Source organism: Pseudomonas cremoris (assembly GCF_014230465.1).
Genome location: NZ_JAAXCY010000005.1, coordinates 511155 through 568825, shown reverse-complemented (window position 1 = coordinate 568825; position 57671 = coordinate 511155). Strand labels below are relative to the sequence as shown.

Here is a 57671-nt window from a genome sequence, read left to right as displayed (position 1 = left end):
TATGTGGTCTACGACTTGGAACCGTTGGTGCAAGCCGCACTGGCGGCCAAAGCCGACGGTGGCGACTGGTTGCACGCCACTGTCAATGACACCTCGCTCAGCGCTGCACTGGATTGGCTGGTGCCGTATGCCAATGGCGAGCGCAGCCACGAGGAATTCGTGCACACTCGCGTGCAATTCGACAAAGACCGCGCCCGCGTGGGCGAAGCGGGTTACAGCGGCACCTGGCAACCTAAGAGCAGCGCGACACTGTTTTGGCTGGCGGCGCAGTTGGACAGGCGTTACTTACCCGTGGCCAGGCAGTTGGCGGAGCATCCGGCGGATTGGATCAACGTGTGCTACGTGAAATAGGCAAGGTCACTGGCCCGAACGGTCATCAAGCTCCTGTAGTGAGCGGGCTTGTCGAATCGTCGCACCGCCCGCGCTGGGGGGCGAAGCCGCCCTAATCGAGTCGCCATAGTTTTCACTTAAGACCGAGGTGTCTGGATTTGGGGCGGCTTCGCCACCCAGCGCGGGGCAAGCCCGCTCACTACAAGGCCTGTGTGCCCATGGCTTTCATTAGCGCCAGGTCGCGTCCGTAGATATCCGGCGAATACACCAAACCGCCCTGTCGGTCGACCTCCACCGTCCAGTAGCTCAACAATACCGGAACCGGCGTGGCCAGCCTGAATTCATGGGTCACGCCGGTAGCCAGCAGCTCATCGGTGCGCGCACGTTCGGCCGGGGTCACCAGCAGGTCGCGCAGCATCATGGGCTGTTCAACCCTCACACACCCCGAGCTGAACGCACGCGGGCCTTTGGTAAATAGCGGCTGGCTCGGGGTGTCATGCAGGTACACCGAGTACGGGTTGGGAAAGCGCATCACGATCTTGCCCAGCGGGTTGCGCGGGCCCGCTTCCTGGCGCAGCAGGATATTGCCAGGGCGCGCCCAGTCGATGTTTTCGGGGGCCAGCGGGCGACCTTCCGGGTCGAGCACTTGCAGGTTCTGCTGGCGCAGGTATTCAGGGTTTAAACGGATCGCCGGGAGTTTGTCCTCGCGCATGATGGTGGGCGGGATGGTCCACGTGGGGTTGAGGGTCAGCCGAGTGATGCGTGACTTGAGCAGCGGTGTCTGGCGCTCTGCGCGGCCAACCTGCAGGCGCGTCTGCCACACGGGAATGCCGCTCTGGTACACGCTCAATTGCGCAGCGGCCACGTTGACCAGTACGCCTTCCGGCTCGAGGTCCTGGCTGAGCCAGCGGAAACGTTCAAGGTTGATGCGCAGTTGCTCGCGGCGGATCGCCGGGCTGATGTTCAGTTCGGCCACGGTACCGGCGCCGATCACGCCGTCGGCTTGCAGCGAGTGGCTGAGTTGGAAGGCCTTGACCGCCTTGACCAGCTCATCGCGGTATTGCTTGCCACTCGGCGCCTTGGCCAGGTAGCCGCCACTGACCAGGCGCCGTGCCAGTTCCGGCACGCGGGGGTCTTCCATGCCAGGGCGCAGCAAGGGTCCACTGGTGACAGGGTCCCAATGCGGCAACGGTTGCTGACGCAGCGTGGAATAGGCATTGCGCAGGCTGCGGTAGAGATCGGCACTGGGGCGTGCCTGGTCGAAGGCCTGGGCCATGTCTTGCAGGCCGATGGCCGCGAACGCCAGCACCTCGGTGTTGGGGTCGCGGGTCGGCGGCTGGGAATGCCACAGCGGCTCGAAGCGCGACTGCTGCAGGCGCCCGTAGTGCAAATCCTGCAGGGCTTGCAGGTACTGGCGGCTGACGTCGATATCGCTGCACAGCACGTTGGCCGTGGCGTCTGCCGTGGGCAGGCTATAGTGGGTGGGGTCCAGGCCGTCGTCGGCGAGCATCTGCAATTGGGTTTGCAAGGCGTGGCGGCGCTCGTCGGCGGACCACAACGGCACATCGCCCTGCTGCTGATAGAACGCTTGCAGGCGCAGTTGGGCACCCGGGTCGATGTGCGGAGCCAGCCCAGGGCAAACACTGGACAGTTGCGCCAGGGCGAGTTGCACAGGGCTAGGCGATGCGACGGCCACCGGTACCTCATCAGCTGTCGCGACCAGTGGTGCAACGAGCAGGCAAATGCTCAAGTAACATGCGTGTTTTTTGAACACTTGGCTTAACTCCAATCCGCAGCGGGGGGATGTACTGCAGATGCTGACTTTTTTGTGCCGGCTCAACATGATCACGTTGGGTTTAATCACCGTGAGCCTGACCGCGTTGAGCAATTTTGCGCTCGCCGCCAATGGCACCCCTCCTACCTTGTATAGCAGCCTCGCGCGCTCGGCTCCAGAACTCAATCCCACTGTACTCAAAAGCGCCTTGAGCGCGGTGCAGTGTGCGGTCAATAACGGCGAGGAACGCTCAGAACGCCTAGCGGTTATTGACTACTCCCAGCCCTCGACCGCCCGTCGGCTGTGGATCTTCGATTTGCGCAAGAAAACCCTGGTACTGCGCGACCTGGTGGCCCATGGCGCCAAGTCCGGGGAAAACTTCGCCACTCAATTCTCCAATCGCGAAGGCAGCCACCAGTCCAGCCTGGGTTTGTTCCGCACCCAGGAAAGCTACCTGGGCACCCACGGCTACTCGCTGCGCATGGACGGCCTGGAGCCTGGCTTCAATGACCAGGCACGCGACCGTGCGCTGGTGATCCACGCCGCCGACTATGTAAGCCCGCTGTGGAGCAAGCGCGAAGGCCGCATCGGCCGCAGCCAGGGTTGCCCGGCCGTACGCCCGCAGGTGGCGCGCCAGGTGGTGGATAAGCTCAAGGATGGGCAGTTCATGTTTTCGTGGTACCCCGACCAGCACTGGTTGAAGTCCTCGACGTACCTCAATTGCAAACCCCAACAGGTGGCGAGTAGTCGTACAATCCGTGGCGGATAGCCTGTCTCCCTATACAAAAGACAGATAAAAAGAGAACGTCGCATGCTTCTACACAAGTCCACCTGGATCGAGATCGGACAGTTCCTGGAACGTAGCCGCACGGTGGTGATCCCCATCGGTTCCAATGAACAGCACGGTCCCACCGGCCTGTTGGGTACCGACTGGATGTGCCCGGAAATCATCGCCCATGAGGCGCAGGCCAACGCCGACATCCTGATCGGCCCCACCTTCAACATCGGCATGGCCCAGCATCACCTGGGTTTCCCCGGCACCATCTCCCTGCGCCCTTCCACCTTTATCGCCGCGATTGGCGACTGGGTGCGCTCGCTGGCCGGGCATGGTTTTGACAAGATCCTGTTCCTCAACGGCCATGGCGGCAATATCGCCACCATTGAAGCGGCGTTTTCCGAGCTGTACGCCGAAGCAAGCTTTGCCCGTCGCCCGGCCGGGTTTGCCTTGAAACTGGTGAACTGGTGGGATTTGGAAGGCGTCAACGAACTGGCTCACCAGCAATTCCCGGTCGGCCACGGCAGCCATGCCACACCGTCGGAGATTGCGGTGACGCAGTGGGCGTACCCGGAATCGATCAAGACCGCCGAGTATTCGCCGCAGATCGCCAATACCGGGCCGATCCGTGAAGCGCTGGACTTCCGCGCGCGCTTCCCTGACGGGCGCATGGGCTCGGACCCGGCGCTGGCGACAGTGGAGAAAGGTGGGGAGTTGGTGAGATTGGCTGCCAAAGGGCTGGTCAAAGTCGTCGATAGTTTCAGCAACGAAGCCAAGCCCTAGCCCTGCACTTATCCAAATGTGGGAGCGGGCTTGCTCGCGAAAACGGTGTGTCAGTCAAAGACCTTCTAACTGAACCATCGCTTTCGCGAGCAAGCCCGCTCCCACACAAGCCCACTCCCATAGGGTATTGGGATATTACTTACAGTCTTGCGCAGCCAACTCCAGCCGCGACGGCGTGAGCGCCGACGCCAGCGGCTTACGCTCATACAGGAACACCTTGCCGCCATCCTGGGCCTTGTAGGCTTCCAGTACGTCATCGGCCGCTATCTTGCTGGTCAACACCACTTTGGCGTGGCGCGAGTTCTGCGTCACGGTCGAGGTGATCCCGTGCTTCTCAAGCTTGGTCACCACGCACTGCGCATAGGCCTCAGGGCCTTTATCGGTTTGCAGGGTCAGGGTCGGGGCATTGGGTGCGGACACACAACCGGCCAGCACCAGGGAAGCGAAGGCCAGGGCTGGTACAAAAAAAGAACGCATGAAAAAAATCCTGAAATTAAAGATAAAAGTTCACATCAACCCGCTTGCACCAACGCCTTGAGGGACACGTCAAACTGCTTCAAGGCGTCCAGTTGTACATCCCGTTGCTGCTCGATCTGCGCGGCAATCTCCGGTGCGGCCTTGTCATGCACCCACACTGACGGCACCTGTTTGTGCACCGAGCCTTCGGCCTTGGCGATGTATTGCAGGTTCGCGTCATAGAACCGTGCAATAAACCGAGCCTCGACCACATCATTACGCTGGGTCAGCAGTTGGTTATGGGTATCGAGCATCACCACCACGTCGGGGTGAGCCTGCACCAGGGCATCCAGGTTGTCGTAGACCGTAACCGACAAAAAGGTTCCCTGCAGCGAGCTCATCAACCAATCAATGGCCAGTTCCGGGTCGGAGCTGTTGACGAACGCCTCGCGGATGCGACCGTCGAGGGCATCCTTGGCGCCGTTCAAGGCCATGTCGTGGTAGCGTTCAAGGTAGCTGAGGTTGTCGCGGGTGTTATCACTCAGTAACACACCCACCGACTGCGCATGTTGCAGGGAGTCTACGCTACCGTCGATAGGTAGCAAATGGCTATCACGCAGATCATCGGCGAATGCCGCATTATTCATGATGACCGTGCCAAGCATCAGCACCATTAAACCCAGCTGGATAAACGTCCTCATCGCGCATTTCCTTGAACAGCGTTTCGATGAGGTGATTTTCCGCTTTTCCTGAAAAAACAGAACTTGCGATCCGTGATGGTGACTATTATCTGAACCGATAGTGCACCCATAAAATCTATAAGGACTCCGCTATGAAGCCCCACCAGAAAACCTTCGATCGCATCCGCGAAGCTGTCTTGCCGGAGTTTCGCGAGCGGGTCGCCGATTACCTGGTCGACTATGAAACCGTGCTGCAGGACGACACCGCAGATTCAGACCAGGTGATTGCCAGCGCCCAGCAACTGCGCGGTTACCTGCGTGGCTTGAACACCACGCGAGTGCTGGGCATGGCCGACTGGGAGGACCTGGACCGTCGGGTAAAAGAGGATTGGCTAAGGGTGCTGGAAGCCGAATAACTGGCGGGGTGTGTCGATCAGCAACGCTTGCTCGACCTGCGCCGAGCAACCCAGGGCCTGGCGCTGCTCGATCACACTGGCGTAACCGATAGACGATTCATGTTGGGTATGCGGCCAGTCGCTGCCCCACACCAAGCGGCTCAGGCCAAAACTCTGTTGCAGCAAAGGCATGGCCTGGCGGGCAAACTCCAGGTTCTGCGAGGGCGTGCCGGCCAAGCGGTAGATGCCCGAGACTTTCAGCCACAGGTGTCCACTGCGGCCCAGTTCCAGCAGCTGCGCAAAACCGTGTTGCTCGACACCCAATCGCGCCTCCGGGCGCCCAAAGTGATCGATCACCAGCTTGACCCCAAACGGCAGCAATTGACGCACCAGGTGCGGCAGGTCGTCCACGTCTCGATGCAACTCCACGTGCCAGCCCAGCTCGGCGATGTGTTCAAAGAATGCCTTCCAGCCGTGCTCGGCAAAATCCGGCAGCGCCCTGCCCACCAGGTTCAACCGCACGCCCACCACACCGACACGGGCCATGGCCTGCAACGCGTCGCGGGGAATATCGCGTTCCACAACCACCACGCCGCGCAACCGCTCTGGTGCCTGCTGCAAGGCGTCCAACAGGTAGCGGTTGTCGGTGCCCAAGAAGCTGGGCTGCACCAGCACGCCGTGGCTCAGGCCATTGGCATGCAAGTGGCCGAGGTAGTCCGCCAGCCTGGCGTCGTAGCCGGGTGTGTAGCGACGTTCACCGGCCAGGGCCAGCGCCCGGCTGAACACATGGGCGTGGGCGTCGATACCCGTGATGGAGCAGTTATCAAGCATGGGGTTCATCTTTCAAAAGTTAAAAGGGTTCACGCCTCGGCGCGCTGGCCGACGGGTGTCGCTTCCAATACCCGGCCTCGGGTTTCGGGCAGGCACAGTGCAGCAATCACGGCGACGCCGTAGGCTATCCCGGCATCGATACCGATGGCCGAGCCCAGGGACATCGAATCACTCATATGCCCCACCAGGAAGGGGAACACCGCCGACAGCACTCGCCCGAAGTTGTAGCAAAACCCCACGCCAGCGCCGCGCACATCTGCCGGGTACAACTCGTTGAACAGCGCCCCCAGGCTGGCCGGAATCCCCGCCGCGAAGAAGCCCAGCGGGAAGCCGAGGAACAGCATCTGCGTATTGGTCAGCGGCAGGAACACATAGGCCTGTACGGTGACCACGCAGCACAAGGCAAACAACACGATATTCTTGCGCCGCCCAATACGGTCGATCAGCAAGCCGCTGGCGATGCAGCCACACCAGAAGGCAAAGATGATCACGGCCAGGTAACCACCGGAGTTGAGCACCGACAGGTTACGCTCGGTCTTTAAAAAGGTCGGCAACCAGGTCATCACCGCGTGGTAACCGCCGTGGGCACCCAGGCCCAGCAACCCGCCGAACAACGTGACGCGAATCAACTCAGGGCGAAAAATGCCCGCCAGCGATTTGAAAAAACTCTGTGGAATCGCTTGTTCCTTTTGCAGGCGCTGGAAGCTGTCGGGCTCTTCGACATTGCGGCGTACCCAGATGATCAGGAACGACGGCAGCAAACCCACCACAAACATCACGCGCCACGCCATGTCCTGCGGCACGAACGAATAGATCAGCGCAAATACCCCGACCGCCACACCCCAGCCCACGGCCCAGGCGCTTTGCACGGTACCCATCACCTTGCCGCGATATTTCGGGTTGATGGTCTCGGCCATCAACACCGCGCCCGCCGCCCACTCACCGCCAATACCGAAGCCCTGCAGCGCCTTGACGATCAACAACTGGTGGAAGCCGGTGACGAACGCCGACAAAAAGGTGAAGAACGAAAACCACAGGATCATCCACTGCAGGGTGCGCACGCGGCCGTAACGGTCGGACAAGGTGCCGCCGACCCAACCACCGATGGCCGAGGTGACCAGCGTGACACCGCTGATCAGCCCCGCATCGCCCTTGCTCAAGGCGAAGGCGGCAATCAGTGCCGGGATCGCCAGACCGAACATCTGTACTTCCAATGCGTCGAGGGACCATCCGCCGAAGCAGGCCCAGAACGTTTTGCGCTCCCGAGGAGTGACTTGGCGATACCAACTGAACATGATTTTTATCCTTATAGGTCAAACGCGAGGCAGCCGGGCGCGAACCGCGCCAGAACAGGGCCAGTGTTGGGCAAACAGTTAACGGTGCGGGTATGGGGTCAGCGAATATCCACGCGGTAGCGGAAGTGCTCGGCATGCCCTCGGGAGCGTCGCCACTCCAGCGGTTGGCCGGCGTAATCGCGGGCCAGGCGTTCGATCACCACCACCGGGCTGTGGACCGGCACCTGCAGCAAGCGCGCGTACACCTCGTTCACCGATTCGGCGGTGAGGGTTTCCTCGGCGGAGGCCACCACCTGCCCGCAAACGCTTTCATACACCGGGTAGAGCAACGGGCCTTGCGCGGACAGGTCGATGTCCAGCAACGCCTGGAAGCGCGCGCGCGGTAGCCAGATTTCTTCGGCCAACAACGGTTGCACGTCAAACAAACGAGTACGCACGATGCGAATCACTTGCGCCTCAGACGCCAGGCCCAATGCCTCGCTGACTGCTGACGGCGCGGCCACCGACTCAACCGTCAGGATGCGGCTCTCGGGCACCTGGCGCTCGCCCGATGGGCCTTGAAAACGGAAAAACCGGAACAGGGAGGACTGGAACTGCGGACGGCGCACGAAGGTGCCACGCCCTTGCTGGCGCTCGAGAATGCCCTCGCTCACCAGTGCATCCACCGCCTTGCGCACAGTGCCGGTGGACAGCTCGTACTCGGCGGACAGCACCGCTTCAGTGGGAATGGCTTCGCCGGGACGCCAGCGGTTATTGGCGATCTGCTCAACCAAGTGGTCACGCAGGCGTTGATAAAGCGGCAGACGGGCATCACTGGACAAGGTATTCATGGGGCCACATTCACTTTGTTATTTAGTCATATATATGAATATGGCGAGAGTATTCGTCCGCCGGGTGACACCTGTCAAGGGCGCCACCACACGCGGAGGATGAATGGTTGTTTATAGCGCCGGGCGTTGCTGCTGAACCCACGCTTGCACGGACGGCCGCTGCCATTGGCGTTGCGCGTATTCCACCAACTCGGCGGGCACACTGTCGCCATTCAGGATCAGCCGATTGAGCATCACGGCCAGGTCCACATCGGCAATTGACCATTCACCGAACAGGTTCGCCGGGTTACCCACCAACAGCGCCTGTGCCGCATTGATCAACTTGCGCGCCGCCGCCTCGGCAGTCGGCGACAGCGGCGGCATCTTCTGCCCGTAGAACACCACCAGCGTCGAACGCTCCTGGCGAATCGGCAGCAAGTCGCTGCGCAACCAGGCCTGTACCTGCCGCGCCCTCGCCCGCTGCTTTGGATCGACCGGATAGATCGGCGTTTCGGGGTAAACCTCTTGCAGATATTCAGTGATCGCCGACGACTCGGACACTGCAAAGTCGCCGTCCACCAGCGTCGGCACGCGTTGGGTGAGGGACAGCTTGGCAAAGTCGGCTGTGCGGTTCTGCGCGGTGTCCAGGTCCAGGGTCAGGGTATCGAAGGCCAGGCCTTTTTCTCGCAGGGCTACAAACACCGACATCGCGTAGGGGCTGGTGAACTGGGCATCGACGTACAGGCGCAACAACGGTGGGTTCATGGCGGGTCTCCTCTGATGAAACTCCACGCTACGAGATCACAGAAGAGAAAGACAATGGCCGGTTTTTATAGGGGCATTCCAACGGGGAATAGCGACCTCGCTGGCATAGGTCATCGTGGCGCTCAGACCTTTGTGGGGTGGTGAGCGGGTTTGTCCCGCCCCCCCCCATCACCGGTTAGAAATCTACCGTGGCCGAGACTTTCACGGTGCGTGGCTCGCCTTGGGTCAGGTAGTTGTTGGCCGTAGAAGCCGACGCCCAATACGCCTTGTTCGCCACGTTCTCGACGTTGGCGCGCAGGGTGATGTACTTGTCGTCGGCCTTGAAACCATAACGGGCGCCGAGGTCGACGCGGGTCCAGGCCGGGATGTTCAGCGTGTTCGTGGCGTTGACATATTCGCCACCTGTGCGCAGCACCCTTGCATTGACGGCGGCACCCTGAATGCCCGGAATGTCCCAATCCGCCCCCACGTTGTATTGGAAACGCGGCACGCCGGCGGCGCGATTGCCATCGGTAAGGCCGTTGGACGTGTTCTGCAGCTCGGTGTTCATCCAGGTCGCACCGGCCAGCAAGCGCAAGCCATCGACCGGTTCACCGAAGACATTCAGCTCCACACCTTTGTTGATTTGCTTGCCATCGACGCTGAACGTGTTGGTGCCATTGGCGTTGGTGTTGGTGGCGCTGTTCGGCTGCTCGATGCGGTACACCCCCAGCGTCGCGCCGTAAGTATCCCAATCCAGCTTCACGCCTGCCTCCGTCTGTTTGCTGCGGTTAGGCGCAAACACTTCACCCGGGTTGGTGACGTTGGTCAGCGGCGCGGTAGGCCCCTGGGCCAGGCCCTCGATGCGGTTAGCGTAGAACGACACGTGTTCCCACGGTTTGATCACCACGCCATACACCGGCGTCGTAATCGACTCCGCGTAGTTGGCATTGCGCACACCTGTTGTGGTGTTCCACGCATCCACTTCGATCGTTTGTCGGCGCACGCCGAGGGTCAACAGTACCCGATCATCGATAAAGCCCAGGGTGTCGGACACCGCCGCGCTCTTGATGCGGTTCTTGCCAACCACCCGCGGGTCATGAATGTCACTGCCGAAATACGTCACGGTCGGTCGCGGGATCTGCGTCGGGTTGTACAGGTTGCCCGGCTTGCGATTGGCTTGCAGGATCGCTTCAAACGCCGAGCGCTGCTCGCCCCAGATACCCGATAAACCGACGTTCATCTGATGGGTCACAGGCCCCGTATTGAAGTGCCCGTTAAGGCCAGCCATGGCGCTCTTGTTGTCTTCGTCGTGGGGCGAGTACAAAAAGCCCACGCGCCCGCTGCCGTCGTTGCCCACATACAGCGATGAATACTGACCGTTTTCCCGCGTGTGCTTGGCCCCGCCGCCCACGTAGGCGGTCCAGCTTTCATTGAGGTCGTATTCGGCATTGAACATGCCGTAGGTGTCTTCCAGCTCCGACCAGCTCCAGTCCTGGGCATAATTGTGCTTGGCCGACGGGGCCTTGGGCACTTGGGTGCCGTTGGGGTAGACCACCGAGCGACCGTTGTTGATGCGCTCTTTCTGGTAGCCAAAATCGGTGGAGACGCGCAGGCGCTCGCCACGGTAATCCAGGGCCACGGCGACCAACTGCGAGCTTTTGAATTCATCATCGATGGCTGTGTCGCCACCATGTTTGGCCAGGTTGACCCGTGCGCCAAAGCGATTGTCTTCGCCAAAGCGCTGGCCCAGGTCCAGGTGACCACCGGTTTGCCCACCGCTGGCAGCGTCGAGGGTGACGCTGCGGGTGGGGGTGTCTTCAGCGCGCTTGGGTACCAGGTTGACGCTGCCGCCAATCCCCGAACCTGCTGGGGAAACGCCATTGACGAAGGCATTGGGGCCTTTGAACAACTCCACACGCTCAAGGGCTTCGGTGGTGATGATCTGCCGAGGTAATACGCCGTACAGGCCGTTGAACGCAATGTCATCGGTGTTCAGCGGCAGGCCGCGAATAGTGAACACCTGGGAAAAGTTGCCAAAGCCCGACGACTGGCGCACCGACGCATCGTTGAGCAGCACATCACCGACAGTACGTGCCTGCTGGTCGGCAATGGTCTTGGCGGTATAGCTGACCACGCTGAACGGCACGTCATTGATCGAGCGATTGCCCAACACCCCGAGCCTCGCCGAACGCGCCACCTGGCCACCGCCATAGGTATCTGCCTGCGCCCCGCTCTCGCCGCTGATGGTGGTCGCCCCCAGTTGCACCGCATCGCCCGTGGCCTCGGGCACCACGGTATAGCCGTTGGCGCCCGTGCTTTGCAGGGTATAACCGCTGCCTTGCAGCAACTTCATGAAACCCGACTGCGCGGTGTAGCTGCCTTGCAAACCAGGGCTCTGTTGGTTGTTGAGCAGCGTGGAATCAAATGACAACGGCACCCCCGACAACGCCGCGAACTGCGCCAACACATTGCCCAACAGCCCCGGCGCGAGGGTGTAGCTGCGCGCCGCGCTGGTAGGCGCCACGTCTGCTGCCACCGCGCTGTGCAGCGGCGCGATGGCGGCCAGGGCAACGGCCAGGCTCAGGGCCTTGAAGGGGCGGATGGGGTGCGTGGTGGAGGTCATGGGGCATTCCTGTCGGCGCGGTGCAACGTTGAGGGTTCTTCCCTACACCGCACGACAACAAAAAAGGTATCAGCGAAAGCCGCAAATAAATTCAGCGCGGCTCAATGGTCACCCAATAGCCGGTCAGGCTGCTGATCTTGACCGGCAAGGTTTCCTGCAACAGGCGCAGGCTGGCGTCGGTGTCGCGCAGCGGGAACGCCCCGGACACCGTCAGCCCGGCCACACTGTCGTGACAACGCAACACACCGTGACGGTAGCGGCCCAACTCGTCGAGCAAGTCGGCCAGGCGCATCTGCTGGGCCAGCAACATGCCGTTCTCCCAAGTCATGGCGCTGATATCCAGGGCCTGCACCGCCGCCACGCGGTCGCTGTCGAATGCACTTTGTTCGCCAGCCTTGAGAATCACGCCATGGCTGGCATGCTGTGGCAGCATTTCCACCGCACCTTCGATGACCGCCACACGGCTGACCTGCTCCCCTACCCGCACGCTGAAATGCGTTCCCAAGGCTCGCGCAGTGCCATGGCGGGTCTGCACGATAAACGGGCGATGGGTCGGTGCGGGGTCCTTGGCGGTGGTGATCATCACCTCGCCTTGCAGCAACTCGATGCGCCGCACGTGCTCACTGAAAGCGATGTTCAGCGAGCTGCCGGTATTGATCAGCAGGCGCGTGCCATCGGGCAAGGTGAGGTGGCGTTGCTCGCCGATGGCGGTGTGCTGGTCGGCAGTCCATGGCTGCCAGGGTTTGTGCCGGTAGGCCAGCCAGGTCGCTGGCCCTGCCAGCAGCAACAGCCCCAACGCCTGGCGGCGGCCCAGGGCTTTCTTGCGGCCGATGCGCTTGAGGGTGTCGCCGGCAATCGCGCCCGGCACGCTGTTGAAGTCTCCCAAGATCGCCTCCGCCCGCTGCCAGGCCTGGGCATGCTGGGCGCTGCGGCCCTGCCACTGGGCGATGGCGCGACGGTCTTCATCGGTGGCGCTGCCAGATTGCAACTGCACCATCCAGTCGGCGGCCTCACCGAGAATCAGCGGATCAATGGAGGGGTTCATGCCACGCTCAGGCACGCAAGGAACGCGTCGCGCATATAGCGTTTGACCGAGACCAGCGACACCTTCAACTCATCGGCGATCTGCGGGTAGGTCAGCCCGTCAATCTGCGACATCAGGAATGCCTGCCGGGTTTTCTCCGGCAAATCCCGCAGCATGGCTTCGATGCGGTACAGCGCTTCAAGGATCAACCAGCGGGTTTCCGGCGACGGCACCTCCTGCTCCGGCAGGTGGGCGATGGTTTCCAGGTAGGCGCGCTCGACTTCCTGGCGGCGCCAGCTGTCGATCATCAAGCCCTTGGCGATGTGCGTGAGTAACGCACGCGGCTCGCTGCCGAACCCCGCATTGTTTTGGCGGGAGAGCAGGCGCACGAAGGTGTCATGGGCCAGGTCCGCCGCATCACTGGCATTGCCCAGCTTGCGATCGAGCCAGCGGTACAACCATCCGTGGTGTTCGCAGTACAACGCCTGGACAGGCAGATTGAGCGAAGTCGACATGCAGATCACCCGGAGCCCGGAAGTAATTAAGAATTGATCGCATTCTAATCTGTCGGGGTGAAACGCGGCAACGCACAAATTAATGTTATAGGATAACGCCAATTTTCCACTCAGCCCTGCGATCTCCCCTATGACCGACGCTGTTCCCCTGCGCCAACGCCTGCTTTCCATCGACGCCCTGCGCGGCCTGGTGATCCTGTTCATGTTGCTGGACCACGTGCGCGAAACCTTCCTGCTGCACCGCCAGGTCAGCGACCCGATGAACATCGACAGCACCGAGCCCGCGCTGTTTATCAGCCGTACCCTCGCCCACCTGTGTGCGCCGGTATTTGTGTTGCTCACGGGGTTGTCGGCGTGGCTGTACGGCCAGAAATACCAGGGGCGCCGCGACGTGTCGGCGTTCCTGTTCAAGCGCGGGTTGTTCCTGGTGGTGCTGGAATTCACCTTGGTCAACTTCGCCTGGACCTTCCAGTTGCCGCCCAGCGTGATCTATATGCAAGTGATCTGGGCCATCGGCGTGAGCATGCTCGCCCTTGCAGCGCTGGTGTGGTTGCCGCGCGCATTTCTGGTGGGCGTGGCGCTGGTGATCATCGGCGGGCACAACCTGCTGGATGGTTTGCACTTCGCGCCGGGGTCGGCGTTGCAAAACCTGTGGGCGATCCTGCATGAACGCGGCTGGATCGATGTGAGTGACACTCTGCGCCTGCGCACCACCTATCCGGTGCTGCCGTGGATCGGCGTGATCGCCCTGGGCTACGGGCTGGGTCCATGGTTTGCCAATGGCATGCCGCCGGCGGTGCGTCAGCGCTATCTGTGGCTGTCGGGCGCTGGTGCTCTAATTGGGTTTTGGGTGCTGCGGGCTTTCAACGGCTACGGCGAAAAACCCTGGCAGGCCTATGACAATGGCGTGCAGACCTTGATGAGTTTTTTCAACGTGACCAAGTACCCGCCGTCACTGTTGTTTTTGGCGCTGACGCTGGGGGTTGGTTTGCTGCTGTTGCTGGCGTTCGAACGCGCGGGGCACAAACGTTGGATTGGCGTGCTGGCCACCTTTGGGGCAGCGCCGATGTTCTTTTATTTGCTGCACCTGTATGTATTGAAAATTCTTTATGTAGTGTGTGTAGCGCTGTTTGGGCTTAACCAGGGCAAGTATTTTGGCTTCGAAGGTATTGGGGCGATTTGGCTGGTGGCGCTGGTATTGCCGATTGCATTGTATTGGCCAGTGCAATGGTTTGCCGAACTGAAAGCAAGGCGTCGGGACATTGCCTGGCTCAAATACCTCTGACCCCACACAATCCAAATGTGGGAGCGGGCTTGCTCGCGAAAGCGGAGTATCAGGCAATAAATCTTTGACTGAACCACCGCTTTCGCGAGCAAGCCCGCTCCCACAGGTTGACGGTGCTAAACGCTGGGTATCAGGTGCACATAAAACGCGTGAAACATGAAATACGCACACACCGCCAACGCAATCCCCATGCAGCGATTAAACACGGTAAACGCCGACGTGCCGTTGATACGCCGCCCCAGTAGTGCACCCAGCAGCGAGTAAATCCACGGCGCGCCGAACGCGCCAAACGCCAGCAGTGCCGACACCACCGCGATGGACACACCGGTGATATGCGCCGCCGGCAACATCACGCTGGTGATCGGCAGCACCGCCATGATGCCCTTGGGGTTGAGCAACTGAATCACCAAGCCATTCCAGAACGTGAGGGTCTTGGCCGGCGCCGTTGAGGACGCCTCATCCACCACCGTGCGCGCGGTGAATACCTGATAGGCCAGGTACAGCGTGTACACACCGCCGATCAACGAGATGTACGGCAACGCCGCCTGGGAAATGATCGCCTCGCCGGTGTAGCCGAACAACACGAACAGCAGCAACATCGCACAGCCAACGCCGATGAAGAACCCGGTGGAGCGGCGAAACTGGCCGGTAAGCCCGGCATTGAGGCCCATGAAGTTCACCGGGCCCGGGCTGTACATGACGCTGAATGCGTAGAGGAAAATGTCCATGAAAAACCTGCAGTAGAGGAAGTGATTCGAGTCTACTGAGGCGGGCTGGGCGAATTCTTGTACGTTTGTAGTTCAGCGCTGCGCCTGACGGGTAAACCACTCCCTCAGCACCTTGCACCCCGGGTGAGACGCCGCCATCGGTTGCAGGCACAGCGCGTACACACCGCCCGTTTCCAGTGGTTCACCGAAAGGCACTACCAGCACACCGCGTTCGATGGACTCGGCGGCCAGCGTCTGGTCGGTCATCGCCACGCCCAACCCTCGCGCAGCGGCATCCAGCGCCAGCTCATCAAGGTTGAACGGAATGTGCCGGTAATCTTCCAACGCCTCGGCGCCGTGAGCCGCCAGCCATACGCGCCAGTCTTGCTTGTCGACCGAACGGTGCAGCAGCGCCACGCGCTGCAGGTCTTGCAGCGTTGCCAGCGGCCCAAGGTGGGGCGCGCATACCGGCACCAGCTTTTCCTGGAACAGCGTCAGGCAGGCCTGATCGTTCGGCACCTTGGGCAGGTATTGGATGTAGGCATCACTGTCGCCGGCGGGCTCGACCACCTCGGTGGCGACTGTCTCAATCGCGAGGGAAATGTCCGGGTGCTGCCGATAGAAGTCACTCAACTTGGGCAGCAACCAGCGCACCGCCAGCGACACATGCAGGCGAATGCGGAACGGACGTTTGTGCGGTGAAATACGGTCCTCCAGCCCCTTGAGTTGCGCCAGGATACTGCGCGCACTGGCCAACACCTGCTCGCCCTCAGCCGTCAATTGCAGGCGACGGCTGGTGCGGGTGATCAGCGCCACACCGAAGTGGCTTTCCAATTGCTGGATCTGGCGGCTGACTGCGCTCTGGGTCAGGCACAGCGTTTGCGCCGCCAGGGTGAAGCTTTCGCTGTCGCTGACTTCCACCAACGCTTGCAGGCCCTGCAACGACGGCACGTGACGAATCTTATCCATGCGCTTTCCGAATAGCTGGATGATTTTATAACGTTGGTTGTATCACCCAAGCCCCTATAAATTCCAGCCATCGACTTAAACCATCCATGCGAACAGCGCATGCAGCCGAGGTTACCGTGGACAATATCTGTGGCTGGATAGCCCAAACCGAACCCCTGCCCGCCCGCGCCGCCGTGCAAGGCACGCTGCAGGCCGACTGGCTGGTGATCGGCGCCGGCATCACCGGGCTCAGCGCTGCCCACAGCCTGGCGGCGCTGCACCCCGAAGCGCACATCGTGATCATTGATCGGCAACATGCCGCACAAGGCGCCTCGGCCCGTAACTCGGGGTTTGTGGTGGCGCACGAGCACCCGGCGGAAAACGAACTGATGGGCAGCGCGGGATTCGCCGGCTTTGAAGTGGACACCGCCATTTCACGTGCTGCCAGCGATGAGGTGCGCCAACGCATCAGCAGACACGGCATCGACTGCGATTTTCGCGACAACGGCTATTTCTTCGCCGTGCACGACTCCGACAAACTCAGCCACGTCGAGGCCAAGCTCGCGACCTTGCGCGCCCTGGGTGCGTCCGCCGATTTCCTGCAAGGCGATGCACTGCGCCAAGCCCTCGGCACCGCGCATTACCAGGCCGGTATCTGGTGCGGCAGTGGCAACGCGTTGTTGCAGCCGGCCAAGTACGTAAGAGGCCTGCTGGAGGCGCTGCCGGCGAATGTCAGCCTGTTTGAACACACCGCCATCACCGGCCTGGAACGCATGGCCAACGGCGCCATCCGCGCACGCAGCGAGGCCGGGAGCGTCGAGGCGCGGCAAACGCTGGTGTGCCTGAATGCCTTTATCCCGCGTGTGGGCCTGGGCAACAGCGCCACCTTCCCCATGGAACTCAGCGCCAGCCTCACCCGCCCGCTCACCGCCAAGGAATGCGCCGCCGAGCCATGGGGCGTGCTCTCCACACGGCCATTGGGGGCCACCGTGCGCTTGACTCCGGACCGTCGCGTGATGATCCGCAACACCGCTGAATACCGCACGCGCGACGTGTCCAACGATGACTTGCAGCAGCGCCGCCAGCACCACATGCGCGGTTTGCAACGGCGTTTTCCGTGGCTCACCGAGCAGGACATCCACTACACCTGGACCGGCCACCTCAGCGCGTCGCGCTCCGGCCAGCCGTATTTCGCCAGGGTCGAAAACAACCTGTACGCCATCGCCGGTTGCAACGGTTCGGGAGTGGCGCGCGGCACCTTGTGGGGTCGGCTGATGGCCGAATGGGCCAGTGGTGAACACTCATCATTGCTGCAATCGGTGATCCAGCGCGCACAACCTGGCTGGCTGCCACCGCGCCCCTTGTTCGACCTCGGCGCCCTGCTGCGCATGCGCATCGAAGCGGTGCGCGCCCGTTCCGAAATCTAAAACAAAAAAGGTGAATGCAATGCACATCAACCGATTGTCCGTGGCGGTCATGCTCAGCGTGTTTTCGATGGCCAGTCAGGCCGCCGAAGAAGTGAACATCTCCAACTGGAACGGCTACATCGCCGACGACACCCTGACGCGCTTTACCCAGGCCACCGGGATCAAGGCCACCTACGACATTCATGACAGCAACGAAGTACTCGAATCCAAGCTGATGACCGGCAACACCGGCTACGACGTGGTCAGCCCTTCGAACCACTTCCTGTCACGGATGATCAAGGCCGGGGCTATCCAGAAACTCGACCGCAGCCAGTTGCCGAACTGGAAAAACCTCGATCCAGTGCTGATGCAAAAACTCGAGACCAACGACCCCGGCAACCGGTACGGCTTCCCGTATATGTGGGGCACGGCGGGCATTGGCTACAACGTCGAGAAGATCAAGGCGATCTTTGGCAACACCGACGTGACCCGCTCCTGGAAGATGTTTTTCGATGAAGACACGATTAAGAAACTCAGCACCTGCGGCGTGGCGATCATCGACAACCCCACGCAGATCCTGCCTATCACCCTCAACTACCTGGGCCTTCCCCACCACAGCCACGAGCCTGCCGACTACAAAAAGGCCGAGCAGGCGCTGTTGAAGATCCGACCGTACATTCAGTATTTCCATGCATCGAAGTACATCAGCGACCTGGCCAACGGCAATATCTGCGCGGTGATCGGCTTCAACGGCGACGTGGTGCAAGCGGCGGCCAGCGCGAAGGAAGCCAAGAACGGTATCGACATCGCCTACTCCATTCCCGAAGAAGGCTCCACGCTGTGGCTGGACATGGTCGTGATGCCCAAGGCCGCGCCTCATGAAAAGAACGCCTACGCCTACATGAACTACCTGCTCGACCCTAAGGTGATCGCCAACATCAGCAACAGCATCCACTACGCCAACCCCAACAGCGCTGCCGATGAGTTCCTCACCCCGGCGGTGAAACAGGACCTGGCGATCTACCCGCCGAAAAGCGTGATGGACAAGCTGTTCATCGTCGAAGACCTGCCACCCGCCATCGCGCGGTTGGCGACGCGGTTGTGGACCAAGCTCAAGACCAATACCTGATAGCGTTTGGTGGTGCCGGGGGGATGTGTAGCCGAACACTCCTTACCTGCCAACACATGGCTTCCTGTAGTGAGCGGGCTTGCCCCGCGCTGGGTGGCGAAGCCGCCCAAACCCAGGCACCTCGGTTTTTCTGAAACACCGCAGCTTCCTTATTGGGGCGGCTTCGCCACCCAGCGCGGGGCAAGCCCGCTCACTACAAAATTGTGTGAATACCTTTTGCTTATCACTGAAATATCCACCAGCGTCTGTATCCAAGCACCAACGTTTTTCATAATCGTGCCTCCCTCCTCACCCAGGAAGCACACCCATGCACCCGTTGACGGTACTGTTGGCGCACGCCCTTGCTCTTGCTTTCAGCCTGATCGGCATCGGCAGCCTCGCCTGGTTGTTGGCGAGTACGGGCCGCCTGGTGTTCTGAGCGAACCGCACTCTGAGGTGGCTTACATCAACGGAATCGAATAGTTCACAAACACCCGGTTCTGATCCTGGTCCCTGGCCACCTCACTGCGGGACACGCCGTTACGCCAGCCAAACCCGACGTTCTTGAACGTGCCGCTCTGCACCACATAGTCCAGGGAAATATCCCGCTCCCATTCGCTGGCATCGCTGCCGCTGGTGGTGAGGATATGGTCACCCTTCAAGTACATCATCGACGCCTTCAAACCCGGCACGCCCAGCGCGGCAAAGTCGTAGGCATATTGCGCAAACGCCGTGCGCTCGCCGGCCTGGATGAAGGTCTGCACGGTACGGTCGGTGTAGAGGTACAGGCTGGAGCCGCCCTCGCCTTTATTCACCAGGCCGCCCTGGTTGAGTTGGGCGAAGTTACTGTCGTCCGACACTTGCTGGTAGCCGGCAGTGATCGCGTGCGGGCCCAGGGAGTAGATGAACGCCGCACTCCAGGTGTTGTTGTCGATTTCACCGTTGCCGTTCTTGGTATAACCGCTGAACTTGTAGCCTTCGGCACGGCCAGCGGCGTTGCTGTTCTTGCCATCGGAAGTGGTCTTGAAGTAGCGCAGGTCGGTCTTCAATGAGCCGTAGTCGCCCAACGGTAATACATGGATCAAACCGGCAAAGTGCTGTTGGTAATAGTCTTCAAGGTTGGCGTAGTAGTACTGGACCAGCAGGTCCTTGTTCACTTGGTAATCGGCACCGGCATAGTTGAACTTATTACTTTCCTGGGTACCGCCCGCCGCTGCCAGGCCGCTGCGGTCGCTGGAGCCACGACCGGTGGTGTGCTGCAACTGGCCGCCGATCAGGGTCAGGTTGTCGATGTCCTTGCTGGTGATCTGGCCGCCCTCAAAAGACTGCGGCAACAGCCGGCCATCGTTGCTCACCAGGATCGGCAGGTTCGGGCGCAGGTAGCCGTAGCGCAGTTCGGTCTGGGCGAAGCGGGCCTTGGCCGTCGCGCCGCCACGGGCCCAGTTATCAGCGGCCTTGCCGTCGTCATTGGGGATCATCGAGCTGCCCACGTGACGGCCGGTGCCGCTGTCGAGGGTCACACCGAGCATGCCGATAGCGTCCAGGCCGAAACCGACAGTGCCGTCGGTAAACCCGGATTGGTAGTTGAGGATAAACGCCTGACCCCATTCCTCGGTCTTCGAGGGTGCGGCGATACCGTCACGGTTGTCGTTGTTGAAGTAGAAGTTGCGCATGCTCAAGTTGGCTTTGCTGTCGCTCAAAAAATCAGCCGAAGCCAAGGGGCTCAGGGCAATGCCCAGGCTGCCGGTCAATACGCTTAAAACATTCAAAGTGGCTTTCATCAGGACGAACTCCGGCGCGGAATCCAAGTTCCGGGCGCAAAAAATGGGCAGCAGGAAGCACACGGCCAAACTCGGGTTGGCCGGTGCGTTAACTCACGATCAGGGTGTTAGTTGAGCGAAAGAACCTCCGTACACCTTCAGTCAATCAATCCATGCGCGTCATAAAACGGATACGGGCCGGGGTAGTTCCCGAACACACCGTTGTGGCTGATCAAACCTTGCTGCGCGTCCCAGCGATGCAGCAAATAGCCCGCCGGCTCCAGGTTAAAATGCGCGGGCGCCGCTTCTTGCAAATCCAGCACGATCTGGTGGGAGGTGCCGGGGCAGACACAACTCAAGCTACCGCCAAAGCGGCGCTGCATCGGACGGTGCAAGTGCCCGCACAGCAGGCGCTCCACTTGCGGATGACGGGCGACTACACGCTCCAAACCTGCAGCGTTGATAAAGGGTTCGCGGTCCATATGGCCGATGCCACTGATGAACGGCGGGTGATGCAGGATCAGCAACGTGGGTACATCAGGGCGCAAGGCCAACTGCGCATCGAGCCACTGCAATTGGCTGTCGAGCAACTGGCCGCCGTGACCGCCGGGAATGGTGGAGTCGAGGCCGATCAGGCGCAGCGGATGTTCGTCCACCACCCAGTCCAAAGGCCCGTCTGCCGAGACCGGTAAGTAGCAGTGATCGCGGAACGCATCGAGCAACGGCTCGCGGCTGTCGTGGTTGCCGGGCACCAGGTAGCACGGCATGTGCAAGCGTGCGAGTTCGGGGTGCAGCACGGCGTATTCATCGGCACGGCCGAAGTCCACCAGATCACCGCTGATCACCACGATATCGGGCCGTGGGTGACTGGCGTTCAAATGGTCGACGGCACGGCGCAAGGCGCCCAGGGTATCGACCACGCCATAGGTCAGGCGCTGGCCGGCTTTAAGGTGCAGGTCGCTGATCTGCGCGACGAGGAACGGACGATTCAACATAGATTCTCAAGCATTCAGGGTGAACAACATGTGCGGCGCAATCGCCAGGGCAATCGGCGCGCCGACGGCGTAGAGCTGGTTGTCGCTGCTGTCTACCAGCAGCGGTTGTGGCCCACCCACATCCACCAGCAGGCGGCTTTGTGCGCCCTGGAAAAACTGCGCCAGAAGATGGCCGTGCAAGTGCCCTTCGCGCTCCATCACCCGCAGGTGTTCGGGGCGGCAATACACCGTGCTCGGCAGGTTGGCCCCGTGCCACGGCAACTCACCGCCGCAGACTTTCAAGCCATGGGACGATGCCTGGATGACCTCGAAGGCATTGAGGTTGCCGACGAAGCCTGCGACAAAGGCGTTGGCCGGTTTCTGGTAGATGTCTCGCGGGCTCGCCAACTGGGCAACCCGGCCTTTTTCCATCACCAGGATGCGGTCGCCGAGGGCCATGGCTTCGCCTTGGTCGTGGGTGACAAAAACCGAGGTGATGCCGAGGCCACGCAGCAGTTCATTCAGCTCACTGCGCAAGCGCTCACGCAGTTGTGCATCGAGGGCTGCCAACGGCTCATCCAGTAGCAGAACCTTGGGCCGTGGCGCCAAGGCCCGCGCCAGCGCCACACGCTGACGTTGGCCTCCGGATAACTCGTGAATGCTGCGCTTGCCGTGGTCCTGCAAGCCCACCAGTTCCAACAGCTCTTCACAGCGCTTGTTACGCTCCAGCGCCGACATGCCGCGAATCTTCAAGCCGTAGACGATATTCCCCGCCACATCCAGGTTGGGAAACAGCGCATAGTTCTGGAACACCATGCCCACATCACGCCGCTCGATGGGCAGGCGCGTCACGTCCTGATCGCCGAAAAACACCTGGCCCACATCCGGGCGTTCCAGGCCGGCAATCAAGCGCAAGGTGGTGGTTTTGCCACAGCCCGACGGGCCGAGAATCGCCAGGGTTTCACCGCCTTCAACCGTCAGGTTCAAGTCATGCACGGCCACGGTGCCGTCGGCGAATGCCTTGCGGCACCCTTGCAGGCGAATAGTGATAGCGGTCATCGACGCTCTCCACGAGACAAACGGGCACTGATGGCCTGCAGCGCAATCAGCAGGGGCACGATCATCAGCAAAAAGATAAGGGTGTAGGCGCTGGCGATTTCCAGGCGCGCCGAGGCGTAGCTGTCGGCCAGTCCAACGGGCAGTGTCTTGGTCATCGGCGTGTGGAGCATCCAAGTCAGGTTGAACTCACCCAGGGACAAGGTCACCACCATCAGCACACCGGCCAGGATGCCTGCGCGGCAGTTGGGCACCACCACACTGAAAAAGCGCTTGATCGGCCCTGCGCCCAAGCTGGCGGCGGCCTCTTCCAACACCGGCAGTTGCTGGCGTTGCATCACCGCCATCACCGGGCGTACCAGGAACGGCAAGGTGAACAACACGTGGCCGACCAGGATGAACAGCCAACTGCTGCGAAAGCTGCCGAACTGGCCGTAGGTCAGCAGCAAGGCCAACGCACTGGCCAAGCCGGGCATGGCCACCGGCAATACCATCAATTCTTCGAAGGCGCGACTGAAGCGATTGTTCATCCGCACCAGCGCGTAGGCAGCCGGTACGCCTATCACACAGACGCACACGGCGCAGGCGACCGCCAGTTGCAGGGACAACCACACGGTGGGCGAATAGGCTTGCCACACCTGGATCAGCCAGTCGAAGGTCAGGCCGCTGGACACGCCTACGAAGAAGTTACGGGTCAAACCGGCCAGCAGCGACATCAGCACCGGCACCAACATGAAGGCGCAGACCAGCAAGGTAAACAGCAGTTGAAGCACAAACAGCGATGAGCGTTTCACAAGACAGTCCCCGCGTTTTTCACCAGGCGCCGGGTGAGCAACAACACCGCCCAGGTCACGGCGCCGAGTACCACCGACAACGCTGCGGCGACGGCAAAGTTGGCGTAGTTGGTGAACACGTTGTAGATCGCCACCGGGGTGACATTCAGCCGTGTGCCCAAGGTAAAGGCCGTGCCGAAGGCGCCCATGGAGGTGGCAAAACAGATCGCCCCGCAAGACGCCAATGCCGGCGCCAAGCCCGGCACGATCACGTCGCACACCACGCGCCAAGGGCCGGCGCCGAGCGAGTGCGCGGCTTCTTCCAGGCTGCGGTCGAGGCTTTCACAGGCGGCCATCACCGTGAGGATCACCCGTGGGATCGAGAAGTACAGGTAGCCCAGGAACAGGCCCGCCAGCGAGTAAGCGAAGATCCAGCGTTCACCGGCCAGTTGCAGCCCCAACGCGGCGAACAGGCCTTGGCGGCCTGCCAGCAGGATCACCAGGAAACCCACCACCACGCCCGGAAACGCCAACGGAAATGTGAGCAACGCGACCAATGCAGAGCGCCCGAAGAACTGATGCCGCGCGAGGAACACACCGCTGATGCCCCCCACTACCAGCGCGGCGAACGTCACGACCACCGCCAATATCAAGGTTTGCCCGAGGCTGCCCAGGTACTGCGCACTGCTCAGCACCTGCCAGTAGCCACTGCCGTTGCTGTCACGACTCTCGGCGCCGAGCACCATCAAGTGCGCCAACGGCAGCAACCAGAACGCGAGCAGCACGGCGAACGCGGGGGCCAGCGCCCAGGCTGCGTGTTTTGCCGATGCAGCCACTTACTTGACCTCGTTCAGGTAACGGGCGGCGAAGGCTTCCTGCACAGCGGCCATTTTTTCGTAGTCCACCACGCCGGCGCGGGCGTAGTCGCTGTCCGGCAGGAACTGCGCGGCAACCTCCGCCGGCATCTGCATCGGGCGCACCGGCCGCAGGTAGGCCTTGGCCCAGAGTGCCTGGCCTTCATCCGACAGCACGAAGTCGAGGACTTTCTCGGCGTTGGCGCGGTGCGGTGCGTTGGCCACCAGGCTCATCACGTAGGGCACGCTGATGCTGCCTTCCTTGGGGATCACGAAGGCAACGTTGGCGTTGTCTTTGTAGCGCGCGCGGTAGGCGTTGAAATCGTAGTCCACCAGGATCGGCAACTCACCGGACAGCACCCGCGCATAGGCGGTTTGTTTGGGCACGATGGGCGCGTTTTTTGCCAGCTTCTGGAAGTAGTCGATGGCCGGCGCGAAGTTGTCCAGGTCGCCGCCCAGGGCACGGTTGATTGCCACCGCCGAGACGTACCCGACAAACGCGCTGGACGGGTCGAGGTAGCCGACCATGCCTTTGTACTCAGGCTTGAGCAGGTCGGCCCAGCTCTGCGGCACCGGCAGGCCACCGAGGGCATCGACGTTGACCATGATGCCCAAGGTGCCGGAGTGGATTGCGAACCAGTGGCCCGCCGGGTCTTTCAGACCTGCGGGAATCTGATCCCAGGCCTTGGGCTTGTAGGTACCGACCACCTCGGCCTTTTGCGCTTGCAGGCCGAACGTCACGCCGTAGTACACGACGTCGGCCACCGGTGCGGCTTTCTCGGCCACCAGTTGTGCCAGGGATTGGCCGGAGTTCTTGTTGTCCAGCGGCACCTGCACGCCCGTGCTGGCGGCGATGGCCTTGAGTTGGGTACCCCAGTCGGCCCAGTCCGGCGGGCAGTTGTAGCAAATAGCGGTCTCGGCGGCCTGGGCCAGGCTGGCCGCGCCGCACAACAGCACGGCGGCCAGGGTTTTACTGAATGCGCGCATCAAGGGTCTCCTCATGGGGTTGAGTACTTTCGCCCGGCCGGATGTGGCAAGGCAGGCAATGGGAAATCGGCTCGTTGCCGGCGATCTGCGCCAGCAGTTGGTCAATCACGGTACTGGCCAGCAGCGCGATGGGTTGCACCACGCTGCACAGCGTCGGGTGCATCTGGGTACCGAGGCTGATGCCGTCGAAGCCCATTACCGAGAGTTGTTCGGGGACGCTCCAGGCATTGCGGCGCAGTTCGGCGATCAGGCTGATGGCCAGGAAGTCGTTGGAACACACCAACCCGGTAGGGGCGTCGCCGCCCTGCAGAGACGGCGCGATAGCCGCAAATTCGGCCTGGGTGTGGGCCGGCATTTCGATCACTGGGCGAGGTTGCAGGCCGTACTCGTTCATCGCATCGCAATACCCGGCATAGCGCAGGCGAGCACGGTCCGATTGCAACGCGGGACCGGCGACCATGCTGATGCGCCGGTGCCCCGCGTCCAGCAGATAGCGCGTGGCCAGGGCCATGCCCGCACGGTTGTCCACCGACACGGCGCTGTAGTTGGGGTTGCTCGGTTGGTGATAGGCCAATACGAAAGGGGTTTGTTCAGTATTCAGGCTGCTGAGCACCGCGTTGCTTTCGGCATCGGTGACCGTCAGCACCAAGCCGTCGACGCGCTGGCGCAGCAGCTCTTCCACCACGATGCTCTCGCGTTCGCTGTTGTAGTCCGTGGTGGCCAGCACCAGGCTGTAGCCCCGAGAACGCGCGGCGCGCTCCATGGCCTGGAATTGCTCGGCGAACACCGGGTTGAGCAGGTTGGGCACCACCACCCCGATCAACTGAGTGGTCTGCAGGCGCAATTGGCGGCCCAGTAGATTGGGGCGAAAACCCAGCTCACGAGCGGCGGCGAACACCTGCTCACGGGTGGTCGGGCGCACTTGATCAGGAGATGCAAAGGCCCGGGCGGCGGTGGCGCGGGATACGCCGGCCAGTCGGGCAACGTCTTTCAGGTCAGTCATTGTCACTCGCTTGAGATCGATCTCATTGGCGAGGACAGTAACGGGGGAATGTGGCAGTTCGGCGGTGAGGAGATGACAGTTTGATGGCACCCAGTCCGATACACACATTGGCCAGGTGCATGTCCGTGGAGAGTTACTGGTCGTTGCCGAGCCTATCCGTCACCAAGCCATGCTCGGCTGCAACCGCCAAAATATCGCTGGCTGGAACGTTCGCCCAGGTATCGGCGTCCACCTCCCCAACCGAGTTCAACCAACACTCCACCATCTGATACCCCAGTGCATACCCGAGCCACCTGGGTTTATCACCCGTGCCAAAAAACCAGGCGCTGTGATCGTAGTACGTAGCCTCAAGCTCACTGAGATCAACCGGCGCAGCGCGCAACTCATCCAGACTCAGCGCCCGCTCCCACGGCTCCGGTTCGCTGCCCAGCACGTGCCGCACAAACTGCCCGGCCAGGCCTTCGCTGATCAGTGCTTCGCCCAGGCTCCAGCCATAACCAGGACCCGCCATGCGCAGGCAGTGATGCACCTCATGCACGATATGCCGATGCACCGCGCCGTCCTTGAGGCTGGCGGCAAAATTGGGGTTGCCAGGGTCCAGGGTCATGGAAAACATCGTGCTGCGATAAGCACGCCCCACCAACCCCAATTCCGCGATAGTTTCGCCGGGCAATCGCTGGACCAGCACATCCAGCAACGGCGCTGGCATCCAGCGGGAAATTGCCTTATGGGCTGTCTCAAACTCAGCAACCAACGCCTCGCGAAACTCAGCCAGCGAGCCCGAAGCCTCAAGCCAATGCAGTGTCCATGCGTCCATTGCCACCTCTCGTCGCCTCATCCAGGTTCCGTCATCAGAGCGGCCCATGATACTGACGGGCTGTCATGTTGGCAGGCCAAATTAATAGCGGGCAGCAAAATCCGCCCACGAACCTTTCGATTCGATCCAAGTGCGGGCACAATGCGTGTCCTTTTTTGGCAGGCACCGCCGCAGGCTCTCAAAAATGATCAAAACGCCGTACTACCTCATCGATAAACAGAAGCTTCTGGTCAACATGCAGAAGATTGCTTACGTGCGCGAGCAGTCCGGCGCCAAGGCCCTGCTGGCGCTCAAGTGCTTTGCCACCTGGTCGGTGTTCGACCTGATGCAGCAATACATGGACGGCACCACCTCGTCGTCGCTGTATGAATTGAAGCTGGGTCGCCAGAAGTTCGAAGGTGAAGCACACGCCTACAGCGTGGCCTGGGCCGACGATGAAATCGAAGAGATGCTGGATAACTGCGACAAGATCATCTTCAACTCCATCAGCCAGCTGCAGCGCTTTGCCGAGCGTTCCGAAGGCAAGACCCGTGGCCTGCGCGTGAACCCTCAGGTGAGCAGCTCCGACTACCTGCTGGCCGACCCGGCGCGTCCGTTCAGTCGCCTGGGCGAATGGGACCCGGTGAAGATCGAAGGCGTGATCGACCAGATCAGCGGTTTCATGTTCCACAACAACTGCGAGAACGGCGATTTCAGCCTGTTCGACAAGATGCTTGGCACCATCGAAGAACGCTTCGGTGCGCTGCTGCACAAGGTCGAGTGGGTCAGCCTCGGCGGCGGCATCCACTTCACCGGTGAAGACTATGCGGTGGACGCGTTCTGCGCCCGCTTGAAGGCGTTCTCCGAGACGTACGGCGTGCAGGTGTACCTGGAACCCGGCGAAGCGGCGATCACCAACAGCGCCTCCCTGGAAGTTACCGTGCTCGACACGCTCTACAACGGCAAGAACCTCGCCGTGGTAGATAGCTCCATCGAAGCCCACCTGCTGGACCTGCTGATCTATCGCCTCAACGCCAAGCTGGCGCCGAGCGATGGCGAACACACCGTCATGGTGTGCGGCAAATCCTGCCTGGCCGGGGACATCTTCGGCGAGTATCAATTTGATCGTCCGCTGGCCATCGGCGATCGGCTGTCGTTCATCGACACCGCGGGCTACACCATGGTCAAGAAAAACTGGTTCAACGGCCTGAAAATGCCGTCCATCGTAGTGAAACAACTCGACGGTACAGTCGAGGTGGTTCGGGAATTTGGTTACGACGACTACCTGTCCAGCCTTTCGTAAGCTGGCGGATAAAGGAGAGATAAAGCAATTGAAAAAGAACGTTCTTATCATTGGTGCAGGAGGTGTCGCCAAGGTGGTGGCCCACAAGTGCGCGCAGCACAACGACGAACTCGGTCGTATTGCTATCGCGTCGCGCAACATCTCCAAATGCCAGGCCATCATCGACAGCGTCAAGGCCAAGGGTAGCCTCAAGGTACCTGCGGACATCAAAGCCTTCGCGCTGAACGCCCTGGACGTGGAAGCGACCAAGGCCCTGATCCGCGAGACCGAATCGCAGATCGTCATCAACGTCGGTTCCTCGTTCCTCAACATGTCGGTCTTGCGTGCCTGCATCGACACGGGCGTGGCGTACCTCGACACCGCTATCCACGAAGAGCCGGGCAAGGTCTGCGAGACCCCGCCGTGGTACGGCAACTACGAGTGGAACCACCTGGAAGAGTGCAAACAGAAGAACATCACCGCCATTCTTGGCGTGGGCTTCGACCCGGGTGTCGTCAACGCGTATGCCGCGCTGGCGCAGCAACAGCATTTCGACCGCATTGATTCGATCGACATTCTCGACGTCAATGCCGGCTCCCACGGCAAATACTTCGCCACCAATTTCGACCCGGAAATCAACTTCCGCGAGTTCACCGGACAGGTGTGGAGCTGGCAGAACAGCCAGTGGACCAGCAACACCATGTTCGAAGTCAAACGCACCGACGACCTCCCGGTTGTCGGTTCGCAGAACCTGTACCTGACCGGCCACGATGAAGTGCACTCGCTGTCGAAAAACCTCGACGTGCCCAACGTGCGTTTCTGGATGAGCTTCGGCGAACACTACATCAACGTGTTCACCGTACTGAACAAACTCGGTTTGCTCTCCGAAAAGCCGGTCACCACCGCCGAAGGCCTGGAAGTGGTGCCATTGAAACTGGTCAAGGCCGTGCTGCCCGACCCGTCTTCGCTTGCCCCTGGCTACACCGGCAAAACCTGCATCGGCGACCTGGTCAAAGGCACCAAGGACGGCCAGCCGCGTGAGGTGTTCATCTACAACGTGGCTGATCACGAAGAAGCGTTCGCTGAAACCGACAGCCAGGGCATCTCCTACACCGCAGGTGTGCCACCCGTCGCCGCTGCGCTGCTGGTGGCCCGTGGCGAGTGGGACGTGCAACGCATGGCCAACGTCGAGGAACTGCCGGCTGAGCCGTTCCTGAAGGCACTGGACGTGATGGGTTTACCGACGCGTATCAAGGACGAGCACGGTGATCGTGCCTGGGATGCTATTGCCTGATAGGCGATAGCGGACCGAACAAAAAAATGCGCCCCAAGGGGCGCATTTTTTGTTTGGGAAAACACACATCTCAAACTCAATGAAATTCCAAATGTGGGAGCGGGCTTGCTCGCGAATGCGGTGTGTCAGTCAGCCTATTCTTTTCTGACCCACCGCTTTCGCGAGCAAGCCCGCTCCCACAGGGGTCATTGTCGTGCTCAGAGATTTCCCACAAGGCTTTCAGCTTGTCCCTGGGAACTTCGCTGGCTAACCTCTTCGCCGTCGCTACTCATTCAGCGACCGGATTTGACCGTCCGATTAATTGAAGTACTGTTGCGCCAAAACCTATTTCAGGCGTTTTTTTTATGCCTGAGGTATCGTGTTGCGGCGGCTGTACGCGGGATACCTTCGGGTATGCCGGATTTCCTTTGATTGCCGGTCGGTCAACCCGCGTACAGCTGCCACCCTCTTCGCTTGACCGCGAACGCTGGCAGCTCCACTAATCTTAGGAATGCCACCATGATCAAAGACAGTCCAAATCCCCCAACCACCCCCTTCACCCTCCACCCCAACCTGGACACCGAAGCTCTGCTGGCCAATGCCTCGCAAGACCTGGCCTGCCTCAACGACATCGCCGCCCATCTCGCCTTTGAAGTCGAGGGTGCTCAGCGCAATGTGGCGCTGGGTATCTGCCGCATGCTTGAAGGTGTGCAATTGTTGGTAGACAAAGCATTGGATCAGGCTCATCCGGTGGCCTGACCCAACAACACTCTCGAAACCAATGAAGTACAAAATGTGGGAGCGGGCTTGCTCGCGAAAGCGGTGGGTCAGTATTGAATAGGCTGGCTGACCCACCGCATTCGCGAGCAAGCTGCTCCCACAGGGGATCTCTAGTGAATTTGAAATATCGCGTTATTCCAAGTTCCGCGCCGAATTACTCAACGCCCTCGAACACTGCAACAACGCCGGCGCCAATTGCTTCTCGGCATCCGCCCTGCTCCACCGGCTGGTCGGCGCCACCACATGCACCGCCGCCACCGGCCGCCCGTTCGCACCCAACACCGGCGCGCCAATGGTCATATCACCCAGGAACAACTCCTGGCCATTCACCGCGTAGCCCTGTTCGCGCACCTGTTGCAGCGACTCCAGAATCTGCTCGACGTCCGTCAGCGTCTGGCTGGTGTGGGCTATGCGCTGGCTGTTCTCAATCAACACCAACGCCTCCTCCTGCGGCAACGCGCTCAAATACGCCCTGCCAGATGCGGTGCAATACATCGGCACCCGCGAGCCGATCGGCATATGCACCGGCACAAAACCTGCGCTGACGAACCGTGCGATATAGGTCATGTCGTAGCCCGCAGGCTCAGTGAGACACGACGTCTCCCCCGTCAACCGCGTCAACTCCGACAAAAACGGGTTGGCCACCTCGATCAACGAATGCGCATCCAGGTAACTGAAGCCCAACTCCAACACCCGGGGTGTGAGTTGGTAATGACGGGTGCGCGAGTGTTTCCGAAGGTAACCCAGGCTTTCGAGGGTAAATACCATGCGCTGGGCAGAGCTTTTGGTCATGCCGGCAGCCTCGGCCACCTCTGCAAGGCTCATGCTGCGGCGCTGTGCGCTAAATGCCTTGAGTACCGACAGGCCTTTTTCCAGGGATTGGTTGTGCAAACTGTTGCGTTCTTCGGACATGGCGAACTCGCGGGTTTGATCGTTCAGGCGTGGCGATATTTCTACCTCAAATCGCAAAAATAGACCACAAAATATCGCATATCGATACGAACACTTCATTTTATTGATTTTCTATAGCGATATACGATTTTGTTCAATCGAAATGGCACAGAGCTTGCGATTTCATCACCAGCCGCTTGCGGTACTGACGATCCGTTTTCATTCTGGAGTAACCCGATGAACAGTCTTTCGCCCTTGTTTCGCCGCCTCGCCTTTGCAGTTTGCGCCACGCTCTGCGCCAGCGCCGTGCACGCAGAAAGTGCGTCCTCGTACAAAGTCGGTGCAACGGCCAGTGGTTCGCCGTTTACCTTCCTCGACATCAAGAGCAACAGCATTCAAGGCGTGATGGTCGATGTGGCCGAGGCCGTGGGCAAGGCTGGCGGCTTCACCAGCCAGATCGAACAGACCAACTTCGCCGCACTGATCCCCTCCCTCACCTCCGGCAAGCTCGACTTCATTTCCGCTGGCATGCTCAAGACCGAGGAGCGCACCAAGGTCGTCGACTTTAGCGCCCCGGTGTACGCCTACGGTGAAGGCCTGATCGTCAATGCCGACGACAACGCGGCCTACCCGGACTTGACGCCGCTCAAGGATCAAATTGTCGGTGTGCAAGCCGGCACGGTGTTCTACGACCAACTGAACAAGCTCGGCATCTTCAAGGAGATCCGCACCTACGACTCCATCGGCGAGATGGTCCGCGACCTGTCCCTGGGCCGTATAAAGGCGGCCGTAGGTGACCAGCCAGTGGTCGCCTACCAGATCCGCCAGAAGCTGTTCAAAGGCGTGAAACTGGCCACCGACTACAAGCCCACCAATGTCGGCGAAGTGTGCCTGGTGGTGCGCAAGGGCGATGCGCAAACCCTGGAGCGCTTGAACGGCGCCATCGCCAGCATCAAGGCCGACGGCACGCTGGATACTATCCTCAAGAAGTGGGGACTTGATACCCAGGTGCGTCCATGAACCTGGCCGAATTCCTGCAAAACGCCCAGGATTTCTTGCCGATCCTGCTGCAAGGCGCGTGGGTGACGATCCAGATAACCGTGCTGTCGTTCCTGCTCAGCAGCGCCATCGGCCTGGTGCTGGCACTGCTTAAACTGTCGCCGATCCGTGCGCTGTCGTGGGCCGCCAGCACCATCATCAACGTGATCCGTGGCCTGCCGATCATCGTGCAGCTGTTCTACATCTACTTCGTGCTGCCGGACATGGGCGTGCACCTCACCGCGTTCTATGCCGGTGTGATCGGCATGGGCATCGCCTACTCGGCGTACCAGGCCGAGAACTTTCGCACTGGCATCATCGCCGTGGAACAGGGCCAGCGCGAAGCCGCCGAGGCGCTGGGCATGCGCTCAGTGCTGATGATGCGCCGGGTGATTCTGCCGCAAGCGTTTCGCATCGCCTTGCCGCCCTACGGCAACACGCTGGTGATGATGCTCAAGGACTCCTCCTTGGTGTCCACCATCACCGTGGCGGAGATGACCCGCCAGGGCCAGCTGATTGCCTCGTCGACCTTTCAGAACATGACCGTCTACACCCTGGTCGCCCTGCTCTACCTGCTGATGAGCCTGCCGCTGGTGTATGGCCTGCGCCGTATGGAACAACACCTGGGCCGGAGGAAAAAAGCATGATCGAGATCCGCCAACTGCAAAAACATTACGGCAGCCACCGCGTGCTGCACGGCGCCGACCTGGACGTGGCCAAGGGCGAAGTGGTGTGCCTGATCGGCCCGTCGGGCTCCGGCAAATCCACGCTGCTGCGCTGCATCAATGCGCTGGAAGCCTACGACGGCGGCACCATCACCGTCTTCGGCGAAACCGTACAACGCGCCGGCAAGACCGTGCACGCCCTGCGCAGCCGCATGGGCATGGTGTTCCAGCGCTTCAACTTGTTCCCGCACCGTACGGTGCTGGAAAACGTGATGGAGGGCCCGGTGTACGTCAAAGGCGAGCCGGCGAAACAGGCGCGCGAAGAAGCGTTAGTGCTGCTGGAAAAAGTCGGCCTGAGCGCCAAGGCCGATGCCTACCCCGAACAACTCTCCGGCGGCCAACAGCAACGCGTGGCCATCGCCCGAGCCCTGGCGATGAAACCCGAGGCCATGTTGTTCGATGAACCCACCTCGGCCCTCGACCCCGAGCTGGTGGGCGACGTGCTGGCGGTGATGCGCACCCTCGCCGACGAGGGCATGACCATGATCGTGGTCACCCACGAAATGGGCTTTGCACGCGAGGTCGCCGATCGCGTGTGCTTCCTGCACGGGGGCTACATCGTCGAAAGCGGCCCGGCCGAGCAAGTGCTGGGCAACCCACAGCAACCGCGCACCCAGGATTTCCTGAGGCGCGTGCTGCACCCTACTGGCGATACGCGGAGCCTGTCATGAAGTCGTTATGGTCGGCTACCGCAACGGCAGCGGTGCCAACACCTGCGCTGCGGGAATCGGTGAAAGTGGACGTGGCAATTGTCGGCGCCGGCTATACCGGTTTATCGACGGCGCTGCACTTGGCCGAGCGCGGCGTGAGCGTGTGCGTATTGGAAGCGAATGAGCCGGGCTGGGGCGCGTCCGGGCGCAATGGTGGGCAAGTCAATCCGACACTCAAATATGACCCGCAGCAACTGATGCAGATGTATGGGCCGCAGCGTGCCGAACCGTTGATCTCGACAGTGTCGAATTCGGCGGACCTGGTGTTCAACTTGATCGAACGCCACCGCATCGATTGCGCACCGGTGCGCAAGGGTTGGATGCAGGTGTCGTACACCGAAAAAGGCGTGGCCGGGCTGCACGCGCGCGCCGAGCAGTGGGCCCGGCGCGGCGTTCCCGTGCAACGACTGGATGCTGATGCGGTGGCCTCGCGCATGGGCAGCTCTGCGTTTGCCGGTGGCTGGCTGGATGGCCGTGCCGGGGCGATTCAACCGTTGGCGTATGCCCGTGGGCTGGTGGCTGCGGCGTTGGCAGCGGGCGTGCGGATTCATGGGCAAAGTGCGGTGACCGGGTTGCAGCGCCAGAATTCGGGCTGGCAACTGACGACCGCAAATGGCGCGCATGTGAGTGCTGATCAAGTAGTGTTGGCCACCAATGGCTACAGCGGCAACCTGTGGCCGGGCATGGCCCAGAGCATCCTGGCAGCCAACAGTTTTATCGTCGCGACCAAGCCTTTGAGTGGGCGCGCCGCCGAGAGCATTTTGCCGGGCCGGGAAACCGTTTCCACCGCACAGCGCCTGCTGCTGTATTTTCGTAAAGACAGCCACGGCCGTTTGTTGATGGGCGGGCGCGGGCTGTTCAACGACCCCACTGCGCCTGCGGACTTCGCCCATCTCGAACGATCGTTGGCGCTGCTGTTTCCCCAACTGGGCCCGTTGGAATTTGAGTACCGCTGGGCCGGGCGCATCGCGATCACGCGGGACTTCATGCCCCACGTGCATGAGCCGGCGCCGGGGCTTACGTTGGCATTGGGTTGCAATGGTCGTGGTATCGCGTTGTGTACCAGCCTGGGCCAGCAACTGGCTGGGCGGTTGTGCGACAGAGAGGCCGACTTCGCCTACCCGGTCACACCATTGCAGCGTCTGCCGATGCATGGATTGCAGCGCTTTTACATCGGCGCGGGGGTGGCGTGGTATAGCCTGTTGGATCGACTCAACGTGAGCTGATCTCCCCCCTACAAACACCACAAAACAATGAGGGAGCGGGCAAGCCCGCTCCCACCTTCGGACGGTGCCAGACGCGGGAAACAGGTACACAGCCAATCTCGCTCACACACTCATCATTTCGTCACATAACCTGACGCAGAATGCGGACCTTCAGTTCTCAAGGACGAGACCCCAATTGGTCTACATCACCCACACGCCCTACTGGGTATTCGCACTGTTCATCGGCCTGTGCCTCTTTGGTGTACTGCAAGCCCGTACTCGCCGCGTACGCCCTGCACTCGCGCTGTTGCTGCCCGTCGGCATGCTGATCCTGTCCGTGGCTGGCGTGCTGCAGTACACCAGCCTTTGGCTCGCAGGGCTTGCGTGCTGGATGCTCGGCGTCGCCGTCAGCGCTACCCTGCTTTCCCGGTTGATGAGCCCAAGTTTTGTAACCGGCAACGCTTACGATAGTCGCCTGCTGGTGCAGGGCAGTTGGGTGCCTTTGCTGGTTATCCTGGGCATTTTCCTTACCCGCTACACGCTGGGTGTGGCGCATGCCATGCACGCTCCGATACTTGAGCAGTGGCCAGTACAGATGACGGTAGCCTGGGTGCTCGGAGCCTGGAGTGGCTATTTTGCGTTGCGTGGCTGGGGCTGCTGGCGGGTGATTCGTTCAATGCGCCTGTCCGCTGGTTTGGTATGACTGGCAGCGTAGGCGCTGGCTCCCGCCAGACCGCACAACGGTAAGGTCACCCAACATCGGCGATCTCCCGGACCACCTCAATAAACGCGCGCAACCCAACAGGCACATGACGGTGCCCCGGGTAGTACAGAAACAACCCCGGCCCCGGAGGGCACCAATCCTCCAGCACACTGACCAACCGCTTGGCCTTCATGTGCTGCGCCACGGTGTGCTCCGGAACGTAGGCGATACCCAGACCACGTACGGCAGCGTCCGCCATGATTTCGACGTTATCCAGCGTGAGGTTTCCCGAGGTATTCACTGTCAGCGCCTGCCCGTATTTTTCGAACTCCCAGCGGTAGGGCTTACCGCTGGGCATGCGAAAAGCAATGCAGCGGTGCCGCTGTAAATCGTCCGGCGTCGACGGGGCAGGATGTTGTTCCAGATAACCCGGCGACGCTACGGTGATAAAGCGCATCGGTGGCCCCAACGCCACCGCGACCATGTCTTGGGGCACTGACTCGCCCAAGCGAATGCCGGCATCGAAGCCTTCGGCGACGATATCCACCAGGCGGCCATCGGTGACCAGGTCGACGCTCATTTGGGGAAAGCGCGCCAGGAATTGCGGCAGTATTGCCTCCATCAATATCCGCGCTGCCGGTTCGCTCGCACTGATGCGCAGGCTGCCGCTGGGCAAGTCACGGAACGCGTTGACCTCTTCCAGCGCCAGTTCGAACTCGCGCAACAACGGCGCCATGCGCGTCACCAAACGCTCGCCCGCCGACGTCGGTGCCACGCTGCGGGTGGTACGGTTGAGCAGACGCACCCCCAGGTTTGCCTCAAGCGTGCGCATCATGTGGCTCAACGTCGAAGCCGACAGCCCCAGTTCATCGGCGGCTTTGCGAAAGCTGCGATGGGTCACAATCAGCGTCAAGGCATTGAGTTCGGCGAGGGACAGCGGCGCTTTATTCATGGGTAATTTTCACTGATTCATGCGGAATTGAACCGATAGTAGCAGCAGTATTCACGGAGTACGGTGTGTGCAGTGTTCGCCACCCCGGCGGCTCGCAGAGGCATTTATCCATGAACACCACCTGGCTAGTCACCGGCAGCTCTTCGGGCATCGGCAAAGCCCTAGTAGAACAATTGCTTGAACGCGGCGACCGCGTGGCCGCGACCTTGCGCAAACCCGAGGCCCTGGACGAACTGAAGGCCCGTTACCCCGGCCAGCTCTGGTTGGCGCAACTGGATGTGACCGACACACCGGCGATCCGGCGCGTAATCGAGCAAGCCTTCACCGAGCTGGGGCGTATTGATGTCGTCGTCAGCTGCGCAGGCTATGCGTTGTTTGGCGCGGCAGAGGAAGTCAGCGACGAACAGATCGACCAACAGCTGCACACCAACCTGGTGGGTTCGATCCAGGTGATCCGTGCGTGCTTGCCGTTCCTGCGTGAACAAGGCGGTGGCCGGGTGCTGCAGGTTTCATCGGAGGGCGGGCAGTTGGCTTATCCGAATTTCAGCCTGTATCACACGAGCAAATGGGCGATTGAAGGGTTTGTCGAGTCCGTCGCCCAAGAGGTGGCGCCGTTCGACATCGAGTTCACACTGGTGGAGCCCGGCCCAACGCACACCAACTTTGGTGCCGCACTGGTCAGCCCTCCCCCCATGGCCGCGTATGAGCACACGCCTGCCGGCGATGTGCGCAGAGCCGTGGCCAGTGGCGAGTTTGCGATGACAGGCGACCCGGTGAAAATGGCCAAGGCCATGCTGGACGTGGCCGCAGCAAGCCCGGCGCCCAAGCGTTTGCTGCTGGGCAGCGGCGCCTACGAGCGCGTGCATGCAGCGTTGACTGAACGCTTGGCGGCGCTGGAGCGCCAGCAAGCGGTAGCGCTGAGTACGGAGATGGACTGATCAACGACGGGGTGGATCTCCAGGGGATTTAGGGCGTGATCCCTAAATCCCCGGCCCGTCAAAACACCGACCACCCAATCCGCTCACACAACAACTCCAACGCCTTGATCCCCGCCAGCGAATTCCCCGCCGCATTCAATTCCGGCGACCACACGCACACCGTAAATTGCCCCGGCACCACCGCGACGATCCCGCCGCCCACACCGCTCTTGCCCGGCAGCCCTACGCGATACGCAAAGTTGCCCGCCTCGTCATACAGCCCGCTGGTGGCCATGATCGAGTTGACCTGCTTGGTCTGGCGCGCCGTCAGGATCTGCTCGCCGCTGTGGGCACTCACGCCTTCGTTGGCCAGGAAGCTGAACGCCTTGGCCAAATCCAGGCAACTCATCTGCAGCGCGCAGTAGTTGAAGTAGCTGTGCAGCACCGCGTCCACGTCGTTGTGGAAATTGCCGAAGGATTTCATCAGGTAGGCCATGGCTGCATTGCGCGCCCCGTGTTGGGCTTCCGATTCGGCGACGATGCTGTTGACCAGGATCTGCGGGTTACCCGACAGGCGCCGCACAAAATCGCGCATCGACAGGATCGGCACGGCAAAGCGCGATTGGTTGATGTCGCAGATCACCAGCGCACCGGCGTTGATGAAGGGATTACGCGGGCGGCCGCGTTCGAACTCCAGTTGCACCAGCGAGTTGAAGGGTTGCCCCGAAGGCTCATGGCCCAGGCGCTCCCAGATGCTTTCGCCACCGTGGTCGATGGCCTGCACCAGGCTGAACACCTTGGAAATGCTCTGCACCGAGAACAGCGTATCGGCGTCGCCTGCACAGTAGGCGGAGCCGTCATTGCCATAAACCGCGATACCCAATTGGTTGGCGGGCACGTCGGCCAATGCGGGGATGTAATCGGCGACTTTGCCGAGGCCGATCAGTGGACGAACTTCGTCAAGGATCGACTCCAGCAGCGCCTGCATGTCTTGTCCGGTCATGTGGTTTTGAATGGGTAATAAGCGGGGCGCGGAGCATACTTCAATAGGCGCCGTAATCCCAATGTGGGAGCCTGCTCCCACAAGGGTTAACAGCACTGCTCAGAACTGCGCCACATCCGACACCTGCTCATCCAGCACATCCCGCGCCAGCGCCCAGGCGCGGTCTCTGGACTCCACCACCAGCAATGGATAACCCCAGGCCTTGCCAAACATCTCGGCAAACGGCTTGAGCGCCAGGCGCTGCGCCGCACTGGGTTCCACCTGGATCATGCCGCGGACGTAGGTTCGCAGTGCCTGCTTGTTCTTCTTCATCCAGATCGACGCTTGCTTGCGCTCTTCATGAGAGTGCTCGTGGTTGTTTTCATCCACGCCTTTTTCATGCAGCAGCAGGAACGCTTGCTGGCGCGCCAGCAGGTTTTCAAACACCCGGAAAGCATCCTCCGCGCCACCTTCGTTCGGGGCGTCGAAGACGATTTTCACCACAGGAAAAGTTGAACTGTCGAGTCGCATGGCAGAGCTCCTTGTTGAGAGTGGATCTCACTATAGTGACCCAGCCACTGGACGGCATTGCACAAAATAGCCAGACTATTTCGCAATTCAGCCAAGTTGCGAACGCCGCCATGAAGCACCACCGCCTTGATCTGCACGACCCGCTTATGGCCAAGGATGCCGATGTGTTTCCGCGCGCCGTGGTGGCCGTAGGCGCCAGCAGCACCTCGGACACCTGGGAGCACACGCCCCACGCCCATCGCAAGGGCCAACTGATGTACACCCTGCGCGGGGTCATCCACTGTGAAATCGAGGCCGGCATCTGGATTGTGCCGCCGCAGTGCGCACTGTGGATTCCCGGCGGCACGGCCCATGCGGCGCGCGGCTCCGGGGAGGCGGAGGTGTATTGCCTGCTGATTGATCCCGACGCCGCCAGCGCCCTGCCCCCTCAATGCTGCACCCTGGCGGTGTCGGGATTGCTGCATGAGCTGATCAGCAAAGCGGTGAGCTTCCCGCTGCTGTATGAAGAGCATGGCGCACAAGGTCGCCTGATCTACACGCTGCTGGATGAACTGGCCGCTGCGCCCATCGAAGCGTTGCACTTGCCCATGCCGCAAGACGCGAGGCTGCGGCGCCTGGCCGACAGCCTGCTGGCCGACCCGACGGATAAAGCCACCCTCAGCCAATGGGCGGTGCGCATCGGCATGAGCGAGCGCAGCATGACCCGCCTGTTGCTGGAAGAATTGGGCCTGAGTTTTGGGCGCTGGCGCCGGCAGTTGCATGTGATCCTGTCACTGCAACGGCTGGCCAAGGGTGAGAGTGTGCAACGGGTGGCGCTGGACCTGGGTTATGAAAACGCCAGCGGGTTTATCACCATGTTCCGCAAAGCGGTGGGCCAGCCGCCGGCACGTTACCTGGCAGACCGTGCAGGGGCACTGAACCTGGCGTCACCCGCAACCATTGCGTTGAAGGAGGCAACCGCCTGACAACGTTGCTCTGCATTCGGGGGTTTTGCGACCTGAATCGGGTAGTGCTCGCAATGAGAAACCGTATCATTTGCGCCACTCTCCTTCAGGCGTGGACCCCATGGAACGTTCTTCCCTTTGCCAAGCCGTACGCGGCGCCCTACTGATCTCCTGCAGCCTGCCCTTGATGCAACCGGTGTTGGCGGCCGACGTGACGATCGACGAATTGGACGCCACCGTCATTACCGCCACCAAACAAGACACCCCGCAATTCAAAACCACCAACAGTGTCAGCGTGGTCAAGGGCGAAAAAATCGAGGACAGCCATCTCGACACCCTCGGCGATATCGCCCAGCGCCAACCCAATCTGTATTTCAGCACCTTCACGCAACACACGCCGTCGCTGACCATTCGCGGCCTGGGGTTTTCCGACGATGAAGGCGACAGCATCAGCAACAGCGTGTACATCGACGGCGTGCCGATGAACGCCTTGGTACTGGGACAACTGTATGACATTGATCAGGTCGAGATCCTGCGCGGCCCACAAAACACGCTGTACGGGCAAAACAGCATGGGCGGCCTCGTGGCCCTGCGTACCCGCGACCCGGAGTTCACTGCAGGCGGTAAGCTCAAGCTGGAGTACGGCACGCATAACCAACAGCGCGCCGAAGTCACTGGTAACCTGCCCCTCACCGAAAACACCGCCGTGCGCGTTACCGTCGGCGGTGAAAAAAACGACGGCATGATCGCCAACTCCACCCTTGGCCGCCATGACACCACGGGGTGGGACAGCGCTTTCGGGCGCATCAAGTTACTGCACCTGGACGACGATGGCGGCGAGTGGCGCGTGGGCCTGCACCATATGAATACCCACGGCGACAACGATTACTTTGCCACCCGCGACCTGGCGAAAAAATACCAGTCCAATGCCACCGACGCGGGCACCAACAACACCGAATACACCCTGCTCACTGGCGAGTACCGCAAACGCTTCGCCGACGATACGCAGTTGGTGGTCAACGTTGGCGCTAACCAGACCGAGTGGAACTATTGGCTGCCCAAATCGTTGCTTGGCGGCCCTGCCGGTTACGACATGAAGACCCGCCAATACACCGGCGAGGCGCGCCTGAACGGCCAAAACGGAACGTTCGACTGGCTGGTCGGCGGTTTCCTGTCCCACGTACAGCGAAATGCGCCCTACACCTTCGACCTCAGCCCGTATTTCCTGAGCGCCACCAAAGCCAAGGTCGAAGGCGACACCGTGGCCACCTTTGGCGAGCTCGGCTGGCGTTTCCAACCCCAGTGGCGCGCCGCAGTGGGTCTGCGCGTGGAACATAACCGTCGCAGCATGGATTGGAGCAGCACCCAGGCCGGTCTGTTCGACAGCGATGGCGACGGCGTACCCGACGCCAGCTTCTCTAGCCTCGAATCCTTCAACAACCGCAAAGTCAACGAGACCGTGGCCCTACCGCGCTTCAGCCTGGAATACAGCCCCAACGAGCAGCACTTCACCTACCTGGTGTTGGCGCGCGGCTACAAGGCCTCGGGCTTCAATACCTACTCCACCACCGCCAGCGCGGCCGGCGATGCCTACCATCCCGAGTACGGCAACTACGCCGAGCTGGGCTACCGCTACCGCGCGCCCAGCAAGACGTGGGAGATAGGCGCAGATGTGTTCTACACCCGCCTGCGCGACCAACAGGTGATCGTCGAAGACGGCGGCGGCCAAACCTCCACCAGCAACGCAGGCAAGTCCCACAACAAGGGACTTGAGCTGACGGCCACAGTGCACCCGCTGCCATCAGTGCAAGTGAATGCATACGCCGCCCTGCTTGAAGCGCAGTTCGACGACTACACCCGTGGCACGGTGGACTACTCCGGCAAACAGTTCCCCAGCACGCCCAAGCACAGCTATGGCATGTCGGTGGATTGGGCGGCCACCGACCACATCAGCATCGGTACCGGGCTGACGCGCCAGGGGCCATCCTCTCTCTACCCGAATGCCACAGTCTCCCAAGGGGCCTACACACTTTGGGACGCGAACATCGACTATCGCTTGAACCAGTGGAGCGTCGGCTTGTTCGGCAAGAACCTCGGCGATACCACCTACTTCACCCGCGCCATGTCCAACGGCATGGTCATCGCCGGCCAGCCACGCACACTCGGCGTGCGAGTCGGGATGGAGTTCTGAGGGCCATTGCCACCAGCTTGCAAATAAGAACTACTCGTAATAACCTGCGAGCCACCTTGAAGGCTCGCAGGGTGATATGCAGCGCGAGCCGTCTGCCCCCTGCCCGGTTCAACCGGGCAGTTGCCTGCGAGGACGACCATGTACCAGCTGCGCGCTTCCACCTTCTTCGATGAAACCGCCCCAGCCGCCGGTCCGCCTGGATGCCAGGTACGAACGCAGGTGGTGCAGCCTGGCCTGGAAGTCTCGCTCGTCACCTTCGATGCGCCGCACAAGGTGCGCATCAGTGCGATCAACGACAACCCCCACCTGCATTTCAGTTGCATGCTCAACGGCGATATTGACGTTCGCCAGGGCCACAAGGCATTGCGCCTGGGCAAAGACCAGGTGATGACCAGCTTCGCACCCGCCGAACGCTTCGAACTGGAACTGGCCCCGACCCATCGCAACCTTGAACTGCGCATTACCCCCGAGCGCCTGTGCGAACTGGCCGGCGATGATTACCAGCGGCTGGGGGACAGCATCAAGGGCGATTTCTGCCTGCACACCAGCCACGGCAACCAACGCATCAAGGACGCCGCCCTGCGCCTGGAACGTTTGCTCGGGGATGATTCCTCCTCAGCACTGCTGGTGCACTCGGCGACCCTGGAGTTTCTGGCGTGGCACCTGAAAGCCTTCAATCCGGCCGCCCATCACGAACAGATTTGCCGTCGCGAGCAAAAGCAACTGCTTGCCGCCCGCGAGCGCCTGTTGATGGACCTCAGCGCGCCGCCCACCATCGAGCAACTGGCGCGGGAGACCGGGCTTAACCAGCTCAAGCTCAAGCGTGGGTTCAAAGCGATGTTCGAGGTGAGCATCTATGCACTGTTCCAGCGTGAACGCATGGGCAAGGCGCGCGAGTTATTGCAGCAGCATGGCGTGACCGATACGGCGTCGATGCTCGGCTACAGCAATATCAGCCACTTCAGCGTGGCGTTTCGCAAACAATATGGCGTGCTGCCACGGGATGCGCGGCGCGGCGCGCTGGAGTAACGCTCAACCGGCTTGCTGGCGCCACAGCTCGGCATACAGTCCGTCCTGCGCCAGCAACGTCGCATGGTCACCGCGCTCCACGATCCGCCCTTGATCCAGCACCACGATCACATCGGCATGGCGCACCGTGCGCAGACGGTGCGCCACCATGATCAACGTGCGTCCCTCGGCCAGTCGCGACAACGCCCGCTGAATCTCATACTGGGCCGAAGGATCGACCGAGGCCGTGGCCTCATCCAACAATAAAATGGGTGCGTCCTTGAGCAATGCACGGGCGATGGACAACCGTTGGCGCTCGCCCCCGGACAAACGCTGGCCGTTTTCCCCCACCGGCGTCTCATAGCCCTGGGGCAAGCGCTGGATGAACTCATGGCAACCCACCTGCTGACAGGCGTACATCACCTGCGCCAGGGTGGCATCGGGTCGGCCCAGGCGCAGGTTGTCGAGCACGCTAGCGTCAAACAGCTGTACGTCCTGGAACACGAAACTGCAGGCGTCGTAGAGTTGCTCCAGACGCAGGGCGCGCAGGTCGACCCCGCCCAGTTCGATGCGCCCGTGCTGAGGGTCGTAAAAACGTGCAAGCAAGTGCAACACACTGCTTTTGCCGGCACCTGAAGGGCCGACTATCGCCAGCATTTGCCCCGGCTCGATGCTCAAGTCCACGCCTCGCAAAGCCCAGTCCTGCTGCTGCGGATAGCGCAGGCTGACGTCGAAAAATCGCACACCTCGCCCGCTCAATACTGCGGATTTGAGGGGCTCGTCCATCACCGGAATGTCCAACAATGCTTGCAAGCGTGCCTGCGCCTGGGCCAAGCCGCGCAGCTCGCTCAGGTACGCGGCGACGTCCAGCAGCGGGTCCAGCACGCGCGGTGCAACCAGTGCAAACAGCAACCATGTAAGCACCGACAACTGGCCCGCATTGGCCAACCAGCCCGCCGCGATCAACAGCACCACCAAGCTCGCGTCCACGCCCAAACGGTACAGCTGTATCGCGCTCCCACCCCACACTTCAACCCCGAGGCTGTCGCGCTCGATCTGGCTGAATTGCGCATCCAGCCGTGCCTGCCAAGCTGCGGCGCGATTGAACAGGCGCAAGGTACGCAGGCCGGCAATGAACTCCACCAACAGGCCCGCCGCCTGCATAAAGCTGTGTTGCTTGCGCCGCGCCGCCGCCAGGAAAAATCGGCGCATGCCATTGAGCGCACTAAACGCCAGCGGCAAAGTAGCGAGCAATGCCAGGGTCAGGCGCCAGTCGACAAACATCAGTACCAGCATGAACAGCAAAGGCACGGCCAGCGCAGCCAGCAACTCGGCCACGACATGGGTGAACAGGTTCTCGATGCGCTTGACGTCCTCGGTCAAGCGTTCGCCCAATTGGCCGATCCGTTCCTCGCGCAGCACGCCCAAGGGTAGACGCGCCACATGGTCGAGCAACTGGCGTCGATACGCCTGCATCAGCGCGTAGCCGCCCAAAAAACAGTTGAGCTGGCCATAGTGGGAACACGCCAACTGCGCGACCAATAGTCCGCACAGACCAAGGCTCAAGCCCAGCACGCTCGCATCGCCCTGCAACCACACAAACCCGAGCAAAAACGGCGCTATCGCGCACACCCGTTCCAGCAAGCGCAAGCCCAGCCCCAGCCACAAGCGCGGCGAACGCGTATCCGCCAGGCGCACCACACGGTACAGCCCCTCAATCAAGCCCGACATGCAGCGTACCCCGCTCGCGGATGGCCCAGTCTTCACTATGAAACTGATGCCGCCATTGGGTGGCATAGGCACTGTTGCTCGCGAGCAACTGTGGGTGGGTGCCGCATGCCTGGATTACCCCGTGCTCCAACCACACGATCTGTTCGGCGTCGCACAGGCTGCTCAAGCGGTGAGCGATCACCAGCAGGGTTTTATCCGGCCACATCGCGCGTAGCGCTTGGTAGAAACGATGTTCGGTGCGGCTGTCGGCGAACGCTGTGGCTTCGTCCAACACCAGGACCGGTGTCTCGGCCAGCAGCACACGCGCCAGGCCGATGCGCTGGCGCTCACCGCCGGACAAACGCACCCCACGCTCATCCATCAGCGTGTCCAGGCCCTGTGGCAAGGCGCGCACGAAGTCCTCGGCCTGGGCCACGCGCAAGGCGCTATAGATCTGCGCAAGGGTCGCCTCGGGACGGCCGAGTCGCAGGTTGTCCAGCAGCGAGCCCTGGAAAATGAATGCCTCCTGGGACACCACGCCTACGGTCGCGGCGCGCGTGGCTTCGCTGAAACTCGACAAGGGTTGGCCGCCAATCCGTATGTTGCCACTGCCCGGTTCGAGCAGGCCGCCAAGCAGCCACGCCAAGGTGCTTTTGCCGCTGCCGGAGGGACCGACCAGTGCGGTCATCTGCCCGGCTGGAAGGTGCAGGTCGATGTGCTCCAATACCGGTTGCTGCTCATAACTGAACGAGACCGCGTCGAAGGTGACAGCCTGCCCCCGCGCGACGACATGCACCTCGCCGGGCGCAGGCTGCGGCCAGGCCAGTAACGGCGCAAACCGCCGGATACCGCCAAGGATCTCCTGCAGCTGGGAGTTAAGCCGCGCCACCCGCAACAACGGGCGCAACATGCCGGTGCCGAGAATCAGCGCCAGCACCAGCTCGGCCTGGCTCAACTGCCCATTACGCAACAGCCACAGCCCCAGCGGAAACAGCAGCGCCACATTGGCGCCCAGCAACACCACGAACACCGACCAGCCCGGTACCGTGAGGCCGATCATGCGCCCGATCAAGTATTGATAACGCGCCAGAGCCTCGCGCATCCGTTTGAACGAGCGGGCGTCCTGCCGAAAGGCTTTCATCAGCGGCGCACTGCGCAAGAACTCCAGCACCGCGCCGTCGAGGTCGTCCACGGCACCTGCGTATTGCGCCATACGCGCTGTTAGCCCACGCATCATCCAGGCCTGGGCCAGCAACGCCAGCGGCACCGGGAGTAGCGCGCACAATGCCAGGCGCCAATCCAGTAGGCACAGGGCAATGAACACCCATACCGGGCTGATGATGGCGGCCACGCATTCAACGCTGTGATGGGCAATAAACTGCTCCATGCGCTCCACGTCCTGGATCACACGCTGCTTGAGCTCACCACTGGACCAGCGGCTCAGCCACGGTAACGGCGCCCACGACAAATGCCGCACCAGCGCGCGCCGCGTGTCGAACAGGACCCGGTACGCCGCCACATGGCTGAAGTAATACGCGAGGGTGTAGAGCAGGTATTTGCTGAGCAGCGCCAACGCGGTCCAACCCGCCAGCACGAGCAGGCCTGCGCCCATTTGCGGGCCGCCCTGCACAACGCGGTCGACCGCCTGCGCAAGCAGGAAAAACGGCAGTAATTCCACTGCGGCAGCCAGCATCGCCAGGCCCACCGCAAGGCCCAGGCGCACCTCTTGTCCCCGCAGTATCCAGCGCCAGCCGGGGCTTGCTTCAGACTTCATCCAGGCTACGCTGCACAAACCCCAACAGACTCAGGGCGCACCCCAGCGCAACCATTCCGACCCACAAACCACTGGCATAGCCCCAGTGTGCGGCCACGCCGATTGCCAACGATGAGACGAGGATCTCCCCCAGTGTCTGCAAGCCCTGGAGCACCGAGCAATCCGTGCCGGGTTGTTGCCCCGACTGCGCAAAGCCCATTGCCAAGGTATAGGACGCGACGCTGGTCACGCCGATGCCCAACCCACCGAGCAAAGTCGCCGCCAATACATAAGGCACGCCCGCCCACGTCGGTAGCAACACCAGGCCCATCCACAGCAGCCCGGCACACCCTACCAGCGCAAGCCCGACCCGCAGCACGGCCCAGTGGGACAGCCGACGCAGCAACAGCCCCGCCATTCCGCAACCTAGAATGATGGTGACTAGCTGCCCGACGCCGGCCAACCCGCCGACAGCGCTGACCGACCAACCGGCATCCAGCAGGATCAGTTTGGCCAGCCCGAAAAACGTCGAGCCGGCAAGCGTTACCAGCATCACCAGCGCGGTGAGCCGCCCGGCGAAACGCCGCGTGAAGAAGTGTTTGAGACGCGCCTTGCTGGGCGTGACCACTGCATGCGGTTCCTGCCAGAACAACACCGGCAACCCACACAGCAACACAAAAGCGGCAAGCAGGCCGAACACCAGTGGCGCCGTGAAATAGTCGAACAGCACCATCGTGCCCGGCCCGCCGAGCAACATGCCGCCCATGAACCCGGCCACCTGGAACATATTGACCCGACCCAGGCTCGCACTCGGCAAACGCTCTGCCGCGAGGCCGTCCACAGCAATATCCTGGGTGGCTGCGAACAACGACAACGCGGCGATCAGGCCGAGAAACAAGCCCATATTCGCCACGTCAAACGGCAGCAGCGCCATCAACGCCAGTATCAACACCGAACCTGCCTGCAGGGGCAAAATCCAACTGCGCCGTCGCCCCAAGCGTGAGTTCCAGCGGTTTTCCACGGCGGCGGCCCACAGCAGCTTGGCCACCCACGGCAAGCTTGCCAAAGGTGTCAGCGCCACCAGATCCAGGGACGCGCCCATGTTGCGTAGCAATGCCGGGTAAGCCTGGAACGCCAACCCCACCGGCAGCCCTTGGGCCAGGTAAAGGCAGGCCACCACCTGCAGAATGCGCCAATCCCGCGTGACCACCGGGGCTGTCTCGATCACCGCTTGCATGTTTGACCTCACACCAACGCCACAAACCCCCATCTAAAAGGATTGCGCCACGGTGTGCTGCCCGCGCCGGGAGGTGGCTACCCGAATCGGTATTTATTGTACGAGCGCGGGTTCAGGCGACGTCAGACCAGTGCGCCGAAACAGCTGGCACACTGGCCTGCACCTCCACCCCAAGCACCCCCAACAACCGCGCACGAATCGTCTGGAAACCTTCCTGGCCGGTGTCGCGCGCACGCGGTAGATCAATCCTCAGCTGCTCGGCAATCTTGCCGTTTTCCAACACGATCACGCGGTCTGCCAGCAGGATCGCCTCGTCCACGTCGTGGGTCACCAGCAGCACGGCAGGCGTGTGCTTGCGCCACAGTTCGATGATCAGGCGATGCATCTTGATGCGGGTCAAGGCATCGAGGGCGGCAAACGGTTCGTCGAGCAGCAATAGCTTGGGTTCGCGCACCAGGCCACGGGCCAGGGCGACACGTTGAGCTTCGCCGCCGGACAGGGTCGCCGGGTAGGCGTCGAGGCGATGGGCCAGGCCAACTTCGGTCAGCGCTTGCACCGCACGCGCCTTGGCATCGGGAATTCGCAGGCCCAGCACTACGTTTTTCCAGGCGCGTTTCCAGGGCATCAGGCGCGGTTCCTGAAACACCGCGGCCCGCGCCTTGGGCACGCGCAGTTGGCCGCTGTCGATGCTGTCCAACCCGGCCAGGCTGCGCAGCAAAGTGGTCTTGCCCGAGCCGCTGGCACCGAGCAAGGCAACAAACTCACCGGGAGCGATGTCCAGGTCCAGGCCGTCGATAACCCGCTGCTCGCCAAATTGACGGACCACATTGCGCAGTTGCACTGGCGCTTGAAGTGTCGACATGTCAGTTCCTCACAAAAGATGGGCGCCAGGCCAGGGCGAAGCGTTCGAGGGTGCGGATCAGGCCGTCGATCAACAGGCCGAGCACGCTGTAGATCAACAGGCAGATCACGATCACGTCCGTGCGCATGAAGTCCCGTGCATCGCTGGCCAGGAAGCCGATGCCGGCGGTGGTGTTGATCTGCTCGACAAACACCAGGGCCAGCCAGGAGATACCCAACGCATAGCGCAGGCCAACGAAGAATGAAGGCAGCGAGCCGGGCAAAATCACATGCCAGATCAGCTCCCGGCGGTTGAGGCCCAGGGTGTTGGCGGCTTCGATCAACTTGGGGTCGATATTGCGAATGCCGGCGAACAGGTTGAGGTACACCGGAAAAGTGGTACCGACGACGATCAAGGCAATCTTGGTGAATTCGCCAATGCCAAACCACAGGATAAACAGCGGCACCAGCGCCAGGGATGGAATGGTGCGCACCATCTGCATGGGCGAATCGAGGATCACCTCACCGCGTCGGGACAAGCCGCTGATCAACGCTGCCGCCACACCAATGCTCACGCCAATGCCCAAGCCGAACAGCGCGCGTTGCAGGGAGACCAGCAGGTGTTTGCCCAGTTCGCCGGACACGATCATCGCCCACAGTGTGCCGCCGATCTGCGACGGCGCCGCGATGACCCGCGAAGGTATCCAGCCCAACTGCGAGGCAAGCTCCCAGAGCAGCAACAGCACCAGGGGGCTGACCAGCCGCAACAGCGCGTCTGGGGTGCGCCAGTTGCGCGTTGCCTTGATTTGAACGGCGGACTTGTTGATGAAGAGCGTCTCGGTCATCAGGCTTGCTTCCTTATCTAGACTGGACCCCATGCTAAGCGCATAAAAAACAGCTGTGAAAGTCTTTCCAGGAATAACCTAATACACACAAGATGCAAATTACTGATACATCGAACAATTAATGATTCAACATTTTAATAATTAGGTTAGAACCAAACGGCATTTTACAGCCCCGCCCCCTGCCCCTACTTTTGGACGCGAATAGCCGACCCCCTGCCCGGTGGAGGTGCCCATCCCGTACACGACAAGGACAGACCATGAGCATTGAATTCATCGGCTACATCGGCGGCCACCACGCCTCCGAGATCCACCCGCGCAGCGGCCCTACCCTGCAACCGGACTACGTGGAAACCGTGGCCCGTGCCCACGAAGAAGCAGGTTTTGACCGCGCCTTGGTGGCCTTTCATTCCAACAGCCCGGACAGCACGCTGATCGCCTCCCACGCCGCCAGCGTGACCCAGAAGCTGCAATTTCTGATTGCCCACCGCCCGGGTTTTGCCCAGCCGACCCTGGCCGCACGCCAGTTCACCACCCTGGACGTATTCAACGGCGGCCGCACCGCCGTGCACATCATTACTGGCGGCGATGATCGCGAACTGCGCGCCGACGGCAGCCATATCGGCAAGGACGAACGCTACGCCCGCACCGACGAATACCTGAGTGTTGTGCGCCAGGAATGGACCAGCGAGCAGCCGTTCGATTTCGAGGGCACTTACTATCAGGTCGAAGGCGCCTATTCGACGGTGAAGTCACCGCAGCAACCGCATATTCCGTTGTACTTTGGCGGCTCCTCCCCCGCTGCTATCGCTGTCGCCGGCAAGCACGCCGATGTGTACGCGCTGTGGGGCGAGACCTACGAACAAGTCCACGAGATCGTGACCCAGGTGCGCGCCGAGGCAGCCAAGCATGGGCGCACGATTCGCTTCAGCCTGTCGCTGCGACCGATCCTCGCCGAGACCGAAGAACTGGCATGGGCGCGTGCCGACAGCATCCTGCAACAAGCCACTGAACTTGCCGAGAAACTTGGATTTGTACGCCGCGAACCGCCGAATGAAGGCTCGCGCCGGTTGCTGGCGGCAGCGGCGCAGGGGTCGCGGTTGGATAAGCGCTTGTGGACCGGGATTGCCGGCTTGCTCGGCGCGCAAGGCAATTCCACCTCGCTGGTGGGCACCGCTGACCAAGTGGCCGAGGCGCTGGTGGATTACTACGACCTGGGCATTACCACGTTCCTGATTCGTGGGTTTGATCCGCTGAACGATGCGATTGATTACGGCAAACGCTTGATCCCGCTCACCCGCCAGTTGATTGCCGAACGCGAGCAGTCCAAACAGGTCGCTTAAATCAAAAACACTGCAAAACAAATGTGGGAGCGGGCTTGCTCGCGAAAGCGGAGTGTCAGTCACAGCTAATTCGACTGATCTAGCGCTTTCGCGAGCAAGCCCGCTCCCACATTTTTAGATCTTCATTAGGCTCAAGATCAGTTTTTGTAGTCGGTATCGGTGCGCTCTAACTGGCGCACCAACGCATTCCAATGCCGTGCCACACCCGGCCCATCGCCACTGGCAAATACCTTGGCCTGCTGTTCTACCTTCTGCACCACTTCCGCCGGAGGGAAAATCAACTCCGCATTGCCTGCCGCCTGCGCTGCAACCTGGATATTGCACGCGCGCTCCAACTGCTGCAGCTGCTGAAACGCATGCTCCACACTCACACCTGCGGTCAACAAGCCGTGGTTGCGCAGGATCATCACACTCTTGTCACCCAGGTCCGCCACCAGGCGCTCGCGCTCGTCCAGGTCGAGGGCCACGCCCTCATAACCGTGGTACGCCACACGTCCGGAAAAACCGATGGAGTGCTGGGAGATCGGCAACAGACCGTCCTTCTGCGCCGACACCGCAATACCGTCACGAGTATGGGTGTGCAGCACCGCTTGCAGGTCATGGCGCGCGCCATGGATGGCACTGTGGATCACATAACCGGCGTAGTTGATGCCCAGGCCGGTCGGGTCATCGACAATGGTGCCGTCGAGGTCGACCTTGACCAGGTTGGAGGCGCTGATTTCATCGAACAGCAACCCGAAAGCGTTGATCAGGAAGTGCTCATCCGGGCCCGGCACGCGGGCGGAGAAGTGGGTGTAGATGTGGTCGGTCCACTTGTACAAGGCCGCCAGGCGATACGCGGCGGCCAGCTTGACGCGCACTTCCCATTCTTCCGGAGTGACGCGCTGGCGAACATTGTTGGAAACACTGGAAATCGAGGTGACGCTGCTCATGGCAAAACTTCCTGGATGGCCTTAAGGACTTCCAGGCAAGCCTATGGGATGCAAAAAAATAATAAAAAGCACATTTTAATCTAAGCTAATTATTATTTTTTTTCATAACTCCATCAGCTTCTACACCGGTCAGTGTGAGAGGCGGGATTACCCCCGATAGCCCTGAATATCTACGCCATTGTAGTGAGCGGGCTTGCCCCGCGATGGGTGGCGAAGCCACCCCAAAACCAGGCCCCACGATATTACGGAAACACTGCGGCGTCCTTATTGGGGCGGCTTCGCCACCCAGCGCGGGACAAGCCCGCTCACTACAAATGCGGCTGTGCCTTTGATGTAGCGTCAGGCGGCGTCGCGGATTTTGTGCAGGGAAGCCGCGACCAGTTTGCCAAACGCATCCACCGGCCCCTGCAAGTTCCCCAGGAAGTGCGGATAGATCAGCCACAAATCCATCACCGGCTTGAAGTCCTTGAGCGGCATCACCGCCAGTTGCTCGCGATGAGCGCTGCGTTCCAGCAACGGTCGCGGCACCAGGCCCAGGCCCAAACCATCCGCCACCAGGCCCAACTGCAGCTCAGTGCCAAAGGTTTCCAGGTTCACCCGCAGGGCCAACCCTTGATCCGACAAGGTGCGCTGCAATCCCGCACGGAAGCCGCAACCATCCGGGTTCAATATCCAACCGCTCTGGTACACATCCGCCAACTTGCACGGCTTCTTCGGCAGCTGCGCCTTGGCGCACACCACCACCAACTCCATCTTGCCGATGGACTCGCCAACCACGTTGTCGGGGAAGATCTTGCCTGCCGGGAACAACGCCGCCGCCGCATCCAGCTCGCCGCGTTCGATCTTGCCTACCAACTGGCTGCCCCAGCCGGTGGCGACTTGAGCACGCAGGTCGGCGTATTCGGTACGCAGGTGCTTGAGCGCATCCAGCAACACCACATCACCAATGGTCTGCGGCACGCCCAGGCGCAACAGGCCAGTGGGCGGTGCATCGGTGGCCACCAGCTCGCGCAAGGCATCCATCTCGCGCAGGATCAGCCGGCACTGCTCATAAACGCGAGTACCGATCAGCGTAGGCTTGAGGGGTTTGGTATTGCGGTCGAACAGCTCCACCCCAAGTGCCTGCTCAAAGTTCTGCACGCGACGGGTGATGGCCGGCTGGGTCAGTTGCAACGACTCGGCGGCATGGCTGATGGACTGGCAACGAATCACTTCGACAAAGGCATCGATATCGTCAATTTTCATTTGGGCCGCACATAGAGAACAGTCATTAAGATGTGTGCAAAGCATAGTTGCAGGAAGGCTGTCTGGATAGCCCGCGCTGTGATCGATAACGTCTAACCCTAGTCGGACCAGTTCTAAATTACCTTCGGCTATAAGCTAATCATTAAAAAATAGCATATTAACTATAAACATTATGCTTAGATAAGCTCAAGAACACAGACCAATGGAATTGCCATGACCCAGGCCAAGCACCCCGAGAGACTAAGAGCCTTTATTGGCGCCCTGGCGGAATTGATTGACGGCAATCCACGTGAAGGTGACCTGCTGCACCGTGGCGGCAAGCTACTGGCGCAACTGGTCAGCCATGATGATTGGCTCCCCGATGAATTCGCCCAACCCGATCCCGAGCGCTACCAGCAATTTTTGCTGCATGCCGATTCGCGTCAGCGTTTCAGCATCGTCAGTTTTGTCTGGGGGCCGGGCCAAAGCACGCCGATTCATGACCACCGGGTGTGGGGGTTGATCGGCATGTTGCGCGGTGCGGAGTTTTCCCAAGGCTTTGAACGCGCTCCGGACGGCAGCCTGGTGGCCGAAGGCAAGCCGATCCAGTTGGTGCCGGGCCAGGTTGAAGCCGTATCGCCCAAGGTCGGCGACATTCATCAGGTGAGCAACGCCCACAGCGACCAGGTGTCCATCAGTATCCATGTGTACGGCGCCAATATCGGTGCGGTGCGCCGCGCGGTGTACCAACCCGACGGCAGCGAGAAACTGTTTATCTCGGGTTATTCCAACGCCTTCCTCCCGAATATCTGGGATTTGTCCAAAGAAAAGAGCCCTGCCCTATGACCACCGTATCCACCCGCAGCTTCGCCCAGATTCGCCAGGCCCTGTTGGACCATGAAGAACTCGCCCTGGTCGACGTGCGCGAAGAAGCGCCGTTTGCCGAGTCCCACCCGCTGTTTGCCGCGAATATTCCGTTGTCCAAGCTTGAGCTGGAGGTGTACTCGCGCATTCCTCGTCGCGACACCCAGCTCACCGTGTATGACAACGGCGAAGGTTTAGCTACCCGCGCCGCTGAGCGCCTGGTTGCACTGGGCTACACCCAGGTCAGCCTGCTCGAAGGTGGCCTGGAAGGTTGGCGCAAGGCCGGTGGCGAGCTGTTCATTGACGTGAACGTGCCAAGCAAAGCCTTTGGCGAACTGGTGGAAAGCGAGCGCCACACACCGTCCCTGGCCGCCGAAGAAGTGCAGGCCCTGCTCGACAGCCATGCCGATGTGGTGGTGCTCGACGCCCGCCGCTTCGACGAATACCAGACCATGAGCATTCCCACCGGTATCAGCGTGCCGGGGGCCGAGTTGGTCCTGCGCGCCCGTGAATTGGCGCCGGACCCGGCCACCCGCATCATCGTCAACTGCGCCGGGCGCACCCGCAGCATTATCGGCACCCAGTCGCTGATCAATGCGGGCGTGGCCAACCCGGTGTCGGCGCTGCGCAACGGCACCATCGGCTGGACGTTGGCCGGGCAGAAACTCGCCCACGGCCAGTCGCGCCGCTTTGCGCCGACCTCGGAAGAACATCGCGAAGTGGCCGCAGCGGATGCGCGTCGCGTTGCCGACAAGGCCCGTGTCGGTCGCGCCAGCCTGGCCGATCTACAGGGCTGGCAGCAGGAAGCGAACCGTACCACCTACCTGTTCGATGTGCGCACGCCGGAAGAATTTGAAGCCGGGCATTTGCCAGGCGCACGTTCCACGCCAGGCGGCCAGCTGGTGCAAGAAACCGACCACGTCGCCAGCGTACGCGGTGCACGCCTGGTGCTGGCGGATGACGACGGTGTGCGCGCCAATATGTCCGCCTCCTGGTTGGCCCAACTGGGCTGGGAAGTGCACGTACTGGATGGCCTGCAACCGGCGCAGTTCAGCGAGAAAGGTGCCTGGGTCGCCCCGGTACCAGCGCCACCACAAGCCGAGCTGATCACCCCCCAGACCCTCGCCGACTGGCTGGGCCATGGCGACACCGTGGTGCTGGACTTCACCGCCAGCGCCAACTACGTCAAGCGCCATATCCCCGGCGCCTGGTGGGCCCTGCGTGCGCAGTTACCCCAGGCCCTGGCCAAAACACCCGACGCCGAGCGTTATGTGCTGACCTGCGGCAGCAGCCAACTGGCGCGCTTGGCGGTGGCGGAAGTGGAAGCCATCACCGGCAAGCAAGTGTTCCTGCTGCAAGACGGCACGGCCGGCTGGATCAACGCGCAACTGCCGCTGGAAGAAGGTGAAACCCACCTGGCCTCACCGCGTATCGACCGCTACCGCCGGCCGTACGAAGGCACCGACAACCCCAAGGAAGCCATGCAGGCTTACCTGGACTGGGAATTCGGCCTGGTGGACCAATTGGCCCGCGACGGCACCCACGGTTTCTACGTGATCTGATCACCCCTGACCCACCTGCACCCACACGGGGTGCAGGTTCCACATCCGACCCCTCTCCAGGCGGAGGCTGAACCCACACACGAGAGGACACCCGCATGACCCTGCATATCACCCGCCTGGAACCCACCATCGGCGCCGAAATCGCCGGCATCGACCTGCGCCAGCCGCTGACCGTTGCGCTACGTGATGAACTGCGCCAACTGCTGCTAGAGCACAAAGTGCTGTTCTTCCGCGACCAAGCCATCAACACCGAACAGCAAATTGCATTCGCCAAGGAATTCGGCGAGCTGTACGTACACCCCACCACCCAGCAGAACGACCCGACGCAGCCCCAGGCGCACCTGATCGAAGCCCAGGACGAACGCAAACTCTACGGCCCGCGCATCAGCGGCCGTTGGCACACCGACACCAGCTGGCTGCTGCAACCCACCCTCGGTGCGGTGCTGCGCGCAGTGGACTTGCCGGAAGTCGGCGGCGACACCCTATGGGCCGATGCCGGCGCGGTGTACCGCGCACTGCCCGATGAACTGCGCGCAGAAATCGACAATTTGCACGTGGTGCACGACTTCAAAAAGGCCTTGGACAAGGTCGGCTACGACTACCCGATCCTCGCTCACCCGCTGGTGCGCACCCACCCGGAAACCGGTGAAGACGGGCTGTTCATCAACTTCTCGCAGAACCCTTCGGTAATCGGCTGGACGCCACAGCAAAGCAAGCAGTTGATCGATCGTTTGCTGCTGGAATTCAACAAGCCCGAACACCAGGTGCGCTTCAAATGGCGTCCAGGTTCCGTGGCGTTCTGGGACAACCGTTCGACCCTGCACTACCCGGTCTACAACTACGGCGACTACCCGCGTCGCATGGAGCGGGTGCTGATTGCCTATGACGATATTCCGCATCGGGTAAGAGCTGCCAACGCGGCCTGATTCCGCTCTCAACCCCAACACAGATCCAATGTGGAAGAGGCTTGTGTGGGAGCGGGCTTGCTCGCGAATGCGGTGTGTCAGTGACAGATGAATTAACTGACCCACCGCCTTCGCGAGCAAGCCCGCTCCCACACAAGCCCGCTCCCACAGGGGATTTGCAGCGTTTAATAGTCCCTTGGAAATCACCCCATGCCTCCACCGCGCTTTCACTACTGCGCAGTAGCGCTGAGCCTGCTCGCGATTAATTTCCCGGCCCACGCCGAAGACACCGACAAAACCCTTGGCACCGTGGTCGTCACCGGCAACCGTGGCAACCAGGCGCGCACCATCGCAGACAGCCCCTCGCCCATCGATGTGATCAGCGCCGAGCAACTGCAAGCCAGCGGCAAGGTCGGTCTCAAAGAACTGCTGGCGCGCCTGCTGCCGTCGTTCAACCTGCCCGCCATCAACGGCGGCGGCACCTCGTGGTCGGTACGCGGCGTGACCATGCGCGGCTTGTCTGGCGACCAGGTGCTGGTGCTGGTCAACGGCAAACGCCGCCACAACACGGCCTTGATCAACAACCTGGCGCGCATCGGCACCGCCGCTGTGCCGGTCAACCTGGACCTGATCCCGGTGTCGGCCATCGACCATATCGAAGTGCTGCGTGACGGCGCGTCCGCCCAATACGGCTCGGATGCAATTGCCGGGGTGATCAATATCATCCTCAAGGAAAACGACAGCGGCGGCAGCGCCGAAACCTCGTTCGGCCGCTACGGTGCAGGTGACGGTGACACCGTGCACCAGACCGTCAACTACGGCTTGTCCCTGCCCAACGATGGCTTTGCCAACCTGGCGCTGGACAGCAAGGAGCAAGAACCTTTCAACCGTACCGGCAGCGCCACCGGCCGGCTGTATGGTACCGCCGCTGCCCCCGACAGCCGCGACCAGACCGTCAACCGCCACGGCTGGAACCCCAGCTACGGACTGGGCCGCGAGAAGGTCACCAACGCCAGCTACAACCTCGAGCTGCCGCTGCAAGACGACCTCAAGTTCTACTCGTTCTCCACCGCCAGCTACATGGAAACCACCAAGGTCACTGGCAACTACCGCCCCAATGAGATCACCTCCCTGGCCGGCGATCCGAACACGCCCTACCCCGACGGCATCCACGCACAACGGCGCAACCGTACCAAGGACTTCCAGGTGGCCGGCGGCTTCAAGGGCCTGGTCGGTGGCTGGGACTACGACATCAGCTCCACCTGGGGCGAAGACGATTCCACCCTCAACGCCAACAACACGCTTAACCCGTCCTGGGGCCCCACCAGCCCGACCTCGTTCAACCTGGCCTCGCAGATCTTCGACCAATGGACCAACAACCTGGACTTGAGCCGCACCTTCGATATCGGCCTCAGCCACCCGCTGCAAACCGCGTTCGGGTTTGAATACCGTTGGGAGAAATACCAGATCGAAGCCGGCGACTATGCGTCCTATACGCCGGGCAACTATGTGCTGCCCAGCGGCCCGTTCGCCGGGCAAACGCCGTTGCCGGGGCTGGCGTCGTACAACGGCACCAGCACGGCGGATGCCGGTGAGATCAGCCGCAGCAACGTCGCCAGCTACGTCGATCTGG

General features: G+C 61.3%; 54 protein-coding genes and 1 pseudogene (2 of these 55 cut by a window edge). 24 read left to right on the top strand and 31 right to left on the bottom strand.

Features of this window, described 5'->3' with window-relative positions; all coding sequences use genetic code 11:
- Positions 1-351 carry the final stretch of an alginate lyase family protein gene (locus HF257_RS15810; RefSeq protein WP_185707101.1) on the top strand. 678 nt of this gene lie to the left of the window's left edge, so 351 of the gene's 1029 nt are visible here — the last part of the coding sequence; its start codon lies off the left edge, out of view; it ends in the stop codon at positions 349-351.
- A 178-nt stretch (positions 352-529) separates the two neighbouring features.
- Here the strand turns inward: HF257_RS15810 and HF257_RS15805 are convergent, their stop codons facing one another.
- Entirely contained in the window at positions 530-2104 is a 1575-nt protein-coding gene (locus tag HF257_RS15805) for a L,D-transpeptidase family protein (RefSeq protein ID WP_185707099.1), read from the bottom strand.
- 40 nt (positions 2105-2144) lie between these two features.
- On the opposite strand from HF257_RS15805, the gene HF257_RS15800 reads away from it, so the two are divergent.
- Both HF257_RS15800 and HF257_RS15795 read left to right on the top strand, forming a co-directional pair.
- On the top strand, positions 2145-2873 hold the full coding sequence (locus HF257_RS15800) for a murein L,D-transpeptidase catalytic domain family protein (protein ID WP_185707097.1): 729 nt from the start codon (positions 2145-2147) through the stop codon (positions 2871-2873).
- 42 nt (positions 2874-2915) lie between these two features.
- Positions 2916-3662, top strand: a complete 747-nt coding sequence (locus tag HF257_RS15795; protein WP_185707095.1) for a creatininase family protein — start codon at positions 2916-2918, stop codon at positions 3660-3662.
- A 135-nt stretch (positions 3663-3797) separates the two neighbouring features.
- Here HF257_RS15795 and HF257_RS15790 read toward each other — a convergent pair whose 3' ends face one another.
- Together HF257_RS15790 and HF257_RS15785 are read right to left on the bottom strand one after the other, a co-directional pair.
- A complete protein-coding gene (locus tag HF257_RS15790; protein ID WP_185707093.1) occupies positions 3798-4139 on the bottom strand; it encodes a hypothetical protein in 342 nt (113 codons plus the stop codon).
- Positions 4140-4174: 35 nt separating this feature from the next.
- Positions 4175-4819: an ATPase gene (locus tag HF257_RS15785; protein WP_185707091.1), complete on the bottom strand. Its 645-nt coding sequence runs from the start codon at positions 4817-4819 to the stop codon at positions 4175-4177.
- 131 nt (positions 4820-4950) lie between these two features.
- On the opposite strand from HF257_RS15785, the gene HF257_RS15780 reads away from it, so the two are divergent.
- Positions 4951-5214, top strand: coding sequence for a hypothetical protein (locus HF257_RS15780; protein ID WP_185707089.1), 264 nt, complete (start codon positions 4951-4953; stop codon positions 5212-5214).
- Here the strand turns inward: HF257_RS15780 and HF257_RS15775 are convergent.
- From HF257_RS15775 to HF257_RS15745, 7 genes are all read right to left on the bottom strand, one after another.
- Positions 5191-6024, bottom strand: coding sequence for an amidohydrolase family protein (locus tag HF257_RS15775; RefSeq protein ID WP_185707087.1), 834 nt, complete (start codon positions 6022-6024; stop codon positions 5191-5193). The two genes, HF257_RS15780 and HF257_RS15775, sit on opposite strands and share 24 nt — an antisense overlap.
- A 29-nt stretch (positions 6025-6053) precedes the next feature.
- Positions 6054-7319, bottom strand: a complete 1266-nt coding sequence (locus HF257_RS15770; RefSeq protein ID WP_185707085.1) for an MFS transporter — start codon at positions 7317-7319, stop codon at positions 6054-6056.
- Between the two features lie 98 nt (positions 7320-7417).
- Positions 7418-8149 carry a GntR family transcriptional regulator gene (locus HF257_RS15765; protein WP_185707083.1) on the bottom strand — a complete coding sequence of 244 codons (732 nt, stop codon included), beginning with the start codon at positions 8147-8149 and terminating at the stop codon, positions 7418-7420.
- Positions 8150-8260: 111 nt separating this feature from the next.
- On the bottom strand, positions 8261-8893 hold the full coding sequence (yfcF, locus tag HF257_RS15760; RefSeq protein ID WP_185707081.1) for a glutathione transferase: 633 nt from the start codon (positions 8891-8893) through the stop codon (positions 8261-8263).
- A 175-nt stretch (positions 8894-9068) separates the two neighbouring features.
- On the bottom strand, positions 9069-11498 hold the full coding sequence (locus HF257_RS15755) for a TonB-dependent receptor (RefSeq protein WP_185707079.1): 2430 nt from the start codon (positions 11496-11498) through the stop codon (positions 9069-9071).
- Between the two features lie 91 nt (positions 11499-11589).
- Positions 11590-12543, bottom strand: coding sequence for a FecR domain-containing protein (locus tag HF257_RS15750; RefSeq protein ID WP_185707077.1), 954 nt, complete (start codon positions 12541-12543; stop codon positions 11590-11592).
- The gene (locus HF257_RS15745) at positions 12540-13037 is read right to left on the bottom strand and encodes a sigma-70 family RNA polymerase sigma factor (protein WP_185707075.1); all 498 of its coding nucleotides are present in this window, start codon (positions 13035-13037) and stop codon (positions 12540-12542) included. The genes HF257_RS15750 and HF257_RS15745 overlap by 4 nt, the downstream gene beginning before the upstream one ends.
- Before the next feature lie 130 nt (positions 13038-13167).
- Between HF257_RS15745 and HF257_RS15740 the strand changes: the two genes are divergently transcribed.
- A complete protein-coding gene (locus tag HF257_RS15740) occupies positions 13168-14322 on the top strand; it encodes a DUF1624 domain-containing protein (RefSeq protein WP_185707073.1) in 1155 nt (384 codons plus the stop codon).
- 116 nt (positions 14323-14438) lie between these two features.
- Here the strand turns inward: HF257_RS15740 and HF257_RS15735 are convergent, their stop codons facing one another.
- Positions 14439-15050 (bottom strand): LysE family translocator, encoded by a 612-nt coding sequence (locus HF257_RS15735; protein ID WP_185707071.1) that lies wholly within the window; start codon positions 15048-15050, stop codon positions 14439-14441.
- Positions 15051-15122: 72 nt separating this feature from the next.
- A complete protein-coding gene (locus tag HF257_RS15730; protein ID WP_185707070.1) occupies positions 15123-15998 on the bottom strand; it encodes a LysR substrate-binding domain-containing protein in 876 nt (291 codons plus the stop codon).
- A 116-nt stretch (positions 15999-16114) separates the two neighbouring features.
- Between HF257_RS15730 and HF257_RS15725 the strand changes: the two genes are divergently transcribed.
- Positions 16115-17404 carry an NAD(P)/FAD-dependent oxidoreductase gene (locus HF257_RS15725; protein ID WP_185707068.1) on the top strand — a complete coding sequence of 430 codons (1290 nt, stop codon included), beginning with the start codon at positions 16115-16117 and terminating at the stop codon, positions 17402-17404.
- Positions 17405-17423: 19 nt separating this feature from the next.
- The gene (locus HF257_RS15720; protein ID WP_185707066.1) at positions 17424-18512 is read left to right on the top strand and encodes a polyamine ABC transporter substrate-binding protein; all 1089 of its coding nucleotides are present in this window, start codon (positions 17424-17426) and stop codon (positions 18510-18512) included.
- Between the two features lie 440 nt (positions 18513-18952).
- Here HF257_RS15720 and HF257_RS15715 read toward each other — a convergent pair whose 3' ends face one another.
- The 8 genes from HF257_RS15715 to HF257_RS15680 form a co-directional block, all read right to left on the bottom strand.
- Positions 18953-20272 carry an OprD family porin gene (locus HF257_RS15715; protein ID WP_185707064.1) on the bottom strand — a complete coding sequence of 440 codons (1320 nt, stop codon included), beginning with the start codon at positions 20270-20272 and terminating at the stop codon, positions 18953-18955.
- A gap of 137 nt (positions 20273-20409) precedes the next feature.
- Positions 20410-21243 (bottom strand): phosphodiesterase, encoded by an 834-nt coding sequence (locus tag HF257_RS15710; RefSeq protein ID WP_185707194.1) that lies wholly within the window; start codon positions 21241-21243, stop codon positions 20410-20412.
- A 9-nt stretch (positions 21244-21252) separates the two neighbouring features.
- Entirely contained in the window at positions 21253-22284 is a 1032-nt protein-coding gene (locus HF257_RS15705; RefSeq protein ID WP_185707062.1) for an ABC transporter ATP-binding protein, read from the bottom strand.
- Positions 22281-23075, bottom strand: a complete 795-nt coding sequence (locus HF257_RS15700) for an ABC transporter permease (protein ID WP_185707060.1) — start codon at positions 23073-23075, stop codon at positions 22281-22283. The genes HF257_RS15705 and HF257_RS15700 overlap by 4 nt, the downstream gene beginning before the upstream one ends.
- Positions 23072-23890: an ABC transporter permease gene (locus tag HF257_RS15695; protein ID WP_185707058.1), complete on the bottom strand. Its 819-nt coding sequence runs from the start codon at positions 23888-23890 to the stop codon at positions 23072-23074. The genes HF257_RS15700 and HF257_RS15695 overlap by 4 nt, the downstream gene beginning before the upstream one ends.
- Positions 23891-24895, bottom strand: coding sequence for an ABC transporter substrate-binding protein (locus tag HF257_RS15690; protein WP_185707056.1), 1005 nt, complete (start codon positions 24893-24895; stop codon positions 23891-23893).
- Positions 24879-25898, bottom strand: a complete 1020-nt coding sequence (locus tag HF257_RS15685) for a LacI family DNA-binding transcriptional regulator (protein WP_185707054.1) — start codon at positions 25896-25898, stop codon at positions 24879-24881. The genes HF257_RS15690 and HF257_RS15685 overlap by 17 nt, the downstream gene beginning before the upstream one ends.
- 133 nt (positions 25899-26031) lie before the next feature.
- The gene (locus HF257_RS15680; RefSeq protein WP_185707052.1) at positions 26032-26715 is read right to left on the bottom strand and encodes a DUF2268 domain-containing putative Zn-dependent protease; all 684 of its coding nucleotides are present in this window, start codon (positions 26713-26715) and stop codon (positions 26032-26034) included.
- A 184-nt stretch (positions 26716-26899) separates the two neighbouring features.
- Here HF257_RS15680 and HF257_RS15675 point away from each other — a divergent pair, with 184 nt between their 5' ends.
- The 3 genes from HF257_RS15675 to HF257_RS15665 all read left to right on the top strand — a co-directional run bounded on the left by HF257_RS15675 (position 26900) and on the right by HF257_RS15665 (position 30008).
- Entirely contained in the window at positions 26900-27997 is a 1098-nt protein-coding gene (locus HF257_RS15675; RefSeq protein ID WP_185707050.1) for a carboxynorspermidine decarboxylase, read from the top strand.
- Positions 27998-28025: 28 nt separating this feature from the next.
- On the top strand, positions 28026-29270 hold the full coding sequence (locus tag HF257_RS15670; RefSeq protein ID WP_185707048.1) for a saccharopine dehydrogenase family protein: 1245 nt from the start codon (positions 28026-28028) through the stop codon (positions 29268-29270).
- 498 nt (positions 29271-29768) lie between these two features.
- Positions 29769-30008 carry a DUF6124 family protein gene (locus tag HF257_RS15665; protein WP_185707046.1) on the top strand — a complete coding sequence of 80 codons (240 nt, stop codon included), beginning with the start codon at positions 29769-29771 and terminating at the stop codon, positions 30006-30008.
- A 153-nt stretch (positions 30009-30161) separates the two neighbouring features.
- Here HF257_RS15665 and HF257_RS15660 read toward each other — a convergent pair whose 3' ends face one another.
- Positions 30162-30941, bottom strand: coding sequence for an IclR family transcriptional regulator (locus tag HF257_RS15660; RefSeq protein ID WP_185707044.1), 780 nt, complete (start codon positions 30939-30941; stop codon positions 30162-30164).
- Positions 30942-31157: 216 nt separating this feature from the next.
- Here HF257_RS15660 and HF257_RS15655 point away from each other — a divergent pair, with 216 nt between their 5' ends.
- The 5 genes from HF257_RS15655 to HF257_RS15635 all read left to right on the top strand — a co-directional run bounded on the left by HF257_RS15655 (position 31158) and on the right by HF257_RS15635 (position 35301).
- Positions 31158-31940 carry an ABC transporter substrate-binding protein gene (locus tag HF257_RS15655; RefSeq protein ID WP_185707042.1) on the top strand — a complete coding sequence of 261 codons (783 nt, stop codon included), beginning with the start codon at positions 31158-31160 and terminating at the stop codon, positions 31938-31940.
- Positions 31937-32605: an amino acid ABC transporter permease gene (locus HF257_RS15650; protein WP_185707040.1), complete on the top strand. Its 669-nt coding sequence runs from the start codon at positions 31937-31939 to the stop codon at positions 32603-32605. Before HF257_RS15655 ends, HF257_RS15650 begins: the two co-directional genes overlap by 4 nt.
- The gene (locus HF257_RS15645) at positions 32602-33354 is read left to right on the top strand and encodes an amino acid ABC transporter ATP-binding protein (protein WP_185707038.1); all 753 of its coding nucleotides are present in this window, start codon (positions 32602-32604) and stop codon (positions 33352-33354) included. Before HF257_RS15650 ends, HF257_RS15645 begins: the two co-directional genes overlap by 4 nt.
- Entirely contained in the window at positions 33351-34619 is a 1269-nt protein-coding gene (locus HF257_RS15640) for an NAD(P)/FAD-dependent oxidoreductase (RefSeq protein ID WP_185707036.1), read from the top strand. Before HF257_RS15645 ends, HF257_RS15640 begins: the two co-directional genes overlap by 4 nt.
- Before the next feature lie 175 nt (positions 34620-34794).
- On the top strand, positions 34795-35301 hold the full coding sequence (locus HF257_RS15635; protein WP_185707034.1) for a DUF6622 family protein: 507 nt from the start codon (positions 34795-34797) through the stop codon (positions 35299-35301).
- Positions 35302-35347: 46 nt separating this feature from the next.
- On the opposite strand, the gene HF257_RS15630 is transcribed toward HF257_RS15635, so the two are convergent.
- Positions 35348-36253, bottom strand: coding sequence for a LysR family transcriptional regulator (locus HF257_RS15630; protein ID WP_185707032.1), 906 nt, complete (start codon positions 36251-36253; stop codon positions 35348-35350).
- A gap of 110 nt (positions 36254-36363) precedes the next feature.
- On the opposite strand from HF257_RS15630, the gene HF257_RS15625 reads away from it, so the two are divergent.
- On the top strand, positions 36364-37191 hold the full coding sequence (locus HF257_RS15625; RefSeq protein ID WP_185707029.1) for an SDR family oxidoreductase: 828 nt from the start codon (positions 36364-36366) through the stop codon (positions 37189-37191).
- Positions 37192-37249: 58 nt separating this feature from the next.
- Here HF257_RS15625 and glsB read toward each other — a convergent pair whose 3' ends face one another.
- Positions 37250-38158, bottom strand: coding sequence for a glutaminase B (gene glsB, locus HF257_RS15620; protein WP_185707192.1), 909 nt, complete (start codon positions 38156-38158; stop codon positions 37250-37252).
- Positions 38159-38272: 114 nt separating this feature from the next.
- Positions 38273-38683, bottom strand: a complete 411-nt coding sequence (locus tag HF257_RS15615) for a hypothetical protein (protein WP_185707027.1) — start codon at positions 38681-38683, stop codon at positions 38273-38275.
- A 110-nt stretch (positions 38684-38793) separates the two neighbouring features.
- Between HF257_RS15615 and HF257_RS15610 the strand changes: the two genes are divergently transcribed.
- The 3 genes from HF257_RS15610 to HF257_RS15600 all read left to right on the top strand — a co-directional run bounded on the left by HF257_RS15610 (position 38794) and on the right by HF257_RS15600 (position 42847).
- A complete protein-coding gene (locus HF257_RS15610; RefSeq protein ID WP_185707190.1) occupies positions 38794-39648 on the top strand; it encodes an AraC family transcriptional regulator in 855 nt (284 codons plus the stop codon).
- A gap of 100 nt (positions 39649-39748) precedes the next feature.
- Complete coding sequence (locus HF257_RS15605) at positions 39749-41818, top strand: TonB-dependent receptor (protein ID WP_185707025.1); 2070 nt, start codon at positions 39749-39751, stop codon at positions 41816-41818.
- A 138-nt stretch (positions 41819-41956) separates the two neighbouring features.
- On the top strand, positions 41957-42847 hold the full coding sequence (locus tag HF257_RS15600; RefSeq protein ID WP_185707023.1) for a helix-turn-helix transcriptional regulator: 891 nt from the start codon (positions 41957-41959) through the stop codon (positions 42845-42847).
- A 3-nt stretch (positions 42848-42850) separates the two neighbouring features.
- On the opposite strand, the gene HF257_RS15595 is transcribed toward HF257_RS15600, so the two are convergent.
- From HF257_RS15595 to HF257_RS15575, 5 genes and pseudogenes are all read right to left on the bottom strand, one after another.
- A complete protein-coding gene (locus HF257_RS15595; RefSeq protein WP_185707021.1) occupies positions 42851-44557 on the bottom strand; it encodes an ABC transporter ATP-binding protein in 1707 nt (568 codons plus the stop codon).
- Positions 44541-46310, bottom strand: coding sequence for an ABC transporter ATP-binding protein (locus HF257_RS15590; protein WP_185707019.1), 1770 nt, complete (start codon positions 46308-46310; stop codon positions 44541-44543). The genes HF257_RS15595 and HF257_RS15590 overlap by 17 nt, the downstream gene beginning before the upstream one ends.
- Complete coding sequence (locus tag HF257_RS15585; RefSeq protein WP_185707017.1) at positions 46300-47526, bottom strand: MFS transporter; 1227 nt, start codon at positions 47524-47526, stop codon at positions 46300-46302. Before HF257_RS15585 ends, HF257_RS15590 begins: the two co-directional genes overlap by 11 nt.
- A 112-nt stretch (positions 47527-47638) precedes the next feature.
- The gene (locus tag HF257_RS15580; protein ID WP_185707013.1) at positions 47639-48388 is read right to left on the bottom strand and encodes an ABC transporter ATP-binding protein; all 750 of its coding nucleotides are present in this window, start codon (positions 48386-48388) and stop codon (positions 47639-47641) included.
- A gap of 1 nt (position 48389) precedes the next feature.
- Positions 48390-49139 (bottom strand): annotated as a pseudogene (locus HF257_RS15575) (ABC transporter permease subunit); the annotation flags it as partial.
- A gap of 329 nt (positions 49140-49468) precedes the next feature.
- Here HF257_RS15575 and HF257_RS15570 point away from each other — a divergent pair.
- The gene (locus tag HF257_RS15570; protein WP_185707009.1) at positions 49469-50551 is read left to right on the top strand and encodes an LLM class flavin-dependent oxidoreductase; all 1083 of its coding nucleotides are present in this window, start codon (positions 49469-49471) and stop codon (positions 50549-50551) included.
- Positions 50552-50688: 137 nt separating this feature from the next.
- Here the strand turns inward: HF257_RS15570 and HF257_RS15565 are convergent, their stop codons facing one another.
- Together HF257_RS15565 and HF257_RS15560 are read right to left on the bottom strand one after the other, a co-directional pair.
- Positions 50689-51483, bottom strand: a complete 795-nt coding sequence (locus HF257_RS15565) for a class II aldolase/adducin family protein (protein WP_185707007.1) — start codon at positions 51481-51483, stop codon at positions 50689-50691.
- 339 nt (positions 51484-51822) lie between these two features.
- Positions 51823-52728 (bottom strand): LysR family transcriptional regulator, encoded by a 906-nt coding sequence (locus HF257_RS15560; RefSeq protein ID WP_185707004.1) that lies wholly within the window; start codon positions 52726-52728, stop codon positions 51823-51825.
- A gap of 213 nt (positions 52729-52941) precedes the next feature.
- Here HF257_RS15560 and HF257_RS15555 point away from each other — a divergent pair, with 213 nt between their 5' ends.
- The 4 genes from HF257_RS15555 to HF257_RS15540 form a co-directional block, all read left to right on the top strand.
- Positions 52942-53553 carry a cysteine dioxygenase family protein gene (locus HF257_RS15555; protein WP_178922500.1) on the top strand — a complete coding sequence of 204 codons (612 nt, stop codon included), beginning with the start codon at positions 52942-52944 and terminating at the stop codon, positions 53551-53553.
- The gene (locus HF257_RS15550) at positions 53550-55133 is read left to right on the top strand and encodes a rhodanese-related sulfurtransferase (protein ID WP_185707002.1); all 1584 of its coding nucleotides are present in this window, start codon (positions 53550-53552) and stop codon (positions 55131-55133) included. The genes HF257_RS15555 and HF257_RS15550 overlap by 4 nt, the downstream gene beginning before the upstream one ends.
- Before the next feature lie 95 nt (positions 55134-55228).
- Positions 55229-56059 (top strand): TauD/TfdA dioxygenase family protein, encoded by an 831-nt coding sequence (locus HF257_RS15545; protein ID WP_185706999.1) that lies wholly within the window; start codon positions 55229-55231, stop codon positions 56057-56059.
- Between the two features lie 189 nt (positions 56060-56248).
- Positions 56249-57671: the 5' portion of a TonB-dependent receptor plug domain-containing protein gene (locus HF257_RS15540; RefSeq protein ID WP_185706997.1), read on the top strand. It continues 1031 nt past the right edge of the window; only the first 1423 of its 2454 coding nucleotides appear in the window; the start codon lies at positions 56249-56251; the stop codon falls past the right edge of the window.

Coding starts and splice junctions, on each gene's coding strand:
- HF257_RS15800 (WP_185707097.1), top strand. CDS start 2,145: ATGCTGACTTTTTTGTGCCGGCTCAACATGATCACGTTGGGTTTAATC.
- HF257_RS15795 (WP_185707095.1), top strand. CDS start 2,916: ATGCTTCTACACAAGTCCACCTGGATCGAGATCGGACAGTTCCTGGAA.
- HF257_RS15790 (WP_185707093.1), bottom strand. CDS start 4,139: ATGCGTTCTTTTTTTGTACCAGCCCTGGCCTTCGCTTCCCTGGTGCTG.
- HF257_RS15785 (WP_185707091.1), bottom strand. CDS start 4,819: ATGAGGACGTTTATCCAGCTGGGTTTAATGGTGCTGATGCTTGGCACG.
- HF257_RS15780 (WP_185707089.1), top strand. CDS start 4,951: ATGAAGCCCCACCAGAAAACCTTCGATCGCATCCGCGAAGCTGTCTTG.
- HF257_RS15775 (WP_185707087.1), bottom strand. CDS start 6,024: ATGCTTGATAACTGCTCCATCACGGGTATCGACGCCCACGCCCATGTG.
- HF257_RS15770 (WP_185707085.1), bottom strand. CDS start 7,319: ATGTTCAGTTGGTATCGCCAAGTCACTCCTCGGGAGCGCAAAACGTTC.
- HF257_RS15765 (WP_185707083.1), bottom strand. CDS start 8,149: ATGAATACCTTGTCCAGTGATGCCCGTCTGCCGCTTTATCAACGCCTG.
- yfcF (WP_185707081.1), bottom strand. CDS start 8,893: ATGAACCCACCGTTGTTGCGCCTGTACGTCGATGCCCAGTTCACCAGC.
- HF257_RS15755 (WP_185707079.1), bottom strand. CDS start 11,498: ATGACCTCCACCACGCACCCCATCCGCCCCTTCAAGGCCCTGAGCCTG.
- HF257_RS15750 (WP_185707077.1), bottom strand. CDS start 12,543: ATGAACCCCTCCATTGATCCGCTGATTCTCGGTGAGGCCGCCGACTGG.
- HF257_RS15745 (WP_185707075.1), bottom strand. CDS start 13,037: ATGTCGACTTCGCTCAATCTGCCTGTCCAGGCGTTGTACTGCGAACAC.
- HF257_RS15740 (WP_185707073.1), top strand. CDS start 13,168: ATGACCGACGCTGTTCCCCTGCGCCAACGCCTGCTTTCCATCGACGCC.
- HF257_RS15735 (WP_185707071.1), bottom strand. CDS start 15,050: ATGGACATTTTCCTCTACGCATTCAGCGTCATGTACAGCCCGGGCCCG.
- HF257_RS15730 (WP_185707070.1), bottom strand. CDS start 15,998: ATGGATAAGATTCGTCACGTGCCGTCGTTGCAGGGCCTGCAAGCGTTG.
- HF257_RS15720 (WP_185707066.1), top strand. CDS start 17,424: ATGCACATCAACCGATTGTCCGTGGCGGTCATGCTCAGCGTGTTTTCG.
- HF257_RS15715 (WP_185707064.1), bottom strand. CDS start 20,272: ATGAAAGCCACTTTGAATGTTTTAAGCGTATTGACCGGCAGCCTGGGC.
- HF257_RS15705 (WP_185707062.1), bottom strand. CDS start 22,284: ATGACCGCTATCACTATTCGCCTGCAAGGGTGCCGCAAGGCATTCGCC.
- HF257_RS15690 (WP_185707056.1), bottom strand. CDS start 24,895: ATGCGCGCATTCAGTAAAACCCTGGCCGCCGTGCTGTTGTGCGGCGCG.
- HF257_RS15685 (WP_185707054.1), bottom strand. CDS start 25,898: ATGACTGACCTGAAAGACGTTGCCCGACTGGCCGGCGTATCCCGCGCC.
- HF257_RS15680 (WP_185707052.1), bottom strand. CDS start 26,715: ATGGACGCATGGACACTGCATTGGCTTGAGGCTTCGGGCTCGCTGGCT.
- HF257_RS15675 (WP_185707050.1), top strand. CDS start 26,900: ATGATCAAAACGCCGTACTACCTCATCGATAAACAGAAGCTTCTGGTC.
- HF257_RS15665 (WP_185707046.1), top strand. CDS start 29,769: ATGATCAAAGACAGTCCAAATCCCCCAACCACCCCCTTCACCCTCCAC.
- HF257_RS15660 (WP_185707044.1), bottom strand. CDS start 30,941: ATGTCCGAAGAACGCAACAGTTTGCACAACCAATCCCTGGAAAAAGGC.
- HF257_RS15655 (WP_185707042.1), top strand. CDS start 31,158: ATGAACAGTCTTTCGCCCTTGTTTCGCCGCCTCGCCTTTGCAGTTTGC.
- HF257_RS15650 (WP_185707040.1), top strand. CDS start 31,937: ATGAACCTGGCCGAATTCCTGCAAAACGCCCAGGATTTCTTGCCGATC.
- HF257_RS15645 (WP_185707038.1), top strand. CDS start 32,602: ATGATCGAGATCCGCCAACTGCAAAAACATTACGGCAGCCACCGCGTG.
- HF257_RS15640 (WP_185707036.1), top strand. CDS start 33,351: ATGAAGTCGTTATGGTCGGCTACCGCAACGGCAGCGGTGCCAACACCT.
- HF257_RS15630 (WP_185707032.1), bottom strand. CDS start 36,253: ATGAATAAAGCGCCGCTGTCCCTCGCCGAACTCAATGCCTTGACGCTG.
- HF257_RS15625 (WP_185707029.1), top strand. CDS start 36,364: ATGAACACCACCTGGCTAGTCACCGGCAGCTCTTCGGGCATCGGCAAA.
- glsB (WP_185707192.1), bottom strand. CDS start 38,158: ATGCAGGCGCTGCTGGAGTCGATCCTTGACGAAGTTCGTCCACTGATC.
- HF257_RS15615 (WP_185707027.1), bottom strand. CDS start 38,683: ATGCGACTCGACAGTTCAACTTTTCCTGTGGTGAAAATCGTCTTCGAC.
- HF257_RS15610 (WP_185707190.1), top strand. CDS start 38,794: ATGAAGCACCACCGCCTTGATCTGCACGACCCGCTTATGGCCAAGGAT.
- HF257_RS15605 (WP_185707025.1), top strand. CDS start 39,749: ATGGAACGTTCTTCCCTTTGCCAAGCCGTACGCGGCGCCCTACTGATC.
- HF257_RS15600 (WP_185707023.1), top strand. CDS start 41,957: ATGTACCAGCTGCGCGCTTCCACCTTCTTCGATGAAACCGCCCCAGCC.
- HF257_RS15595 (WP_185707021.1), bottom strand. CDS start 44,557: ATGTCGGGCTTGATTGAGGGGCTGTACCGTGTGGTGCGCCTGGCGGAT.
- HF257_RS15590 (WP_185707019.1), bottom strand. CDS start 46,310: ATGAAGTCTGAAGCAAGCCCCGGCTGGCGCTGGATACTGCGGGGACAA.
- HF257_RS15585 (WP_185707017.1), bottom strand. CDS start 47,526: ATGCAAGCGGTGATCGAGACAGCCCCGGTGGTCACGCGGGATTGGCGC.
- HF257_RS15580 (WP_185707013.1), bottom strand. CDS start 48,388: ATGTCGACACTTCAAGCGCCAGTGCAACTGCGCAATGTGGTCCGTCAA.
- HF257_RS15570 (WP_185707009.1), top strand. CDS start 49,469: ATGAGCATTGAATTCATCGGCTACATCGGCGGCCACCACGCCTCCGAG.
- HF257_RS15565 (WP_185707007.1), bottom strand. CDS start 51,483: ATGAGCAGCGTCACCTCGATTTCCAGTGTTTCCAACAATGTTCGCCAG.
- HF257_RS15560 (WP_185707004.1), bottom strand. CDS start 52,728: ATGAAAATTGACGATATCGATGCCTTTGTCGAAGTGATTCGTTGCCAG.
- HF257_RS15555 (WP_178922500.1), top strand. CDS start 52,942: ATGACCCAGGCCAAGCACCCCGAGAGACTAAGAGCCTTTATTGGCGCC.
- HF257_RS15550 (WP_185707002.1), top strand. CDS start 53,550: ATGACCACCGTATCCACCCGCAGCTTCGCCCAGATTCGCCAGGCCCTG.
- HF257_RS15545 (WP_185706999.1), top strand. CDS start 55,229: ATGACCCTGCATATCACCCGCCTGGAACCCACCATCGGCGCCGAAATC.